At 66.1% G+C, this 57671-nt stretch carries 48 protein-coding genes and 2 pseudogenes (1 of these 50 cut by a window edge); 26 read left to right on the plus strand and 24 right to left on the minus strand.

What is annotated here, in order from left to right; genetic code table 11:
* Positions 1-68: 68 nt before the first annotated feature.
* Positions 69-1289, minus strand: coding sequence for a hypothetical protein (locus tag BFL43_RS25645; RefSeq protein ID WP_084896017.1), 1221 nt, complete (start codon positions 1287-1289; stop codon positions 69-71).
* Positions 1290-1294: 5 nt separating this feature from the next.
* Positions 1295-2941: a DEAD/DEAH box helicase gene (locus BFL43_RS25650; RefSeq protein WP_240498498.1), complete on the minus strand. Its 1647-nt coding sequence runs from the start codon at positions 2939-2941 to the stop codon at positions 1295-1297.
* Between the two features lie 348 nt (positions 2942-3289).
* Between BFL43_RS25650 and BFL43_RS25655 the strand changes: the two genes are divergently transcribed.
* Together BFL43_RS25655 and BFL43_RS25660 are read left to right on the plus strand one after the other, a co-directional pair.
* Complete coding sequence (locus BFL43_RS25655) at positions 3290-3985, plus strand: ferritin-like fold-containing protein (RefSeq protein ID WP_084896019.1); 696 nt, start codon at positions 3290-3292, stop codon at positions 3983-3985.
* Between the two features lie 98 nt (positions 3986-4083).
* Complete coding sequence (locus tag BFL43_RS25660; RefSeq protein ID WP_084834953.1) at positions 4084-4317, plus strand: DUF3107 domain-containing protein; 234 nt, start codon at positions 4084-4086, stop codon at positions 4315-4317.
* 19 nt (positions 4318-4336) lie between these two features.
* Here BFL43_RS25660 and BFL43_RS25665 read toward each other — a convergent pair whose 3' ends face one another.
* Positions 4337-5002 (minus strand): TetR/AcrR family transcriptional regulator, encoded by a 666-nt coding sequence (locus BFL43_RS25665; protein ID WP_084834927.1) that lies wholly within the window; start codon positions 5000-5002, stop codon positions 4337-4339.
* A gap of 86 nt (positions 5003-5088) precedes the next feature.
* On the opposite strand from BFL43_RS25665, the gene BFL43_RS25670 reads away from it, so the two are divergent.
* From BFL43_RS25670 to BFL43_RS25715, 10 genes are all read left to right on the plus strand, one after another.
* A complete protein-coding gene (locus BFL43_RS25670; protein ID WP_084896021.1) occupies positions 5089-6297 on the plus strand; it encodes a DUF3152 domain-containing protein in 1209 nt (402 codons plus the stop codon).
* A 136-nt stretch (positions 6298-6433) separates the two neighbouring features.
* Complete coding sequence (gene moeZ, locus BFL43_RS25675; protein ID WP_084896022.1) at positions 6434-7609, plus strand: adenylyltransferase/sulfurtransferase MoeZ; 1176 nt, start codon at positions 6434-6436, stop codon at positions 7607-7609.
* Positions 7610-7712: 103 nt separating this feature from the next.
* Positions 7713-8567, plus strand: coding sequence for a TIGR02569 family protein (locus BFL43_RS25680; protein WP_084896188.1), 855 nt, complete (start codon positions 7713-7715; stop codon positions 8565-8567).
* Between the two features lie 201 nt (positions 8568-8768).
* Positions 8769-10205, plus strand: a complete 1437-nt coding sequence (locus BFL43_RS25685; RefSeq protein WP_084896024.1) for a nitrate/nitrite transporter — start codon at positions 8769-8771, stop codon at positions 10203-10205.
* On the plus strand, positions 10202-12331 hold the full coding sequence (locus BFL43_RS25690) for a molybdopterin oxidoreductase family protein (protein WP_206186748.1): 2130 nt from the start codon (positions 10202-10204) through the stop codon (positions 12329-12331). The genes BFL43_RS25685 and BFL43_RS25690 overlap by 4 nt, the downstream gene beginning before the upstream one ends.
* Complete coding sequence (locus BFL43_RS25695; protein WP_084896026.1) at positions 12328-13779, plus strand: FAD-dependent oxidoreductase; 1452 nt, start codon at positions 12328-12330, stop codon at positions 13777-13779. Before BFL43_RS25690 ends, BFL43_RS25695 begins: the two co-directional genes overlap by 4 nt.
* A gap of 19 nt (positions 13780-13798) precedes the next feature.
* On the plus strand, positions 13799-16348 hold the full coding sequence (gene nirB / locus BFL43_RS25700; RefSeq protein WP_084896028.1) for a nitrite reductase large subunit NirB: 2550 nt from the start codon (positions 13799-13801) through the stop codon (positions 16346-16348).
* Positions 16332-16721, plus strand: coding sequence for a nitrite reductase small subunit NirD (gene nirD, locus BFL43_RS25705; RefSeq protein ID WP_084896030.1), 390 nt, complete (start codon positions 16332-16334; stop codon positions 16719-16721). The genes nirB and nirD overlap by 17 nt, the downstream gene beginning before the upstream one ends.
* Positions 16722-16740: 19 nt before the next feature.
* Entirely contained in the window at positions 16741-17910 is a 1170-nt protein-coding gene (locus BFL43_RS25710) for a uroporphyrinogen-III synthase (protein WP_240498481.1), read from the plus strand.
* Positions 17907-18626 (plus strand): sirohydrochlorin chelatase, encoded by a 720-nt coding sequence (locus BFL43_RS25715; protein ID WP_143695558.1) that lies wholly within the window; start codon positions 17907-17909, stop codon positions 18624-18626. The genes BFL43_RS25710 and BFL43_RS25715 overlap by 4 nt, the downstream gene beginning before the upstream one ends.
* Positions 18627-18871: 245 nt before the next feature.
* Here BFL43_RS25715 and BFL43_RS25720 read toward each other — a convergent pair whose 3' ends face one another.
* The gene (locus BFL43_RS25720) at positions 18872-19756 is read right to left on the minus strand and encodes a helix-turn-helix transcriptional regulator (RefSeq protein ID WP_084896195.1); all 885 of its coding nucleotides are present in this window, start codon (positions 19754-19756) and stop codon (positions 18872-18874) included.
* Positions 19757-19935: 179 nt separating this feature from the next.
* On the opposite strand from BFL43_RS25720, the gene BFL43_RS25725 reads away from it, so the two are divergent.
* Positions 19936-20787: an SDR family NAD(P)-dependent oxidoreductase gene (locus tag BFL43_RS25725; protein ID WP_084896033.1), complete on the plus strand. Its 852-nt coding sequence runs from the start codon at positions 19936-19938 to the stop codon at positions 20785-20787.
* A 111-nt stretch (positions 20788-20898) separates the two neighbouring features.
* Here BFL43_RS25725 and BFL43_RS25730 read toward each other — a convergent pair whose 3' ends face one another.
* The 3 genes and pseudogenes from BFL43_RS25730 to glpK all read right to left on the minus strand — a co-directional run bounded on the left by BFL43_RS25730 (position 20899) and on the right by glpK (position 24940).
* Positions 20899-21645 carry an MIP/aquaporin family protein gene (locus BFL43_RS25730; RefSeq protein WP_084896035.1) on the minus strand — a complete coding sequence of 249 codons (747 nt, stop codon included), beginning with the start codon at positions 21643-21645 and terminating at the stop codon, positions 20899-20901.
* Positions 21642-23378, minus strand: a complete 1737-nt coding sequence (locus tag BFL43_RS25735) for a glycerol-3-phosphate dehydrogenase/oxidase (RefSeq protein WP_084896037.1) — start codon at positions 23376-23378, stop codon at positions 21642-21644. Before BFL43_RS25735 ends, BFL43_RS25730 begins: the two co-directional genes overlap by 4 nt.
* A gap of 49 nt (positions 23379-23427) precedes the next feature.
* Positions 23428-24940 (minus strand): annotated as a pseudogene (gene glpK, locus BFL43_RS25740) (glycerol kinase GlpK).
* A 142-nt stretch (positions 24941-25082) separates the two neighbouring features.
* Between glpK and BFL43_RS25745 the strand changes: the two are divergent.
* From BFL43_RS25745 to BFL43_RS25755, 4 genes are read left to right on the plus strand one after another with little or no spacing between them, the layout of a single operon-like run.
* Entirely contained in the window at positions 25083-25856 is a 774-nt protein-coding gene (locus tag BFL43_RS25745; protein WP_084896039.1) for an IclR family transcriptional regulator, read from the plus strand.
* Positions 25853-26632, plus strand: coding sequence for an FGGY family carbohydrate kinase (locus tag BFL43_RS29635; protein WP_240498482.1), 780 nt, complete (start codon positions 25853-25855; stop codon positions 26630-26632). The genes BFL43_RS25745 and BFL43_RS29635 overlap by 4 nt, the downstream gene beginning before the upstream one ends.
* Positions 26577-27371, plus strand: a complete 795-nt coding sequence (locus BFL43_RS29640; protein ID WP_240498483.1) for an FGGY-family carbohydrate kinase — start codon at positions 26577-26579, stop codon at positions 27369-27371. Before BFL43_RS29635 ends, BFL43_RS29640 begins: the two co-directional genes overlap by 56 nt.
* Before the next feature lie 29 nt (positions 27372-27400).
* Positions 27401-28825 carry an NAD(P)/FAD-dependent oxidoreductase gene (locus BFL43_RS25755; protein WP_084896041.1) on the plus strand — a complete coding sequence of 475 codons (1425 nt, stop codon included), beginning with the start codon at positions 27401-27403 and terminating at the stop codon, positions 28823-28825.
* Positions 28826-28830: 5 nt separating this feature from the next.
* Here the strand turns inward: BFL43_RS25755 and BFL43_RS25760 are convergent, their stop codons facing one another.
* From BFL43_RS25760 to BFL43_RS29645, 4 genes and pseudogenes are all read right to left on the minus strand, one after another.
* Positions 28831-30189 carry a phosphotransferase family protein gene (locus BFL43_RS25760; RefSeq protein ID WP_084896044.1) on the minus strand — a complete coding sequence of 453 codons (1359 nt, stop codon included), beginning with the start codon at positions 30187-30189 and terminating at the stop codon, positions 28831-28833.
* 2 nt (positions 30190-30191) lie between these two features.
* Entirely contained in the window at positions 30192-31469 is a 1278-nt protein-coding gene (locus BFL43_RS25765) for an acyl-CoA dehydrogenase family protein (RefSeq protein ID WP_084896046.1), read from the minus strand.
* Positions 31470-31590: 121 nt separating this feature from the next.
* Positions 31591-32223, minus strand: a complete 633-nt coding sequence (locus BFL43_RS25770; protein ID WP_240498484.1) for an LLM class flavin-dependent oxidoreductase — start codon at positions 32221-32223, stop codon at positions 31591-31593.
* Positions 32224-32311: 88 nt separating this feature from the next.
* Positions 32312-32515 (minus strand): annotated as a pseudogene (locus BFL43_RS29645) (LLM class flavin-dependent oxidoreductase); the annotation flags it as partial.
* 75 nt (positions 32516-32590) lie between these two features.
* On the opposite strand from BFL43_RS29645, the gene BFL43_RS25775 reads away from it, so the two are divergent.
* The gene (locus BFL43_RS25775; RefSeq protein ID WP_168176727.1) at positions 32591-33208 is read left to right on the plus strand and encodes a TetR/AcrR family transcriptional regulator; all 618 of its coding nucleotides are present in this window, start codon (positions 32591-32593) and stop codon (positions 33206-33208) included.
* Positions 33209-33220: 12 nt separating this feature from the next.
* Here the strand turns inward: BFL43_RS25775 and BFL43_RS25780 are convergent, their stop codons facing one another.
* On the minus strand, positions 33221-33526 hold the full coding sequence (locus BFL43_RS25780; protein ID WP_084896050.1) for an MGMT family protein: 306 nt from the start codon (positions 33524-33526) through the stop codon (positions 33221-33223).
* 13 nt (positions 33527-33539) lie between these two features.
* Positions 33540-34319, minus strand: a complete 780-nt coding sequence (locus BFL43_RS25785; RefSeq protein WP_084896052.1) for an alpha/beta fold hydrolase — start codon at positions 34317-34319, stop codon at positions 33540-33542.
* 132 nt (positions 34320-34451) lie between these two features.
* Between BFL43_RS25785 and BFL43_RS25790 the strand changes: the two genes are divergently transcribed.
* Together BFL43_RS25790 and BFL43_RS25795 are read left to right on the plus strand one after the other, a co-directional pair.
* Positions 34452-37760 (plus strand): ATP-dependent DNA helicase, encoded by a 3309-nt coding sequence (locus BFL43_RS25790; RefSeq protein ID WP_084896196.1) that lies wholly within the window; start codon positions 34452-34454, stop codon positions 37758-37760.
* A gap of 4 nt (positions 37761-37764) precedes the next feature.
* Entirely contained in the window at positions 37765-41121 is a 3357-nt protein-coding gene (locus tag BFL43_RS25795; RefSeq protein ID WP_240498485.1) for a UvrD-helicase domain-containing protein, read from the plus strand.
* A 25-nt stretch (positions 41122-41146) separates the two neighbouring features.
* On the opposite strand, the gene BFL43_RS25800 is transcribed toward BFL43_RS25795, so the two are convergent.
* From BFL43_RS25800 to BFL43_RS25825, 6 genes are all read right to left on the minus strand, one after another.
* Positions 41147-42706, minus strand: coding sequence for a polyamine aminopropyltransferase (locus BFL43_RS25800; RefSeq protein WP_084896056.1), 1560 nt, complete (start codon positions 42704-42706; stop codon positions 41147-41149).
* Positions 42707-42736: 30 nt separating this feature from the next.
* Positions 42737-43150 (minus strand): DUF350 domain-containing protein, encoded by a 414-nt coding sequence (locus tag BFL43_RS25805; RefSeq protein ID WP_084896198.1) that lies wholly within the window; start codon positions 43148-43150, stop codon positions 42737-42739.
* A gap of 42 nt (positions 43151-43192) precedes the next feature.
* Entirely contained in the window at positions 43193-43711 is a 519-nt protein-coding gene (locus BFL43_RS25810) for a DUF4247 domain-containing protein (protein WP_084896058.1), read from the minus strand.
* Positions 43708-44199 (minus strand): DUF2617 family protein, encoded by a 492-nt coding sequence (locus BFL43_RS25815; RefSeq protein ID WP_168176728.1) that lies wholly within the window; start codon positions 44197-44199, stop codon positions 43708-43710. Before BFL43_RS25815 ends, BFL43_RS25810 begins: the two co-directional genes overlap by 4 nt.
* Positions 44200-44201: 2 nt before the next feature.
* Positions 44202-44831, minus strand: a complete 630-nt coding sequence (locus BFL43_RS25820; protein WP_084896061.1) for a DUF4178 domain-containing protein — start codon at positions 44829-44831, stop codon at positions 44202-44204.
* 120 nt (positions 44832-44951) lie between these two features.
* Positions 44952-45353 (minus strand): hypothetical protein, encoded by a 402-nt coding sequence (locus BFL43_RS25825; protein ID WP_084896200.1) that lies wholly within the window; start codon positions 45351-45353, stop codon positions 44952-44954.
* A 113-nt stretch (positions 45354-45466) separates the two neighbouring features.
* On the opposite strand from BFL43_RS25825, the gene BFL43_RS25830 reads away from it, so the two are divergent.
* Positions 45467-46537, plus strand: a complete 1071-nt coding sequence (locus BFL43_RS25830; RefSeq protein ID WP_084896062.1) for a potassium channel protein — start codon at positions 45467-45469, stop codon at positions 46535-46537.
* A 42-nt stretch (positions 46538-46579) separates the two neighbouring features.
* Positions 46580-47533, plus strand: coding sequence for an NAD(+) diphosphatase (gene nudC, locus BFL43_RS25835; protein WP_143695559.1), 954 nt, complete (start codon positions 46580-46582; stop codon positions 47531-47533).
* 2 nt (positions 47534-47535) lie between these two features.
* Here the strand turns inward: nudC and BFL43_RS25840 are convergent, their stop codons facing one another.
* Positions 47536-47760 (minus strand): mycoredoxin, encoded by a 225-nt coding sequence (locus BFL43_RS25840; protein WP_084834656.1) that lies wholly within the window; start codon positions 47758-47760, stop codon positions 47536-47538.
* A 601-nt stretch (positions 47761-48361) separates the two neighbouring features.
* Between BFL43_RS25840 and BFL43_RS25845 the strand changes: the two genes are divergently transcribed.
* On the plus strand, positions 48362-50437 hold the full coding sequence (locus BFL43_RS25845) for an ATP-dependent DNA helicase UvrD2 (protein WP_084896201.1): 2076 nt from the start codon (positions 48362-48364) through the stop codon (positions 50435-50437).
* 556 nt (positions 50438-50993) lie between these two features.
* The gene (locus BFL43_RS25855; RefSeq protein WP_168176729.1) at positions 50994-51284 is read left to right on the plus strand and encodes a WhiB family transcriptional regulator; all 291 of its coding nucleotides are present in this window, start codon (positions 50994-50996) and stop codon (positions 51282-51284) included.
* An 82-nt stretch (positions 51285-51366) separates the two neighbouring features.
* Here BFL43_RS25855 and BFL43_RS25860 read toward each other — a convergent pair whose 3' ends face one another.
* The 3 genes from BFL43_RS25860 to BFL43_RS25870 all read right to left on the minus strand — a co-directional run bounded on the left by BFL43_RS25860 (position 51367) and on the right by BFL43_RS25870 (position 55091).
* Positions 51367-52683 (minus strand): AarF/UbiB family protein, encoded by a 1317-nt coding sequence (locus BFL43_RS25860; RefSeq protein WP_084896067.1) that lies wholly within the window; start codon positions 52681-52683, stop codon positions 51367-51369.
* Positions 52684-52716: 33 nt separating this feature from the next.
* The gene (locus BFL43_RS25865) at positions 52717-53616 is read right to left on the minus strand and encodes a hypothetical protein (RefSeq protein ID WP_084896069.1); all 900 of its coding nucleotides are present in this window, start codon (positions 53614-53616) and stop codon (positions 52717-52719) included.
* Positions 53617-53720: 104 nt separating this feature from the next.
* Positions 53721-55091, minus strand: coding sequence for a zinc-dependent metalloprotease (locus BFL43_RS25870; protein WP_084896204.1), 1371 nt, complete (start codon positions 55089-55091; stop codon positions 53721-53723).
* A 222-nt stretch (positions 55092-55313) separates the two neighbouring features.
* Here BFL43_RS25870 and BFL43_RS25875 point away from each other — a divergent pair, with 222 nt between their 5' ends.
* Positions 55314-56348, plus strand: coding sequence for a PDZ domain-containing protein (locus BFL43_RS25875; RefSeq protein WP_084896206.1), 1035 nt, complete (start codon positions 55314-55316; stop codon positions 56346-56348).
* A 23-nt stretch (positions 56349-56371) separates the two neighbouring features.
* Here the strand turns inward: BFL43_RS25875 and BFL43_RS25880 are convergent, their stop codons facing one another.
* Positions 56372-56986, minus strand: a complete 615-nt coding sequence (locus tag BFL43_RS25880; protein WP_240498486.1) for a PPA1309 family protein — start codon at positions 56984-56986, stop codon at positions 56372-56374.
* 270 nt (positions 56987-57256) lie between these two features.
* Between BFL43_RS25880 and BFL43_RS25885 the strand changes: the two genes are divergently transcribed.
* Positions 57257-57671, plus strand: partial view of a UPF0182 family protein gene (locus tag BFL43_RS25885; protein WP_084896072.1) — the start only. Its footprint extends 2579 nt past the window's final position; the window shows 415 of its 2994 coding nt (coding positions 1-415); its start codon is at positions 57257-57259; its stop codon lies beyond the right edge, outside the window.

The raw sequence follows: 57671 nt of genomic DNA on the forward strand, positions 1-57671 counted from the left end.
TCGAGTCAAAACCACACGTTACAACGTGTGGTTTTGGCTCAAACGTGTGTATTTGCAGCAGCTTTCGGCTACGGGCTGAGCACTGAGACGGTCGAACCCCACTGCTGCACGAGGTCATCGCCGATCACGCCGAGCGTGATCACCCCGCCGGTGTAGCCATCTCGGGGTACCGGGATCGACCGGATCGGCTGACCGTCGACGAGCTTGTGTTCGCTGATCCCGGTGGCACTCGGGAGCAGCAGTGAACCTGCCATCACAACTCCCGGTCCCAGCGTCTCGGGGACCTGGAAGCGGGCTTGCAGGGTCTCGGCGTCGAGCACGACGGTTGCCTTGCCCGTCCAGAACGTGACGATGCCGTCGCCGCTGATGGGTTTGCTCTCGGCGCCGACGGGACCTCCCAGCAGGGAGGTGCGGTTCTGCAGTGTTCCGTCGAACGCGTAGGTCTCGAGCATGGGCTCGGGGGAGGACACGTACACCGCGACGCTGTTGCTCCCCACCGCGACGACGCGAGGTGGCGAACCGAGATCTCCGGTGATCAGGGTCGAGCCGAACTCTTCGAGTTTCTCGTTGCTGTCGAGGGTGGATCCGAGCACGGTGAGGCGGTAACCCGGTTCGATTCCGCAACGCTCGACGATGGCGACCTTGGGGCTGCCGATGGCGCTCGAGACGAGCTCACAACCCGATCGTGGTTGCGATCCGGGATTGACCGGGGCGTCGACCCGGCCGTATTCGATGGTCCGAACCAGGTCGCTGCGCCAGATCTCGAGTCTCGTATCGCCCTGCGCCAGAAAGTAATCCCGGTCGAAACTGAAGTCGAGGGAGTTGTCGGCGTCGCTGCTACGCGTTGTCGCGCGCTTGCCCGTCGAGCCGAACAACGCAGTGACCTCACTGCAACCGCGGGAGTTGCGATATACCGCGATCGCGTAGTCACGACCGGACGCGCTCCAACCGGACACCCCGCACAGCGGGAGGTCTCGACGGTACGACCAGAGCTGACGGCCGGACGTCGCGTCGTGGCCCACGACGGTTTCGCCGTCACCCGTGACGACGACGCCCCCGACGATGACCGGCCCGGCCGTGGCGTCGCTGGCGGCCCGCCATGCCTCGGAGTACGAGGCCGGCACCGCGGTCGCCGACGCGGGCGGCGCCGCAGCGACCGGGGACGGGTCGGACTCGGTGTTCTCCACCGAACTGGAGGCCCAGATGGCCACGCCGGCGACGATGACGACCGCCACGATGACGGCGACGATCAACAGGTCGACCGGCGTGCGCCGCTCAGGCTTGAGCACGTCAGTTACTCCGAGGCGTTACCCGCGGTGTCGCCGGAGGCCGATGACTTGTCGGCAGATCCACCGCTCCGGCGGCGGCGACGACGTCGGGGGCGGTCTCCACCCTCGGAGGTCGTTGCAGGCGATCCGGTGTCCGGAGCGGTCGAAGCCGCTGCGGTGTCCGCGCCGGCTGCCGTGGTCGACGCGGCGTCACCGGTGGCGGCCGCATCGCCGCCTCCGGAGCGGGTGCGCCGACGCTGACGTGATGCCGGTGATGTCGACCTGCGTTGGCCGGCGAGTTCGCGTTTCTCTCCGCCGCCCGAACGCCCGCCGCCCGAGCGCGAATCGCGGTCCTTGCGGTCGTCGCGCACCACGGCCGGGCCCTGACCGATCCGACCGGTGGCAGACTCCGATATGCCCATCTCTTCACGCAGATGCGGTGAGCTGGAATAGGTTTCGACCGGCTCGTCCTTGGCGAGGTCGAGCGCCTTGCTGATCATCTCCCAGCGATGCAGCTCGTCCCAGTCGACCAGGGTGACGGCGATGCCGGTGCGGCCCGCGCGACCCGTGCGGCCGATGCGGTGGACGTAGGTCTTCTCGTCATCGGGGCACTGATAGTTGATGACGTGCGTGACGTCGTCGATGTCGATGCCGCGCGCGGCGACGTCGGTGGCGACGAGCACGTTGATGCGCCCCTCACGGAACGCGGTGAGCGCCTTCTCGCGAGCGACCTGCCCGAGGTCACCGTGGACGGCGCCGACTGCGAAGCCGCGTTCGGCGAGGTCGTCGGCGACCTTCTGTGCGGTGCGCTTGGTGCGGGTGAAAATCATTGTCGCGCCGCGACCTTCGGCCTGCAGGATGCGTGCGACCAGCTCGGCCTTGTCCAGCGCGTGGGCCCGGTAGACGTACTGGGTGGTGCGCTCGTGGATTGCCGAATCGTTGGCGTGCTCGGCCCGGATGTGGGTCGGTTTCGTCAGGAAGGTGCGCGCCAGCGTCACGATCGGCCCGGGCATCGTCGCCGAGAAGAGCATGGTCTGACGGGCATCGGGGAGCGAACTCATGAGGCGCTCGATGTCGGGCAGGAAGCCCAGGTCCAACATCTCGTCGGCCTCGTCGAGAACGAGCACCTGGACCTTGCCCAGGATCAGGTGGCCCTGACGGGCGAGGTCGAGGAGACGACCGGGGGTGCCGACGACGACGTCGATACCGATCTTGAGCTCGCTGATCTGATGTTCGAAGGGCCTGCCGCCGAAGATCGACAGCAGCCGGATGGGCCGGTTCTGGCCATCCGCGGTGTCGACGTGGAGGCCCTTGGCCGCGATCTCGAGGTCATCGGTCACCTGGATGCAGAGTTCGCGGGTGGGCACGATGATCAGTGCTCGCGGGGTGCCGTCCAGTTTCCAGATGCCGCGCTCGCCGGGTTCGGCCGTCGCCTGCGACACCCGCTGCAACAGCGGTACGCCGAAACCGAGGGTCTTGCCCATTCCGGTGCGGGCCTGACCGATCAGGTCGTCGCCTGCCATCGCCAGCGGCAGGGTCAGTTCCTGGATGGCGAAGGTGTTGGTGATGCCGTCGGCGGTGAGGGCGTCGACGATCTCCTGCCGGACGCCGAGCTCGGCGAACGTGGGGGAGACGTGGTCTGCCTCCACGATGACGTGCTCTTCTTCGACGATGTCGTCCAAGGCGGTGTTTTTGGCTTCTTGTTCGATGTTCAGTTGATTGCCTTTCGCAATGTGCTCCCGCGCGCACTGCAAAGATCAACCGTCAGATCAGCTCACTGGCCGCGGTGCAAAGGCGGACTCGGGCAACCTGCATCTGGTCAAATCGGGCCCAACAGATATCGGACCGCCATCGGTGCGCGCACAAATTCCTGCGAGCCGGCTCATGCGCACGGCTCACCCCTGGCAGTGTACGTGGCCCCCGACCAGGTGGTGACATCGCATCGTGTAACACTCCCGATTGCAGGGCCCGGGACGTCGTCCGCAGTGCCCGTTTCCGACGTGCTGACTACACTTGCTCTCATGTCGTCTGGTTCACAAACGCAGCCGCCAGTGTCCGAAGTCGCGGCCGGATCGTCAGCCTCCCATCCTGGTATTACCGAACTGTTCGGGGTACTGGCCTGCGGCGAACTGGCCGCGTTCTACCGCTTGGCGTCGGAGGCGACGATGGCGCCCGACATGCGTGGCCGGGTCGAGATGGCGAGCATGGCCGCCGCCGAGATGAGTCACTTCGAGATCCTGCAGGAGGCGCTGGCCGCTCGTGGCGTCGACGTCTACGAGTCGATTGCCGCGTACACGCCGGTGCTCGAGAAGTACCACTCCTCGACGGTGCCGAGCAGTTGGCACGAATCGCTGGTCAAGGCCTACGTCGGCGACGGTCTGGCTGCGGACTTCTACATGGAGATCGCGGGCACTCTGCCGAAGGACGCCGAGGCCGTGGTGCGCACCGTGATGGCCGAGACCGGACACTCGGAGTTCGCAGTGGCAGCCATCCGGGAAGCGGTCGCGGCCGACCCGGCGCTCTCCTCGCCCCTGACGTTGTGGGGCCGCCGGCTGCTCGGTGAGGCCATCACCCAGACCCAGTACGTGCTGGCCGGGCAGGAGGCACTCACCGAGCTGTTGTTCTCCGTCGAGGCCGACCTCAACCAGATCGTGGACTTCTTCGGCTCGATCCAGGATCGGCATGCACAGCGCATGGCGGATATGGGGTTGGGCTGACTGTCCGCCTGAAGGCCTGTGGGGCTAGATTCAGGCCAGCAGGATTGCAACAGCAGAGTTAGACCCGAGAGTTCGAATGTATATCTGTGGAGGATTTTGTGGCCGTTGATGTGAAGATCGGGATCACCGACAGCTCTCGCGAAGTGGTTGTACACACCGAGAAGAGCAGCGATGAAGCGCACGCCGCGGTCGAGGCGGCACTGGCAGGCAACGAGCAGCTGCTGCGTCTGGAAGACGACAAGGGTTCTCGCTACCTGATCCCCGTCACCAAGATCGCCTACGTCGAGGTCGGTGTCTCCGACGCCCGGAAAGTGGGCTTCGGCGCGATCTGAGATCGCGTGAGTTGATCCCTCAGGAGAAGCCGTTCGACTGTTGCATGGGCACTCGGGACAATCCGCCCCAGAGCATTGTGACCGTGATGTCGACGGCTTCTTCTTTGGTCACCGGGCGCTTGGCGTCGAGCCAGTGCCTGGCGTTGACCTGACTGAGGCCCACCAGTCCTGCCGCGAGCATCCGCGAGCGATGTGGGTCGAGTCCCGAGTCGTGCATGACAAGTCCGTACACGGCGTCGACACATGCTTCCGTTGCCCCTTCGACCCTGCGGATCGCCGCGGGGTCCAGTGCGTCCGACCGGAAGATCAGCCGGTATCCCTGGCTGTCCTCGTCGATGAAATCGAAGAAGGCCTGCACCGCCGCGCGAACGCGATGACGGTTGTCGGTGGAGCTGAGCAGGGCGCCGGTGACTCGGTTGACCATCGATTCCGCGTGGGAGTCGAGTACGGCGAGATAAAGATCTAATTTGCTGGGAAAGTGCTGGTAGAGGACAGGTTTGCTGACGCCCGCGTGTACCGCGATCTCGTCCATACCCGCCGAGTGATAGCCCCGTTCGACAAAGATCTCGCTGGCCGCGTCGAGGAGCTGTAACCGCCGGGCACTGCGTGGCATGCGCACGCTGCGCCGGGGCCCACCTGTCGTGGGTGCGTTCACACCTGTGCCCGCGGCGGCCGATTTGTCCATGGCCCGAGCGTATATCTGCTGCCGATATCCGCCACCGGTGGTTGTGCCTGCCGGGTAACGGCCGGTCCTTGTGAGAAGGTTTACGGGTGACTGGTGCTGGAGGTTCGGGGCCCACGGGCACGCGGCGCGCACCCCGTGACGCGCCGGCTGACCCAGGCCCGCAGCAGGGTGATCCGCCGCGTCGTCGGCGTGCCCGTACCGACACCGCTGCTGGTGGCCGAGACCATGCCGAACAAGCTCGTCGAAGCGCCGAGCGAGCTCAGCGCGCCGCTCGCCGCGAGGCCGAGGCGGACGCTCGGCTCGCGAATCAGCGGACCGACGTCCACCAGCCGACATCGGGGCGGCCTGCCCCGGACCAGCCTCTGCGCGCTCGGTGGGACCCGACGGAAGACCCCGGACGCCAGCGCGCCGACCGCGACAAAGACCGCAAGAAGCAGAGCGCGATCGGGCGGTTCGTCAGCACCTACGGGTGGCGGGCGTACGCGATTCCGGTGCTGGTGGTCCTGACTGTGGTGATGATCGTGGTCACCGTGCAGTCCCATCAGGATGGCGCCTCCAGTGGAGCGGCAGACTCCGATCCGGATGCGGTCCGCAACACCGACGTCAACAACGTCTCCACCGCCATCGGCGCCCCGCCGGCGCAGGTCCAGGCCGAGCAGCTGCCAGCCGGTGCCCTGCCGAACGGCGGGCCCTTCACCGCGAAGGGTGCCGAGGGCTATCACGTCGTCCCCGGGTCGACCCCGCGGATCGGAACCGGTGGCCAGGAGTTCACGTACACGGTCGAGGTCGAGAACGGGGTGGCGTCGGGCGACTTCGGCGGCGACCCGACCTACGCGAAGTTCGTCGACACCACCCTCGCCAACCCGAAGAGCTGGATCGGGGACGGGAAGTTCTCGTTCCGCCGCATCGACAGCGGTGAACCGGACTTTCGCGTCACCCTGACCTCCCCGGACACCACCCGGGAACTGTGCGGGTACGAGATCCAACTCGAGTCGTCCTGCTACTACCCACCCGAGTCGCGGGTGACCCTGAACGAGGCCCGCTGGGTCCGCGGCGCGTCGTCGTACCAGGGCGACGACCTCGGCTACCGGCAGTACCTGATCAACCACGAGGTCGGGCACGCGATCGGATTCGTCAATCACGAGCCGTGCAAGGTGAACGGGGCCCTGGCACCGATCATGATGCAGCAGACCTTCGGAACGGCCAACAGTGAGATCATGGCGCTCGATCCGGATATGAAGGCCAACCGCAGCTACGTCTGCACGCCGAATCCATGGCCGTTCCCGGATCGGTGATCCCACCCGCCCGACTGTTGTGCGACGCGTTGCACCTGGCGGAATCTTGGCGGGCGCATACTCGTTGCAGGTAGTAGATGAGACGACCGGATCGACGGTCGTCCGCTGATCGCGCGAGACCGTGAGGAGACCGCCCGTGTCCACATTGCCCCCGTTGGTCGAGCCGGCCGGAGAACTCACCCGCGATGAGGTGGCCCGCTACAGCAGGCACCTGATCATCCCGGATATCGGGGTAGACGGTCAGAAGCGCCTCAAGAACGCGAGAGTTCTCGTCATCGGAGCGGGCGGGCTGGGATCCCCGACCCTGCTCTATCTCGCGGCGGCAGGCGTCGGGACCATTGGCATCGTGGAGTTCGACGAGGTCGACGAATCGAACCTGCAGCGTCAGGTGATCCACGGGCAGTCCGACGTGGGCCGGCCGAAGGCCGACTCCGCCCGTGACTCCATCGTGGAGATCAACCCGCTGGTCACAGTCAACACCCACAAGTTCCGCCTCGACAACGACATCGCCATCGAACTCTTCGAGCAGTACGACCTGATCGTCGACGGCACGGACAACTTCGCCACCCGATACCTGGTGAACGACGCGGCAGTACTCGCCGGCAAGCCGTACGTCTGGGGCTCGATCTACCGGTTCGAGGGGCAGGCGTCGGTGTTCTGGGAGGACGCCCCGGATGGCCTCGGATTGAACTACCGCGACCTGTACCCCGAAGCGCCGCCGCCCGGGATGGTGCCGTCGTGCGCCGAGGGTGGCGTTCTCGGAATCCTCTGCGCCTCAATAGGTTCGATCATGGGCACCGAGGCGATCAAACTGATCACGGGAATCGGCGAGACCCTACTCGGGCGACTGATGGTGTACGACGCACTCGACATGCGTTATCGGACGATCAATCTCCGCAAGGATCCGCAGGCGCCCAAGATCACGGAACTGATCGACTACGACGCCTTCTGCGGTGTCGTCTCGGACGACGGTGTGTCCGCGGCCGCAGACTCGACGCTGACAGCCGTCGAACTGAAGGAACGCCTCGACTCCGGGGAGCGCATCGCTCTCATCGACGTGCGCGAGCCCGTGGAGTGGGAGATCGTCAAGATCGACGGCGCGACCCTCATCCCGAAGGGCGACATCGAGTCAGGGGAAGGGCTGGCGAGACTGCCGCATGACCGCCCCGCCGTGCTCTATTGCAAGACGGGCATCCGGTCGGCGGAGGCGCTGGCCGCGGTCAAGAAGGCCGGTTTCTCCGATGCCACCCATCTGCAGGGCGGCATCACCGCGTGGGCGAAGCAGGTCGATTCGACCCTGCCCGTCTACTGATCCGACTCTTGCCGAGTGCGCGACGATTCGAGGCGGGAACACTCGTAGCGCCTGCGGGGCTCCGGCGCCTCGCGCCGGTAACCTCGACAGCGTGACCTCTGACTTGATCTCTGTCGAGCCGCCGGAGCATGTGCTGCAGACCTTCGGACTGACACAGAATCCCGTGGTGGCTCTCGGCGACGGTTGGGAAGGCGGCTGGCGGATCGGCGAGACCGTGTTGTCGTTGGTACCCGATCATGCGCGTGCGGCCTGGTCGGCAAAGGTCCGCGAGGCCCTCTACGTCGACGGCGTCCGGATCGCTCGGCCGGTGCGATCCTCCGACGGGCGTTACGTGGTGTCGGGATGGCGCGCTGACACCTACATCGCCGGTACCCCTGAACCTCGCTACGACGAGGTGGTATCGCTGGCGGATCGCCTGCACGAGGTCACCGCAGATCTGGAACGTCCGCGATTCCTGATGCAGCCACCAGCGCCGCCCTACACCGACGTCGATGTGTTCACCGCGTCCGATCGGGCCGCCTGGGACGACGTCCCGATGCGATCGGCCCGAGCCGCCGGGATGGGCGATCCGACGTCGCCGGACGGCGTCACCAGCCTGGAGATCCTGCACAACCTGGCCACGCTGCGGAAAAAGGTCGAGTCACCGTCGCAGTTGGTGCATGGTGACCTGTTCGGCACTGTCCTGTTCGCCGGTGCGGCGGCGCCCGGGATCACGGACATCACGCCGTACTGGCGACCGGCGTCCTGGGCCGCGGCAGTGGTCGTCGTCGATGCGCTCGCGTGGGGTGGAGCAGACGACGCCCTCATCGAACGGTGGGGCGATCTGCCCGAGTGGCCGCAGATGATGTTGCGGGCCGTGATGTTCAGGCTGGCCGTGCACGCGTTACATCCGAGATCCACCGCAGGGGCCCTACCGGGCCTCAAGCGAGTCTCCGACATGGTCCGGTTCCTGGTCTAACACCTTCTGATCTGCAGTGATGCCGGCATTCTCCGGCGTCTGTCCGACGTTTTCGGGCTCTCATCTCACCTCTGCCGCCAGGGAGGTGTGAGAACACTGTGATTGTTCGGTCACTGATTGCAAAATTGCGGCAACACCGGTTTCCTACCGTTCTCCTCAAGTCAACCCGGCCCGTGCGCCGGACCTACGAGGAGGACTCCTGTGACCGTTTCGGGCACAAAACGAAAGCACTACATCACTGATTGGGACCCAGAAGATGTCGAGGCGTGGGACAACGGCAACGCCGCGATCGCCAAGCGCAACCTCGTCTGGTCCATCATCTGCGAGCACGTCGGCTTCTCGATCTGGTCCATGTTCTCCGCGCTGGCGCTGCTCATGGGTCCCGAATACGGCATCAGCCTCGACCAGAAGTTCGTGATCGGCGCGACCGCGACCTTCGTCGGTTCCTGCTTGCGAATCCCGTACACCCAGGCCACCGCGATCTTCGGCGGACGCAACTGGGCCATCTTCTCCGCGGTCGTCCTGATGATCCCCACCGGGCTGACCCTGATGCTGATGATGAACCCCGGTGAGTTCGGGTTCGGCTGGTTCCTCTTCGTCGCTGCGCTGACCGGTTTCGGTGGTGGCAACTTCGCCTCGTCGATGACCAACATCAACGCCTTCTACCCGCAGCGCCTCAAGGGCTGGGCGCTCGGTCTCAATGCAGGTGGCGGCAACATCGGTGTCCCCGCAATCCAGCTGGTCGGTCTCTTCGTGATCTGGATCGCCTCCGACCAACCCGAGATCCTCTGTGCCATCTACCTGGTGTTGCTCGCGATCGCCGGTGTCGGTGCGGCCATCTACATGGACAACCTGGACCACCAGACCTCCAGCGGCCGGGCGATGCTCGACACGCTGAAGTACAAGGACACCTGGTTGATCTCGCTGCTGTATGTCGGCACCTTCGGCTCGTTCATCGGCTTCGGGTTCGCGTTCAGCCAGGTGCTGAACATTTCGTTCACCGCCAACGGCGCCACCAAACCTGCCCTCGCCGCAGCCCAGATCGCTTGGATCGGACCCCTTCTGGGCTCGATCTCCCGCCCGTACGGCGGCAAACTCGCCGACAAGATCGGCGGCGGCAAGATCACCATGTATTGCTTCGCGTCGATGATCGCGGCGTCGTCGATCCTTGTGGTGGCCAGCGCGATGTCCGACGCCAACGACAAGAAGATCACCGGCGGCACCTTGACGGCGTTCGTGGTCGGATTCGTGTTGCTGTTTATCATCTCCGGTATCGCGAACGGTTCGGTGTACAAGATCATCCCGGCGATCTGGGAGCACAAGGCGAAAATCAATCCGGGGCTCAACACGATCGGCAAGGCCAACTGGTCTCGCTCGATGTCCGGTGCTCTCATCGGCATTGCCGGCGCGTTCGGTGGCCTCGGCGGGGTGGCCATCAACCTGGTGCTGCGGGACAGCTACAAGTCCAATCAGTCTGCGACGCAGGCCTTCGCGATCTTCATGGCCTTTTACGTGGTCGCCGCGCTGGTGACCTGGTGGTTCTACGTGCGGCGCTCCATCGAAACACCCGCAAACAGTGCCGCGCCTTCCGAAGCCCCGACCGCCGATCCTGCCAACCCGGCGCCCGTCATCCCGTGACCGCGGAGGCGTTGTCGGCCCCCGCCGTCGCGGCGGCCCCGGTGGGGACGAAGACCCATTGCCCGTACTGCGGTCTGCAGTGCGCGATGAGCATCAGCGGCAAAGGCGCCGCTGACGCCGAGGTGACCCCGCGGCAGTTCCCGACCAACAAGGGCGGGTTGTGCCAAAAAGGCTGGACCGCAGCCGATGTACTGCGCAACCCCAACCGGCTGACAACGCCCCTGGTACGCCGCGACGGCGTCTTGACCCCGACCACCTGGGACGACGCATTCGATGTGGTCGCGTCGGGATTTGCCAGAGCGCGTCGGGAGCACGGCGCCGACGCTGTCGGAATCTTCGGCGGCGGCGGGCTGACCAACGAAAAGGCCTACCAGCTGGGCAAGTTCGCACGAGTGGCCCTGGGCACGTCGAACATCGACTACAACGGACGGTTCTGTATGAGTTCCGCGGCTGCCGCCGGGATCAAGTCGTTCGGACTCGATCGCGGCCTGCCGTTTCCGCTCGCCGACATCGGGTCCGCGCGGGCCATCGTCATCCTCGGCGGCAACGTCGCGGAGACGATGCCACCCATGGTCAGTCACCTGATGACCGCCGCACGGGCCGGTGGGCTGGTGGTGGCGGATCCGCGGCGAACCGCCACCGTCGAACGCGCGGTCGCCGACGGCGGGGTGCACCTGCAGCTGGCCCCGGGCACGGATCTGCCGCTGGCACTGGGAATGGCTCACATCGCTGTGACCGAGGGCTACGCCGACCTCGACTACATCGCCGACCGCACGTCCGGATTCGACGACTTCTGGCGTCTTGCCGGCCAGTGGTGGCCCGAGCGGGCCGAGCGGGTCACCGGGGTGCCGGTCGCCGCGATGCGCCGGACCGTGGCATTGCTCGCCGCGGCCCGGGACAACGGAACCGGTGCCTACGTGCTCACGGCTCGTGGCGCAGAACAGCATTCGACGGGAACCGACACGGTCAGCGCGGTCATCGGGCTGTCGTTGCTGCTCGGGCTGTGTGGCCGTAAGGGCAGTGGCTACGGCTGCATCACCGGCCAGGGCAATGGGCAGGGCGGCCGCGAGCACGGGCAGAAGGCCGACCAGCTTCCGGGTTACCGCAAGATCGCCGATCCGGCCGCGCGGGCGCATGTCGCGAAGGTGTGGGGTATCGACCCCGACGATCTGCCCGGACCCGGGCAGAGCGCGTACGAATTGCTCGAATCGCTCGGCCAACCGGGCGGCCCCAAGATGCTGATGGTGCACGGCGCCAACCTGGCCGTGTCAGCGCCACGCGCCGGGCACGTCGTCGATCGGCTGGCGTCGCTGGACATGTTGGTGGTCAACGACTTCCTGCTCTCGGAGACCGCTGCCATGGCCGACGTCGTGCTACCCGTACTGCAATGGGCCGAGGAAGAGGGCACCATGACCTCCCTCGAAGGTCGCGTGCTGCGCAGGCGGCAGGCGGTGCCGGTCGCCGATGGGGCCCGCAGCGAGCTCGAGGTGCTCTCGGAACTGGCCATCCGGCTCGGGCAGCCCGCAGAGCGTTTCCCGACCGATCCCCGTGAGGTCTTCGACGAGCTCCGCAGGGCCTCGGCGGGCGGACCTGCCGATTACACCGGTGTCACCTACGACCGGCTCGACAACGACGAGGCGATCCACTGGCCGTGCCCCGAGGTCGGGCACCCCGGAACCCCGCGGATGTTTCTGCAGCGCTTCGCAACCGACGACGGCCGGGCGAAGTTCATCGCCGTCGACCACCACGGTCCCACCGAGCCGGTCGACGCCGAATTCCCGCTGGTGTGCACCACGGGCCGGGTGCTCACGCATTATCAGTCCGGTGCGCAGACCAGGCACGTCAAGGCCCTCGCGGACGCGGCGGGACCGATGTTCGTCGAGGTGAACACCGATACTGCGGAGCGGCTCGGGATCGCTGACGGCGCACAGGTTGTGCTGACCTCGCGACGCGGATCGGCAACAGCCGCGGCCCGCTGCGTCGACTCGCTGCGACCCGACACAGTCTTCCTCCCGTTCCACTATGCCGGGGATCAGCGCGCCAATCTGCTGACCAATCCGGCACTCGACCCCACCAGCAGGATGCCTGAGTTCAAGGCCTGCGCAGTACGACTGGAGGTCTTATGAGCAAGCGCGTTGTGATCATCGGGAACGGGATGGCCGGGGCCCGTCTGCAAGAAGAACTGCACCGGCTCGACCCCACCGGCGCCCAGGTGACCAGTGTCGTCATCGGTGACGAGCCGAACGCCGCGTACAACCGCATCCTGATGTCGAATGTGGTCGCCGGCCGCATCCGCGCTGCCGACACCATGATTCGCGCGGCCGGCTGGTACTCCGAGCGCAACCTGCAGACCCACACCGGGGTGCGGGTCACCTCGATCGACCGAGACGCGCAGAACGTGCGCTGTGACGACGGCACCGTGCATCAGTACGACAACCTCGTCTTCGCCACCGGCAGCCGCGCTTTCATCCCACCGATCGCCGGCGCGACGACAGACACCGGCACCCCGATCCCTGGCGTCATCGCCTTCCGCAACCTCGCCGACTGCGAGGCCATCGTCTCGGCGCTGCAAGAGAACACCCGGGTCGTCGTAGTGGGCGGCGGCCTGCTCGGTCTCGAGGCCGCTCGCGGTGCACTGCTGCGCGGCGCCCAGGTGACGGTGGTCCATCCGCGCGCGTATCCGATGGAGAAGCAGATGGATGCCGCCGGTGGCGCGGTGCTCTCTCGGGTGCTGCGTGAGATCGGGATGGACGTGGTGCTCGGAACACGGGTGACCGCGGTACGCGATGCCCCCGGCACCGGCCGTGAAGTGGTCCTCGCCGACGGCTCGACGCTGGGAGCGGATCTGGTGATCGTCACCGCCGGCATCGCACCCAACATCGAGCTCGCTGCGGAAGCAGGCATCGCCACCGAACGCGGCATCCTCGTCGACGATCATCTGCGGACGAGCGATCGAGCCGTCTTCGCGATCGGTGAATGCGCCCAGCATCGCGATATCGTCTACGGCCTGGTGCAACCCGGGTGGGAGATGGCCGAGACCGTGGCACAGAACCTGCTCGCCTCCGAACCGACCGGATACGACGGCACGCAGCAGATCCTGCGACTCAAAGCCCACGACATCGATCTGGCCTCGATGGGCGAGGTCGACACCGATCCGGGCGATCTCGAGGCAGAGGTGCTCACCCTCTCCGATCCGCATCGAGGCCGTTACGCCAAAGTCGTCGTGCGTAAGGAGCGCCTGGTAGGCGCGGTGCTGCTCGGTAACCCGGAGGTGGTCGGGACGATCACCCAGTTGTTCGATTCGGGTGCGCCGGTGCCCACCGATCGAATGCGTCTGCTGCTCGGTCATCTGACCGGTGGCGCAACCGAATCGGCGAGCCCGGCGCAGATGCCCGGCGAGGCCATCATCTGCCGCTGTAACACGGTGTCCAAGAAGAACCTCACCGACGCCTGGCGTAAAGGGGCGCGGAACCCGCTCGCGATGGCAGAGGCAACACGTGCCACGACCGGTTGTGGCAGTTGTGAATCGGTGGTCGAAGGACTGTGCGAATGGCTCGCGACCGCAGATGCCTGAACTAATTCAAGGAGTAGATATGCCCAGCAAGACAGTGGTCGTGGTCGGCCACGGAATGGTCGGACACCGATTCGTGCAGGAATTGCGCGAACGCGACGTCACCGACCAATGGCGGATCGTCGTCGTCTGCGAGGAAGCCGCGCCCGCGTACGACCGGGTGGGCCTGTCGTCCTACGTCAACAGCTGGGACCCCGCTGCATTGGCGCTGGACGGGAACACCTATCCGGGTGACCCTCTGGTCAATCTGCTGACCGGTCGGCGCGTCGCGCGTATCAACCGGGTCGCGCGGACCGCGGTGCTCGACGACGACTCCAGCATCGTCTTCGATGCGCTCGTGCTGGCCACCGGCTCGTACCCGTTCGTGCCGCCGGTCGCCGGTTCGGATTCGGAAAACTGTTTCGTGTACCGCACCCTCGACGACCTCGACCAGATCCGGGCGCGGGCGGAATCTGCACCGGACGGAGCGAAAGCCGTGGTGGTGGGCGGTGGTCTGCTCGGTCTCGAGGCGGCGAACGCTCTCAAACTCCTGGGGCTGGCACCGCACGTGGTCGAGTTCGCGCCCCGGCTGATGCCGTTGCAGGTCGACGAGGGCGGTGGGGCGCTGCTGGCGAATCTCGTGGAGGGGCTCGGGGTTGCCGTTCACACCGGCGTCGGGACCAGTGCGATCGAGCAGCACGACGACGGGATGATGACCGTCACCCTGTCTGATGAGAGCACCATCGATGACGCTGCGCTGCTGGTCTTCTCGGCCGGGGTCCGGCCGCGTGATCAGTTGGCCCGCGACGCCGAACTCGCCGTCGGAGAGCGTGGCGGCGTGCTCGTCGACGACGGCTGCCGGACCGACGACCCGGACATCTACGCCATCGGTGAGGTCGCGGCGGTGAACGGTCGTTGCTACGGGCTGGTGGCTCCCGGCTACCACACCGCCGAGGTGGTCGCGGACCGTCTGCTCGGAGGGCATTCGGAGTTCCCGGGCGCCGATCTGTCGACGAAACTCAAATTGCTGGGTGTGGACGTGGCCAGCTTCGGTGACGCGATGGGTGCCACCGAAGGCGCCCTCGAAGTCGTCTTCAACGACCCCGTGGCGGGGACGTACGCCAAGGTCGTCGTCTCCGACGACGCGAAGACCTTGCTCGGCGGGGTCCTGGTCGGGGACGCCACGCAGTACGCGCTGCTCAAGCCGATGGTCGGCGGTCCTGTTCCCGGTGATCCGGCAGCGCTGATCGCGCCGGCCGCCGGAGAAGGTGTGGGTATCTCGGCGCTGCCCGACGGTGCCGAGATCTGCTCCTGCAACGGCGTCAGCAAGGGCGACATCTGCGGGGCGATAGCCCATGGCGCCCAGGATGTCTCGGCCGTCAAGACCTGCACCAAGGCAGGTACCACCTGCGGTGGTTGCATACCGTCGATCACGAGACTGCTCGCCGATTCCGGTGTCGAGATCTCGAAGTCGTTGTGCGAGCACTTCTCCCAGTCACGCAGCGAACTGTTCGAGATCGTGCAGGCCACGGGTATCCGCACGTTCAGCGACCTGGTCGCGCGCCACGGTACCGGCGCGGGCTGCGAGATCTGCAAACCCACGGTGGCCTCGATCCTCGCGTCGACGTCCAGCGATCACATCCTGGCGGGGGAGCAGGCCGCGCTGCAGGACACCAACGACCACTTCTTGGCGAACATCCAGAAAAATGGCACCTATTCGGTGGTGCCGCGTATGCCGGGTGGGGAGGTGACGCCGGACCAGTTGATCGTCATCGGCCAGGTCGCCAAGGACTTCGGCCTGTACACCAAGGTGACCGGCGGTCAGCGGATCGATCTCTTCGGTGCGCGGGTCGAAGAACTCCCGCAGATCTGGCGCCGCCTGGTCGAGGCCGGGATGGAGTCGGGGCAGGCGTACGGCAAGAGTCTGCGCACCGTGAAGAGCTGTGTCGGCAGCACCTGGTGTCGCTACGGGGTCCAGGACTCGGTGGGGATGGCAGTTGACCTCGAAAGGCGTTATCGCGGTTTGCGTTCACCCCACAAGATCAAGTTCGGGGTGTCCGGGTGCGCGCGGGAGTGCGCAGAGGCGCGGGGCAAGGACGTCGGCGTCATCGCGACCGAGCACGGCTGGAATCTGTACGTCGGCGGCAACGGTGGTCAGAGTCCGGCCCACGCTCAGCTGCTCGCTTCGGGGATCGACGACCAGACGCTCATCGCCTACATCGACCGGTACCTGATGTTCTACATCCGGACCGCTGATCGGTTGCAGCGCACGGCCCCCTGGATCGCCGGCCTCGAAGGTGGCCTGGATCACCTCAAAGCCGTTGTGTGTGATGACAGTCTCGGCATTGCTGCCGAGCTCGAGTCGGCGATGGCAGAGCACGTCGCCGGCTACAAGGACGAATGGGCGGGGGTGCTCGACGACGAGGAGAAACTGTCCCGTTTCGTCTCGTTCGTCAATGCTCCCGCCGAGCCCGACCCAACCATCGAGTTCTCGGAGGGTGCCGGCCGCAAGGTGCCGGTACTGTTGGGAACACCGCAGCCCGGCGCAGCCCGCCGGCGAACGGAGGAATCTGACGATGAGTCTCGTCGATGACACACGCGCGACGGATGTCGCGACCACTTGGACAGACGCGTGCCGGCTCGGCCAACTGGTGCCGGGACGTGGTGTCGCGGTGCTTTTGCCTGGTGGCGAGCAGGTAGCGCTGTTCCTCGTACCGGATACGCACGTGGCGGGTGAGTCCGGGCCGACCCTGTATGCCGTCGGCAACATCGATCCGTTCGGGCGGGCGGCCGTGATGTCCCGCGGCCTGGTCGGGGATCGGTCCGGCGAGCCCACTGTGGCGTCCCCGCTGCTCAAGCAGGTCTTCTCCCTGGTGGACGGACGGTGCCTGAGCGACGAGAATGTATCTTTGCCTGTCTATGACGTGCGTGTACAGGCAAACCTGATCCAGGTCAGGCCCAGATAGCGTGAAGCATGGAGGTGCTGTGAAAGCGGGTGATCCCACAACCGAATGCGAAACCGGTCCGTTGACCGGGTTCACGATCGGGATCACGGCTGCGCGCCGTGCCGACGAGTTCGCCGCGTTGCTGGAGCGACGTGGTGCGCAGGTCGAGCATGCGCCTGCCATTCAGATCATTCCCTTGGCCGATGACGCGGAGTTGCGCTCGGTCACCGAGTTGATCGTTGCCGATCCACCCGAAATCGTGGTCGCCACAACCGGTATCGGCTTCCGGGGCTGGATGGAGGCCGCCGAGGACTGGGGGATCGCCGAGAGTCTGATCGCGTCGCTGGAGCGCTCGCGGGTCCTTGCGCGCGGACCGAAGGCGAAAGGTGCGATCCGGGCCGGAGGGCTTCGCGAGGAGTGGTCGCCGCCCAACGAGTCGTCGAGTGAGGTCCTCGAGCATCTCCTCGACGAGGGTGTCGAGGGAACTCGTATCGGCGTCCAGTTGCATGGTGCGACCACCGAGTGGGAGCCGTTGCCGGACTTTTGTGAGGTACTGCGTGAGGCGGGCGCCGAGGTGCTGCCGATCCCGGTGTACCGGTGGCTGCCACCGCGCGACACCACGGCCATCGATCAGATGATCTCTCAGATCATCAACTTCGACCTCGATGCGGTGTCGTTCACCAGTGCCCCGGCCGTCGCATCGATGCTGGGCCGCGCGCAGGACACCGGCCGGCTCGAACCTCTGCTCGAGGCGTTGCGGACCGATGTGCACGCGATGTGTGTCGGATCCATCACCGCTGGGCCGCTTGCCGCGTTGCGCGTCCCGACCTCGCGTCCGGCACGCTACCGGCTGGGCGCACTTGCCCGGCACATCACCGAGGAGTTGCCGCGACGGGTCCCCACGTTCCGGGTGGCAGGGCATGACGTGAGCATCCGGAGCCGTTCTGTGATGGTCGACTCCGCGCTTCGGCCCCTGTCTCCGGCGGGGCTCACCCTGCTCAAGGCACTGGCCCGCAGGCCGGGCCGGGTGGTGTCGCGGCAGGCACTGCTGACCGAACTCCCGGGCGGTGGCGACGACACCCATGCCGTCGAGACGGCGATGGCCAGATTGCGTGCCGGTCTTGGTGATTCGCGCATGATCCAGACCGTCGTCAAACGCGGCTACCGGTTGTCCGTCGACGTCGAGTACGAGGAGGGGGAGAACACGTGAGTATCAGAGAGTCGCTGACTATCCAAGGTGTCGGCGCGACCCCGATCCTGGTCGCCCACGGAACGCGTTCGGAGCACGGGGTCGCGATGATCGCGGATCTGGCCGAGAAGGTGTCGGCGCAGATCGGTTCCACGCGTGTGGCATTCGTCGACGTCCTGGGACCGTCGCCGTCAGAGATCCTCCGCGAGGTCGACGGGCCGGCGATCGTCGTTCCGGCGTTTCTGGCGGAGGGATATCACGTCCGTAAAGACCTGCCCGACCACATCGCCGCCAGCGGTCACGCGGCGACGTCGGTCTCGCGAGCCCTGGGTCCCGATCCGGAACTCGCCAGGGTGCTCGCGCGACGGCTCACCGAATGTGGCTGGCGGCGTGGTGACTCGGTGGTCCTGGCCGCAGCCGGGTCGTCCGACCTGTTTGCGCTCGGTCAGGTTCGCCGGGCCGCGACGCTCCTGGGAGCGATGATCGGTGAGCGGGTCCCGGTGGGGTACGTCGCCACCGCGAGTCCGCGGATCGCGGACGTGGTCGCCGAAACGCGCTCTCGCACCGGCCGGCGGGTGTTCATCGCCTCATATCTGTTGGCACACGGACTGTTTCACGACCGGCTGCACGCTGCGGGAGCAGACGGCGTCGCGCAACCGCTCGGTGCCGACCCCCGAGTGGTCGACCTCGTCGTCCGCCGGATGCGTTCGGTCCGCCCCGTCCTGGCAAACTCCTGACCCGCCTCCCGAAGTGGTGGGTTCCGGTGAGGCCCACCTGGGCTTTTCTTCGCCAGAATCCACCATTTTCGGGAGCAATGGGCGCGTGTGAGATGGGATGGGAAGGTGTTCGAGCATCAGTGTCGCTTGCTGCAGGCAACTGCGGTAGTCCTACGGTAGTCTCGCCGTCCCTCAAGACTGACTACCGACCACAAGTCCCAAGGCGCCGGTCACGAACGCTATCGCGACGTAGTTCGTCAGTGCCTTCAGCTTTGGCGAATGGTCCCGATGTCAGGCGTCGTCTTTTCTTCGGAGATCGCCCAACTGGCAAGAACATTGATGGCTTGCCGCGAACTGGTGCCGGGCTCGGTCGTGTACACGAACAACGTTTGCTCGGGATCGTCCGGCAGGGTGAGCGTCTCGTATTCGACCGTCAGTTCGCCGACCACCGGATGTCGCAGCCGTTTCGACCCGTAGGTGCGTTGATACACCCGATGCTGTGACCACCACTGACGGAAATCGTCACTCTTGTCGATCAAGTCATCGACCAGTGCTCGGGTGGCTCGATCATCCGGATCATGTCCGACCTCCAACCGAAGGCTCTCCACGGCTGCACGTGCCTGGATCTCCCAATCGAGGAACAGATTTCGCGGTTCGTCACCGAGGAACATCCACCTGGCGTAGTTGCGGTCGCGAGGCAGAAATTGATCGAAATCGGCGAACAGTGCACGGGACATCCGGTTGGTGGCGAGTATGTCCGATCTCCTGCCGAGGATGAGAGCCGGCTGGTTTTCGAGAGCATCGAGAAACTGGTAGAGCCCGGGGCGGACTCGCTGCACGGGTGCGGCACGACGTGGGGCGGACGCCGACCGGCGGCCGATCAGGTTTCCCAGATGAGCTCGACCGGCGCTGTCGAGGTCAAGCGCCCGCGCAATCGCGTCGACGACCCCCGTCGACGGAGTGATGCGCCTGCCTTGCTCCAGCCGCGTGTAATAGTCGGTCGACACCCCGGCCAGCAGGGCAACCTCTTCGCGACGCAGACCTGGCACCCGACGCACCCGCCCGTCGGCGGGAAGACCCGCCCGGGACGGGTCGACCTGGCTTCTCGCCCGCCGTAGGAAATCGGCGAGTTCACGATTGACCTCACTCACCCATTCATCATGGCGCACCGGGCTCACCGCAACCTGGGTCGCGGAGTCCTACGTTCCCCGATCCCAGGTCGGGCAGGGCCGGATATGCACTCCGCAGCGGCCGCGGCGGCATCAAGACTGGAATCACCGGCCGAAACGCCACAGGGTTTTTCGGCACCCCACACAAGGAGTGAACAGACATGACTGCCGCCACCCCCACCACCTGGTTCGTCACCGGCACCTCTCGAGGTCTCGGACTGGAACTGGTCAAGCAACTACTCGAACGAGGCGACAACGTCGCCGCCACGACCCGTTCGACCGACCGGCTTCGTGCCGCTCTGGATGGAGTCGACACCGACCGCCTCCTGGCGCTGGCCGTGGATCTGGCGAGCGCCGACGACGTAGACGCAGCGGTGCGACAGACAACCGACCGCTTCGGCGGGCTCGACGTCGTGGTGAACAATGCCGGGTACGGCTACCTCGCGGCCGTCGAAGAGACGACGGACGCCGCCGCACGCCAGATGTTCGATGTCCAGATCTTCGGGCTGTGGAATGTACTGCGGGCGGTCTTGCCGATCTTCCGTTCCCGGCAGAGCGGTCACATCATCAATGTCTCCTCGGTGCTCGGCCTGACGGCGATGCCGGGCTGGGGCCTGTACTGTGCCGGAAAGTTCGCACTCGAGGGCCTCAGCGAGTCACTGGCAGCAGAGGTTTCAGAGTTCGGGGGCAAGGTCACGATTGTCGAGCCCGGTTACTTCCGGACCGACTTCCTGACGACCGATTCTCTGGCTCTGCCCGAATCCATCACGGCGGGCTACGAATCGATCCGCGAGATGACGCAGAACCACCTCGATCTCCACGGCGGCCAGCTCGGCGACCCCGTCAAGGGAGCCGCTGCGATCATTGCGATCGCCGGCTCGACGGGTGGCCCATTGCGCCAACTGCTCGGGTCTGATTCCTACGCCTACGCCACCGCCAAGGTCGACGCGCTGGCCGCTGACTTCGAGACAGGCAAAGAACTCACCCTCACCACCGACCATCCCCAGCCATAAGACTGTCCTTAAGGCCGACGCAGACGCAGGCTGACCCCGAAAATGGTGGGTTCCGGCGATGCCCACCTGGGCGTTTGCTCGCCGAAACCCACCACTTTCGGAGGTCGGGGGTCAGACGTTCTTGGTCACGGCGAACAGTAATCCGGCCAGGATGCCGCCGATCACCGGACCGACGACCGGGACCCACGCGTAGTTCCACTCGCGGCTGCCCTTGCCCTTGATCGGCATCAGGGCGTAGGCGATGCGCGGGGCGAGGTCGCGGGCCGGGTTGATGGCGTACCCGGTGGGACCACCGAGGCTGTTGCCGATGCCGATGACGACGAATGCCACACCTGCATAGCCGAGTCCGGCGTTGCCGATGTCGAGCGTGTCACCGCTCCCGGAGATCGCGGGTGACTGCAGGATCCAGAAGACTAGGACGAAGGTTCCGATCACCTCTGTGGTGACGTTCCAGAAGTAGCGCTTCACCTGCGGCCCCGTGCAGAAGATCCCGCGCGTGTCCTCCGGATGAGGCTCAGCATCGAAGTTCTTCTTGAACGCCAGGTAGCACAGCATCGCTCCGATAAAAGCGCCGATGAACTGCGCACAGATGTAGATCGGAACCTGCGACCATTCTGTCTTGTCGGCAACCGCCAATCCCAGCGTCACCGCTGGGTTGATATGGGCGCCGGATTTCCACGCGATCGAGGCACCGGCGAAGACGGCGAAACCCCAGCCGATGTTGATCATCAGCGGGCCGCCTTTGTGGACCGTCGATTTGAGCAACTGGTTGCCGGCGACAACGCCGGCACCCATCAGGATCAGGACTGCGGTACCGACGATCTCCCAGAGCCAGATCTGAGCATCGGTGGGAGTCATGCCGATACGTCCGCGACGTCCGCCGATCCACGAACGCCGGGTGCACCCATCCGAGCCGCATCCGCGGTCCGGTCATCGGGCTGTCGCTGGGACTCGATCTCGGCATCGACACGGGCGCAGTAGTTCTCGATCTCGCGCTGGCGCTGCGCGTCGTCCCATCCGAGGGTGCCGGCAACGATGTCCGCGACCTCGACTGCGGCGCTCTTGCCACGGTCGGCAGTCTCGATGGAGACACGGGTGCGCCGCGCGAGGATGTCGACGAGGTGCAGGGCGCCCTCGTGCGTGACCGCATAGCGGATCTCTGCGCCGAGATATCGGTTGTCGCTGGTGGCCAACGGCTTTCCCAACTTCGTTTCGGAGGCAATGATCACGAAGATCTCGCTGATCGCGCTGCCGTAGCGACGCAGCAGATGCTCGATCGTCTTCACCGGCAGGCGGTGCTCGTTGGCCAAGCGCACACGTGCCTCCCAAAGGTCATCGAAGCCATCTGCGCCGACGAGCGGGACGCTTGCCGTGCGTGAGGGTTCCACGCCGCGCACACCCTCGACCGCAGCGTCGATGGCGTCTTCCGCCATCACCCGATAGGTGGTGTACTTGCCGCCGGCGATCACGGTCAGACCTGGTGCGGCCGAGACGACGGCGTGTTCGCGGGACAGCTTGCTGGTCTGATCTGACTCGCCGGCCAGGAGCGGGCGCAGCCCGGCATAGACGCCGACGATGTCATCGCGCACAAGGGGTTTCTCCAGCATGACGTTGACCTCGGCAAGGATGTAGTCGAGGTCGGCGCTACTCGCGGCCGGATGGGCGAGATCGAGATTCCACTCGGTGTCGGTCGTACCGATGATCCAGAAGTCCTCGCTCCACGGGCACGGGATCACGAAGAGCAGGCTCTTCTCGGTCTCGGTGATGAGTCCGACGGCGGAGTCGATGCGATCGCGGGGGACCACGATGTGGACGCCTTTGGATGCCTTGACGCGCATCTTGCCCTTCTCGCCGAGCATCTCCTGCAGCTCGTCGGTCCACACACCCGCGGCGTTGACGACGTGCTTGGCGCGGACGTCCACGTGCTCTCCGGATTCCAGGTCTTCAATCCGCGCGCCGACGACGCGGTCGCCTTCGCGGAGGTAGCGGGAGACGCGTGCGCTCGAGGCGCACAGTGCTCCGTAGCTCGCGGCGGTCCGGGCGAGCATCATCGTGTGCCGGGCATCGTCGACCTGTCCCTCGTAGAACAGGACGCCACCGCGGATCTTGCCACGCTTGGCGCCGGGAAAGATGTCGAAGGTCCGGCGCTTGCCGATGTGCCGAAGGTGATGGGGAACGCCGCGTCCCGCACCCAGCAGGTCATAGAAGCCGATACCCGCACCGGCGTAGGCGCGGTCGTAGGCAGGCGTGACGAGGGGGAAGATGAACTCCACGGGCCGCACCAGATGCGGGGCGATGGTGTTCATCATCAACTTCCGCTCTCGCAGCGCCTCGAAGACGAGCGAGAAGTTCAGTTGTTTCAGGTAGCGCAGTCCGCCGTGGAACAGCTTCGACGACCGGCTCGATGTACCGGCCGCGTAGTCGATGGCTTCCACCATGCCGACGCGCAGCCCACGGGTGGCGGCGTCGAGGGCGGCTCCGGCGCCCACCACACCAGCGCCGATGACCAGCACGTCGAGCTCGCCTTCGGTCATGGATTCCAGCGCGGCGCGCCGTGATTCGGGGCTGATCGCGAGTGGTTGCAATGTCATGAGGTTCTCCTCGAGTTCGAAAGGGATGGAACGAGTTCGGGGCGGCCGGTCACACGTCGACCCAGTCGAGGGTGCGGGTGACGGCTTTCTGCCAGAGTCCGTACTTCTCGGCCCGCACTTCTTCGGACCACTCGGGCTCCCACCGGCGGTCTTCTTTCCAGTGGGTTTCCAGCTCCTCGGTCGACTCCCAGAACCCGATGGAGAGCCCGGCCGCGTAGGCAGCGCCCAGTGCCGTGGTCTCGGCAACGACCGGCCTGCTGACCGGGATGCCCAGGACGTCGGACTGGATCTGCATGCACAGTGAGTTGGCGGTGACCCCACCGTCGACGCGTAAGACCTCCAGCTTCACTCCGGAGTCTTTCTCCATCGCATCGGCGACGTCGCGGCTCTGGTAGCAGATAGACTCCAGCGTCGCCCGCGCGATGTGAGCGTTGTTGTTGAAGCGGGACAAGCCGACAATCTCCGCGGGCGTCGGACCGCCAGTACGGGGCGAACAGGCCGGAGAACGCCGGGACGAAATAGACTCCGCCGTTGTCTGAGACCTCTTTCGCCAGTGACTCGCTCTGGGCCGCACCGGAGATGATGCCGAGCTGATCGCGCAGCCACTGCACCGCCGACCCGGTCACGGCGATCGAGCCTTCGAGCGCGTAGACCGAGGCCTGCGAACCGAATTGGTAGCAGACGGTGGTGAGCAGGCCGTTGTCCGAGCGGACCAGTTTCTCTCCGGTGTTGAGCAGCAGGAAGTTTCCGGTTCCGTAGGTGTTCTTGGCCTGCCCGGCCGAGAAGCAGACCTGGCCGACCATCGCAGCCTGCTGGTCGCCGAGCGCACTCGCGATCGGTACCTCCCCGGCGAGCGGGCCGGTCGTGGTGGTGTGACCGTAGGGTTCGGTGGGCGACGACGGCGCGATCGTCGGGAGCATCTGCCTGGGGATCCCGAACAGTGCGATGAGCTCGTCGTCCCAGTCCAGGGTCTCGAGATTCATGAGCATGGTGCGACTGGCGTTGGTGACGTCGGTGACGTGCACACCACCGCTGACGCCGCCGGTCAGATTCCAGATCACCCAGGTGTCGATGGTGCCGAACAGGGCATCACCGTTTTCGGCGTCCGCACGTACGCCGTCGACGTTCTCCAGGATCCACTGCGCCTTTCCGGCCGCGAAGTAGGTGGCGGGCGGGATGCCTGCCTTGGTGCGGATGGTCTCGCCGTCCCCGGAGCGTTCGAGCGCTGACGCGATCTTGTCGGTGCGGGTGTCCTGCCAGACGATCGCGTTGTAATAGGGCCGGCCGGTGTGCTTGTTCCAGACCACGGTGGTCTCACGCTGGTTGGTGATCCCGAGCGCTGCGAGGTCGCCGGCCTTTAGGTTCTTCTTGCGGAGGCCGTTCTGCAGCACCGACGATGTGCGCTCCCAGATCTCGATCGGATCGTGTTCCACCCAGCCTGCCTGCGGCATGATCTGCTCGTGTTCGAGCTGGTGGCGGGCTACCTCGTTGCCCGCGTGGTCGAAGATCATGAACCGGGTGCTGGTGGTTCCCTGATCGATGGCACCGATGTATTGCGTCATGTATCCCTGCTTCGTCGAAGGGTCCTGAAGGGTGATGCGTATCTCATCCGACTTCCACGTTATGCAGGCAGCCAACCGCTGAGGAGGGCGCGCGTTCGACAATGTCGAACGCCTCGGTCGCAGTTCGAGTAGCGTCCGAAGAGTGCCAGGTCTGATCCAGTCGGTGGAGCGCGCGACCGCGGTGCTGCATCTGCTCGCGACCAGGTCCGAGCCGGTGGGTCTGACAGAGATCGCCTCAACCCTCGGCCTCGCCAAGACGACGGCGCACGGACTGGTCCGCACCCTGGTCGCGGTCGGCGCCGTCGAACAGACGCCGGACACCGCCGGGTACTGGCTCGCCGACGACCCGTTCGGGGCGCGAAAGAACCGCTGGGATCTCAACGAGGTCCGGGCCCGGGCGATGAACTGGACCGACGCTCTCGCGGCCAGGACCGCGTTGGCGACGCAGATCAGCGTGCTCCAAGGCAAGCAGGCGCGGATCGTGCACGACGTACTGTCGGCGAGCGGCGTGGGTCTCCCGTCGCTGCGTACCGGTCAGATCGTGCCCGCGCATGCGAGCGCTCTGGGCCGGATCCACCTCGCCTTCGATGTACGTCTCGCCCGGGAGCTCGTCGCGGGCGGACTCGATCGTCACACGCACCGCACGATCACCGACGGCGCCGAACTGGCTCACGAACTCGCCGAGGTCCGGGACAGGGGATGGGCGTGCGGCTGTGGTGATCTGGATCCGGAGGTGGCAACGATTGCCGCGCCCGTTCGCGACCAGGGCGGGGTCGTGATGGCCGCGGTCGGTGTTTCGGGCGCCATCGACGAGCTGTGTGGACGGGGCGGCGCACCGCGTGCACCTCTGTTGGACAACATCATCGGATCAGCGCGTTCGATCTCCCGTGCCATGGGTCATGGGCAGCTGCCATGACCACGAGGTACGTCGCGGCGATCGATCAGGGAACGAGTTCGACGCGCTGCATCATCTACGACCGCGGCGGCGTCATGGTGTCGATGGCCCAGCGCAAGCACACACAGCATTTTCCCGAGCCCGGCTGGGTTGAACACGACGCGCTCGAGATCTGGAATCTGGTGGAGCGGTTGATCCCGGAGGCCCTGCATTCGGGCGGTATCGACGCGAGTCAGCTGGTGGGGTTGGGTATCACCAATCAGCGTGAGACCACGGTGATCTGGGACCGAAACACCGGCATCCCGCTGCATCGGGCGATTGTGTGGCAGGACACCCGGACCACCGAGATGGTGGAGTCGCTGCGGGCGCAGGGGATCGGGGCCGACGTCGAGCATCGGACCGGGGCTCCGCTCTCCAACTATTTCAGCGCGCCGCGTCTGAGCTGGCTTCTCGACGCATGCCCGGGATCTCGCGCAGCGGCCGCGGAGGGCACCGTCCTCTTCGGGACGATGGACAGCTGGCTCGTGTGGAACCTCACCGGCGGTGTGGACGGAGGACTCCACATCACCGATCCCACCAACGCGAGCCGCACCATGCTCATGAACATTGAGACTGCGCAGTGGGATCCGCGCCTGCTCGAGATCTTCGACATTCCCGCGGAGATCCTGCCCGAGATAAGGCCGTCGTTGAGCAAAGGTGGGGGCAACGGTGTCCCCGGTCCCCGGGATTCCGATCAGCGCGATGATCGGAGATCAGCAAGCTGCGCTGGTGGGACAGACGGCGCTGAGGGCCGGTGAGTCCAAATACACGCTCGGCACCGGAGGGTTCCTGCTCTTCAACACCGGTACGACTCTGGTCCGCTCCAGACACGGTCTGATCACCACGGTGGCCTTTCAGATGGACGGCCAACCGATCCGCTACGCGCTGGAGGGATCGAATCCCACGGCCGGTGCACTGGTCGAGTGGATCAGGGAGAACCTCGGCATCATCGGCACCCCGGCCGAGATCGAGACTCTCGCGTCGACGGTCGATGACAACGGCGGCTGCTACATCGTCCCGGCCTTCTCGGGACTGCATGCGCCGCACTGGGTGTCCGCGAGCCGGGGGCTGATCGTGGGTCTGACGTCGTACATCACCCGGGGACATCTGGCGCGGGCAGCGCTCGAGACCAACGCTTTTGCCGCCCGGTCCATGGTTGCAGCACTCAACGACGACCTGGCCGCCGCGGGTGTGGAGATGTCGTTGACCGAACTCGTGGTCGACGGCGGCATGACGGCCAACAACACCCTGATGCAGACCATCGCCGACATCTGCGATGTGACGGTAAAACGTCCGCAGATGGCCGAGGCCGTCGCGCTCGGGGCCGCCTACGCCGCCGGTTTCAGTGTGGGTCTGTGGACCGATGAGCAACAGCTTCGCCGCAATTGGCACACCGGCGCGGTCTGGCAGCCGGGCATCGATCCCGCCGATCGCGAACGCCGGGTCGCGAATTGGTCCATGGCCGTCGAGCTGGCGTCGCAGTGGGACCCGGCCTGAGCGGGGGACGAGCGTAGAAGGGTGGACAGATGACGAACGCAGTGGTCGTGGGTAGCGGGCCCAATGGGCTTTCGGCAGCAGTGACCCTGGCGGCCGCCGGCGTGCGGGTCCGGGTCCTCGAGGCGGCTCCGCTCATCGGTGGTGGCGCCCGCAGCGGCGACTACACCGGCACCGGCGTCCTGCACGACGAGTGCTCGTTCGCGCACCCGCTTGCCCTCGACAATGCCTTCGCGCGCAGCGTCGATCTCAACCGCTACGGGTTGAGGTGGAGATCGGCCGACATCGAGTATTCACATCCTCTCGACGGCGGAGGCGGGGTCGGGGCGTATCGCTCGGCATCGCGCACCGCCGATGAGCTGGGCGCCGCCGGGCCTGCGTGGAACCGGGTGTTCGGCGCGGTGTCGGATCGATTCGCGGACATCAGCACCGACTTCACCAAGCCGATCCTGCATGTTCCCGCTCACCCGATCAAACTGGCCCGGTTCGGTGCATTCGCCGCCATGCCGGCAGCTGTTCTGGCCCGGCTGTTTCCCACCGAGGAAGCCCGAGCACTCTTCGGCGGTGTTGTCGCCCATGCGTTTCGACCGTTCGGAACAGTGGGGTCTGCGGCCATCGGAGTGGCGCTCGGTTCCGCCGCGCACACCTATGGCTGGGCAGTGGCAGAAGGAGGATCGGGAGCCATCTCCACAGCGATGGCGGCAGCGCTGGTCGACCTGGGCGGAAGTATCGAGACCGGTGTGCAGGTGCGGTCGCTGGCGGACCTCGATTCGCCGGATATCGTCATGCTCGACACCGCACCCGGCGCTGCCGCCGATATCGCGGGTGCTGCCATGCCGAGTCGAATCAGCCGGGCGTACCGCCGCTTTCGGCACGGACCGGCGGCCTTTCAGATCTCATACGCGGTGCGCGAGGGCATTCCGTGGGCCGACGCCGCGTCGCGATCGGCAGGCACCGTGCACGTCGGCGGCAGTTTCGACGACATCGCCGCCGCCGAGCGCGACGTTCACCGTGGGGTCATGCCGAGTCGGCCATTCGTGCTGGTCGGCCAGCAGTATCTCGCCGATCCAGGGAGATCCAACGGGGATGTCCATCCGATCGACCTGTACGCACACGTGCCGTCGGGGTGGACGGGTGACGCCACCGCGGCGATCGAAGCCCAGATCGAGCGTTTCGCACCAGGTTTCGGTAGCCGTGTCGTTGCGAAACGTGTCCGTTCAGTCGCACGCATCGAGGCGGACAATCAGAACTTTGTCGGCGGTGACGTGGTGACAGGGGCGAATACACCGTGGCGGCTGGTCTTTCGGCCGCGCCTGGCCCTCGACCCTTACTTCACGGGTATCGATGGCGTGTACCTCTGTTCGGCTGCCACCCCGCCAGGAGCGGGGGCTCACGGACTGTGTGGATTCAACGCCGCGACGTCGGCGCTGAAGGCGCGGGCGAACCTCGACGCATGACCTGACTACTGAGCCAGATAGCGGGGATTGGCGACCGCCAGGCGATCGGTGGCCGATGCCCGGACTGCTGCAATCATCGCGGGGTCGGTGGCCGCGATCTTTCCGGTTCGGATGGCCAGCGCCACGTCGGTCTCGGAGCGAAAGCCGAGTGCTTCGAATCGTTCTCGGTCGGCCTGGACTTGCCCCTTACCGATTGTCAGCTCGCGGCCGACGATATCCAGCGCGTTGGCAGCAACGCGGGCTTTGAACCCCACCTCGCGGTCGGGGCCGGGCACCACGGAGTCGCGCAAGAACTCGGCGACCGCATCAACCAGCTCGGCGGCCGTGGGACGGCCATGCAGATCGGCCTCGTTCTGCTGGAGTGGAGCCGGTGTATCCGGGTCGGCGGGGTACCCCAGCAGCAGCAACGCATCGTGTTCCTGTTCGCACACCCGACGTCCGATCGTCGCCAGCTCCACCGAGCGCTCTTTGCCGGAGAGGTGTCGGGCGACCATCTGGGCGCAGCCGATGCTCCACCACACCGTGCGATAGAGCTGCCACCAGCGCACCGCGTCCACATCCGGCCGATGTCCGGCCACCTCGGCGTACCCGTCCAGGAGTTCATCGATGCTGCCGAAGCCCCCGACCTCGGGTTCGGTACCGAATCGCCAGCACTTCACGAGCAGCCAGCCGAGGTCTTCGCGGGGATCGCCGATATGGGCGAGCTCCCAGTCGATCACGGCCGCCAGCCCCGATTCGTCGACGATGAGGTTTCCGTTCCGGAAGTCGCCGTGGACCACCGCCTCGGCAACGGGGTCGGGTTGATGCGCGGCCAGCCAGGCCAGGGCGATTTCGGTGACCGCGGACGGGACATCGAGTTCGAGATAACGCTCCCGAAGATCCTCGACGCCGCCGGCCGGCACGGTCCGCAGCTCCGGCACGGAGTCGGGTGGGATTGCGTGGATCTGGGCAAGGGTTCGGCCGAGCTGCGCGGCCATCCCGCGTCGGGCCTGTGCGAATCGTTCGTCGCGCAGCAACTTTCGCGGAATCGTCTCACCCTCGATGTGTTCGCAGATCAGGTACTGGGCGCCCAGCGTGCTGTCCGCGCCCGCGAAGTCCACCAGCTTGGGAACAGCGATACCCGCTCGCTCGGCTGCCGCGATGACACTCGACTCGCGCGCCATCCCGAGAGGGCCGTTCGGATCACCCGGTTGCCGCCGAAGTATCAGCCGGCGGGCGCCACCGGCGGTGGTTGCCACGAATGACCAGGTCTCGCTGTTGGCGCCGCCCGTCAGGCGGACGAGGTCGGTGACCTGCGTGTCGTGTCCGGACACCTCGGTCAGTCGTGCAGCCAGCCGGCGTTCCATGTCGCTCTGATCGATCATGCCTACTGATCGCCCGCGTCGCTGGAGCGACGTTTACCCGGTCCGGCGAAGCCGAAGAGGTATCCGGCGATCTTGCGGATCTGTACTTCGTCGGATCCTTCGGTGATGCGGTAGCGGCGGTGGTGGCGATAGATGTGTTCGAACGGCATGTGGCGGGTGTATCCCATACCGCCATGGACCTGGATGGCCTGATCGGCGGCGTCGCATACGAGGCGGTTCGCGCGGTAGTTGCACATCGAGACGCGGTCGCTGATCTGCATGTGGGGGATGCGGTCGAGTTCCCAGGCGGTCTTGCGGACCAGACCGCGGACGAGTTCGGCTTCGGTGTGCAGTTCGACGAGCGGGAACTGGATTGCCTGCCGGGTCGCCAGAGGCGCGCCGAAAGTGTGTCTGCTTCGGGCATATTCGACGCTCTGGTCGATACAGTACTGGGCGGCGCCGACGCCGGAGGCGGCCTGCCGGATCCGGTTCTCGTGCACGAAGGACTGCGCCACGGCGAGGCCCTCGCCTTCGGCGCCGAAGATCGCGGAGTCCGGGACCTCGACGTCGGTGATGGTCACTTCGGCGTGGTCGGTGGGCATGTTGAACGTCCACCATTGGAAGTCGACGGAGAACCCGGGTCGATCGGTGGGCACGAAGAACGCGGTGATGCCGCGGGCGTCGCCGTCTTTACCCGAGGTTCGGGCGAAGACGACATCGTGGGTGGCGTTGTGCATGCCGGAGTTGAAGCGTTTGCCGCCGTTGATGATCCAGGAATCGCCCACCTTGCGGGCGGTGGTCTCCATCCAGGTGGCGTCGCTGCCGTGGTCTGGTTCGGTGAGTCCGAATCCGATCCGTGCCTCCCCGCGGATCATCGGCTCGAGGAACTCGTCCTGTTGTTCGGTGGTGCCGAAGTTCATGAGCATGTGGGCGAAAGGAAAGTTTCCGACGATCGAGGACTCGTTCTGCAGGTCGTTGTGCAGACCCAATCCCTTGTGGGCGAGGTGTTCTCGGATGATGGCCATGTCGAAACTCGAACCATCGCGGCCACCGACCTGCGCCGGCAGGCCATAGCGCAGCCAACCGGCCGCATCCGCACGCCTGCGCATCTCACCGAGTAACTCTTCCCAGTCCTGCCGTGGCACGCCGCCGCCCTCGAAGTCGGTACGCGCCCACTCCCGCCGGTGATCGAAGAACCGATTGTTGTCGTCGGACTCCTGCAGCGGCCGGATCTCGGCGTCGATGAACTCGTCGATCTCCCGCAGGATCTCGGTGATGTCCTCGGGCAGGTTGTAGTCCATCGATGGCCTCTCTCCGGGTGCTCTGAACAATCGTTCAGCACGACCGTAATCTTTCACTGCTCTCCTGCGCAGTGATTTGTGAAAGAGGCGAAGAACTCTGATCAAACGTCCCCGAACGCGGTCACAGCCGCATGTGTGCCCCGAGTTCTTCGAGCTGATCGACGCCGGTGCCGAAATCGTCGGCGATCGTGGCAATCCGGACGTGATCGGCGCCGGCATCGAGATGCTCCTGGACCTTCGCGGCGATCGCGCGGGCATCGCCGTATCCGATCACATCGTCGACCAACCGGTCTGCAGGCACCGAGAGTTCTTCGCTGGTGTAGCCGAGCCGGGCGAGGTTGACGGCGTAGGGCGACCCCGGTCGGCTGATCACGGCTGTCGCGAAGTGCTGTGCCACCGCCTTCGCTCGATCGGGATCGGCATCGGCGGCGACGCTGAGCCCGATGACCAACAGCTTGTCCGGGCCGAGTTCCTGTCGTGCGCGCCTGGTGTATTCGGGTGGCACCAGGGTCGGCAGTGCGCCATCGGCGTCGCGCCCGGCAAGGTACAGCATCTTCGGTCCACCTGCGGCGACGATGCGGGGGTAACGGTCGCCCGGCGCCGGCGTCATCGCCTGCGGAACGTACATCTCGTCGAGGTAGGCGCTCATCGTCGCGAGTGGACGGTTGAAGTCCCTGCCGACCGCGGCGGCCTGATCTGGATATCCCACACCGAGGCCGAGCACGAATCGCCCGGGGAAGGCCTGGGCGAGCATCGCTGACGCGCCGTGCGCGGTCTGTGGCGGCCTGCGCCCAGATGTTGGCCACCGCGGTACCGAAGACGAGGTCGTCTGTCGCGGCGGCCAGTACGGCCAACTGTGTGAACACGTCCTTGCCGCCGACGCCCTCGTTGATCCAGGCCGCCCCGAAGCCCGCTTGTTCAAGGCGGCGCACGGCGGTGCGCTGCTGCTCGACCGATGTCGGCTGGGCGAACGGGATGTTCGGGACGAAGGCGCCGACCCGGCCTAGTGATCGGCGGGCGTCTTCGATGAGAGTGGATGTGGTCATATGATTCTCCCCGCGTTGGTCGCATTACGAAACGATTCTATTTCGAAACTACACCCTTTCGGTAGAGTCGTGATCATGACGCCGAACGAAGCTCCCGTCCGCCGTGGCCGTCGCCGCAGCGCGGCCGCCGACGAGGCCATCCTCGCCGCGGCTTTGGAAGTCCTTCGTCTCGATGGGTACGGCGGACTGACCATGGGTGCGGTCATCAAGCGGTCTGGGACGTCGTCGGCGACCGTCTACCGGCGGTGGCCCACCAAGCAGGATCTCGTTGCGGCCGCGCTCGGGTCGTTGAGTCAGACGGTGCCGGACGTCGACACCGGGTCCCTGGACGGCGACCTCGCGGCATTCGTGACCGCCGTGGCAGGGTTCGACTGTGTAGATCCCGAGGATCTCGCCGTCGACGTGATCTCCGAGCTCGGCCGGAACGCGGAGTTCCACGCCCAGGTGACCGAGAAGTTCGTCGGCCCACGCGTGGCAGCGCTGAAGGACATCATCGTGCGTGCGCGGCGTCGCGGCGAATTGGGAACAGGTCTCTCGCCCGGGGTCGCCTATGGCTTCGTCACAGGCCCCATTCATCACCGCGTGCACGAGCAGGGTGAACCGGCGACGCCCGGCTTCCTGCATTCGGTGGCCGTCGGGTCGGCGGCTGCGTTCCGCGCCTTGGCTCCGCCGGCAGATAACAGACCCGGATGAGCCGGTGGCCGCTTACGACTCGGTGAGATCGACGCGCGCGACTTTCATGTCGACGCGACCATCGAACACGGGAACCCCTTCGGCGCGGAGGTTCTCGAGCTGTGTGGTGCGCAGATGCGGGGCGGGTTTGCCGCTGACCGCGATGACTCGGTGCCAGGGGAGGTCGGCGGAGTCGGTGCGCATGATCCAGCCGACGATGCGGGCACTCGAGAGTCCCGCCGCAGCTGCCACATCCCCATAGGTGGTCACCGTGCCCACCGGTACCGAGGCGACGATCTCGCGAACCCGTTCGACCTGTTCTTCGGTGATCTGCGCCATGATCAGCCCGACTTTACTGCCCGGCCAGCGCTTCCGACACGAGTTTCGCCGTGAGTTCTGGCCGGGCGAACGGCACCATGTGACCGCAGTCCTCGTCGAAGACCGTCAGCAGGTCACCCTGCTGAGCCGAGAGGGCCGCGCGGAAATCGGCGGTGACATAGGGCGGCTGCACGTGCATCGCCTGGACGAGATCGACCGGAAGGTCTGCCGGTGGCAGCACGAATGGGCGACTCAACTCATTCCATGTGGTCACGACCATTCCCGGGTGGATGCGCCAGTTGACCCGATCCCCGACGTCGATCAGGTGATCGGCGATCTCGCGATCCAAGATCTCCGGCGTTAGTTCCGCCCACGATTCGCCGAGTTTGCCCTCCCGCGCCGCCGCCTCGTCGGGGTAGTCGTAATGCGACATGTAGCTGGTCGCCACGTCTGCCATCCACTGCGGTTCGAGGCCGATGGCGGGGTCGAGCAGGATGAGGCGCCGGAAGCGGTCCGGCATCCGACGGGACAGGTGCAGCGCCAGTGCGCCGCCGTACGAGTGGGCGACGACCACCACGGGTCCGTCGATGTATTCCTCGACCACGTCCGCCAGCGCGTCGACCTGCGCCTCGATCGACCACGGCGGAGTGAACGGGGACCAGCCATGACCGAGCAGGTCGGGTGCGACGATCCTGGCCTGCGGAAGCGCCGCGGCCAGGTCCACCCAGCGTTTACCGTGTCCGGTCAGCCCGTGCACTGCAAGCACCGACGGGCCATCGGCCGGTCCGAACACCTCGACGTTCAACGTAGACATGACGACAATCGTGCCTGACCGCAGGCCGAGCGGCCTGCCGAGACCGACCCGACGCCGCGCGAACGGCCGTGTCGGTCCTCCGTGACACCATCGTCGTAGCCAAGGAAAGGAGTGGGTGTGCCCGCATTGACGATGCGGCTGGTGTCGGCGCCGGTCGTGCCCGCACCCACACGCAGCTGGCCCCCGGCGGCAGCCCAGCTCATCGACGGAGTGACCGAGACGCCTCCAGGGTTCCGCCCTGTCCGGGTGCACGGGGGAGCAGGCACCGGCAAGACGTCGCTGATCGTCGACATCGCGGTCGCGCGATTGAGCAATCCGGACATCGACCCGGAGTCGATCCTTGTCCTCGCCTCCGGCCGGCGAGCGGCCACCGAACTTCGCGAGCAGATCACGGCGCGGCTGCTCGCACAGACACCGGGTGCAACCGGACGCGCTCCGCGGGCGACCCGAGAACCGATCGTCCGGACGATCCACTCCTACGCCTTTGCTGTCCTGCGTCTGCAGGCTGCCGCACATGACAACCCGCCGCCCCGATTGATCACCGGTGCCGAGCAGGACGCCGTATTGCGGGAGCTGCTCGCGGGCGACATCGAGGACGGAGCCGAGTATTGGCCGGAGCGATTGCGGCCGGCATTGGGCACCAACGGCTTTGCTCAGGCGCTGCGCGACATGATGATGCGCGCTGCCGAGCGAGGGGTGGGCCCGGAAGATCTCATCGCGCTGGGGCGCGCGCACAAACGCCCCGAGTGGCAGGCCGTCGGCAAGGCCTACCGGCAGTACGAGCAGGGAGGGCTGCTGCGAGGTGCTGTCGGCTTGGAAGCCCCGCAGGCCACAGCGCCCGCCGTGGACGCCGCCGAACTGGTGGGTTCCGCTCTCACGGCGTTCGCAACCGATCCGGAATTGCTCCGCAGTGAGCGCGCCAGGGTCCGTTATCTGCTGGTCGACGACGCTCAGCACCTCGATCCCCAGGCCGCGACGCTGGTCCGCCTGATCGGTGCCGGGGCAGCGCAGGCGGTCATTGCGGGCGACGGTGATCAATCGATCTACAGCTTCCGTGGTGCGAGCTCCGGATTCCTCGACGATATTGCCGATCCGGATCGGGACATTCGCCTGGACAACAATTTTCGTTCGACCAAGCCCATCAGCGATCTCGGGGGATCAATTGCGGCCCGGCTCCCGGGCCCGCGGCGGCGTCGCTCGGAGGCAGACACCCCCGACGCTCCTGCGCCGGTTGTCCGCATCTACGGTTCCGCCGCGAAAGAAGCCACCGCCATCGCGGACATGATGCGTCGCGCTCATCTGTACGACGACGTGCCGTGGTCGTCGATGGCGGTCATCGTGCGTTCGGTACCGCGGGCGATGGCACCACTGCGGCGGGCGCTGCGCTCGGCGGGGGTCCCCGTCATGACCCCGGCGAGCGAGATCCCGCTGGCGCGGCAGCGGTCGGTGGCCGCGATGTTGCTGGCTCTGCGCGCAGTGGACGGCCCGCTGGAACCGACCGAGGTGCTCGAACTGCTCGCGGGTCCGATCGGTGGGGCCGATCCGGCGGCGCTGCGGCGACTGCGGCGCGGAGTGCGGCGCATCGAGACCGAGACCGGTCGTGACCGCGACTCCGGCACTGTGATCGCCGACCTGGTCAGTGGGTCCACCACGGGTCGAGCCGGTGACGATGTCGACGTGACCGATTACCTCGACGGACTCACCGAGATCGAAAGGCGACCTCTCGCAAGAGTGTTGGCCGTGATCGCCGCCGCCCGGACCGCGGATGCCGCACGCCGCAGCATCGAGGAGATCCTGTGGGAGGCCTGGCAGGCCACCGGCCTCGGACAGCGATGGTCGAATCAGGTGATGCGCCGCGACCACGGCCCCGGCGGCGCGCAGGCCGATCGAGATCTCGATGCGATGGTCGCGTTGTTCGACGCCGCCGCCAACTTCGCCGACAGTCTGCCCGCGGCCACCCTGGGCGGGTTCGTCGACTACCTCAGCGCGCTGCAGATACCCACCGAATCGAGGATGGCGCAGTCGACGTCGGATGCGGTGACCGTTCTGTCGGCGCACGCGGCGGCAGGCCGGGAGTGGGAGGTGGTGGCCGTCGCGGGCGTACAGGACGGGTTGTGGCCGAGTCTGCGCAGTCGCGGAAGCATCCTGGGCACCGGGCAATTGGTGGATCTGCTCGACGGGGTCGATGCCGACGCGCTCGACACGATCTCCCGGACCGCTATGGCGTTGGCAGAAGAACGCCGGCTACTGCTCGTCGCGTGCAGTCGCGCCCGGAGCCGGTTGATGGTGAGCGCGGTCGACGACGGTAGCGGCGACGCCGCGCCCTCGCGTTTCGTCGGTGAACTCGCGGCCGTCGTCGGTGGTGATCTCGATGAGGCTGACGCAGAACCAGCGGAGCTGGAGTTGCCGATCGAGCCCGGGCTACGGCGGGTGTTGTCGCTGTCCTCGCTGGTGGCGGCGTTGCGTGCCGAGGTGTGCGCCTCGCCGGGCGAACCCGGGCCGCGTACGCAGGCGGCCGCGGACATGCTCGCCGAGCTCGCCGATGCGGGAGTCCCCGGCGCGCACCCCGACGAGTGGTACGGCCTCGCCGGACCGAGCTCCGACATTCCGCTGTGGTCGGAATCATCGGGGCCGCTGACTCTTTCGCCATCCAGCGTCGAAGCGCTCGGTGCGTGCTCCCTCCGCTGGATGCTGGAACGGTACGGGGGTCGCGACGGTGATTCCAAACCCGCGGTCGCCGGCACGCTCGTACACACGCTGGTGCAGGCCGTGGCAGGCAAGATCCCACCCGACGACGTGACGGCCGCGCTGCGGCGCGTGTGGGATCAGGTCGACGTCGGTGCGCCGTGGTTCTCCAGGCGCGAACTCGAACGCACCGAGGAGATGCTCACCAATTTCCGTCAGTGGCTCAAACTCTCGCGAAGCGGGCTGACCGAGGTCGGCGTCGAGATGGACGTGGACGCGCGCATCGAGGCCGCCCGGGTGGCCGATCCGGAGGGCGAGATCATCGACATGCCCGAAGTTCGTCTGCGCGGACGTATCGACCGGCTCGAGAAGGACTCACAGGGGCGTCCGGTCGTCGTTGACGTCAAGACCGGCAAGAGCACCATCTCGGTGCAGGCCGGTCAGGATCACGCTCAGCTGGCCACCTATCAGCTCGCGTTGAGTCTCGGTGGCGTACCCGAGGTGGGACCGGTGGAACCGGGCGGCGGCGCACTCGTCTACGTCAACAACTCGAACGGTAAAACCGGTGCAGCCCAGCGAGATCAGGAACCCTTGGGTCCCGAGCAGGTCGACCAGTGGCTCGCGGTGGTGCGAGCAGCCGCCCACCGCAGCATCGGTCCCGGTTTCGTCGCCACCATCAACGACGGGTGCGGGCACTGCTCGCTCAAGTCGAGTTGTCCCGCACAGCTCGAAGGGCGGACGGTGACCGATGGCTGACCCGATGACGACCCCCAGGATCTCCGCGCGCGTGCTGGCCGGTGCTCTGGCGCTGCCGCCGCCCACTGACGAACAGGTCGAGGTCATAGAGGCGCCGATGGAACCGGTGCTCGTGGTCGCGGGCGCAGGTGCGGGCAAGACCGAGACAATGGCGTCGCGGGTGGTGTGGTTGGTCGCCAACCGGCTCGTCGAGCCCGATGGCGTGCTGGGCCTGACGTTCACGCGCAAGGCGGCGCAGGAGCTCGCAGCGCGTATCCGCAGACGATTGTCGATGCTCGCCGGGTCGTCGGCGATGGGTCGCTGGGACCCCGAGGGCACCCTGCGTGCCCAATTGCGGTCCGCCGACCCTCAGGTCAGCACCTACCACGCATACGCGGGCCGGTTGATCGCCGACTACGGGCTCTTGCTGCCGGTGGAACCGTCGGCGACCCTGCTCAGCGAGACCGAGCTCTGGCAACTTGCCTTTTCGGTGGTGGCCGGATGGTCGGACGATCTCAACACCCCCAAAACCCCTGGTGGAGTCACCGAATCGGTACTCAAGCTCTACGGGGAGCTGTCCGAGCACCTCGTCGGCCTCGACCAGCTCGCCGCGGCCGGTGACGAACTGTACGAACTCATCGACACCTTGCCGCCCACCGGCAGACAACGTCCCGAGCCTCCTCAGAAACTGCGGAACATCCAGGCCGTCATCGACGAGCGACGTGAGCTGATCCCGCTGGTTGCCGCGCTCGGTCAGACCATGCGCGATGCCAACGTCCTCGACTTCGGCAGTCAGATGTCGCTGGCGGCGAAACTCGTTGCGACCCATCCGGAAGTGGCCGAGACCGAACGCGCCGCCATCGGTGCGGTACTACTCGACGAGTACCAGGACACCGGGCACTCGCAGCGCGTATTGCTCTCGCACCTGTTCGGTACGCCGCCCGGGGTTCTCTCCGGTAGCGGCATCGCCGTGACGGCGGTCGGCGACCCGATCCAGTCGATCTACGGGTGGCGCGGTGCCTCCGCGGCCAACCTGCCTCGTTTCACCACTGACTTCCGGTGCAGCGACGGCACACAGGCGCAGCGACTCGAACTGCTGACCAGCTGGCGCAACGCCCGCTACGCGCTCGACATGGCCAATGCCGCGTCGGAGGAACTACGTCGGCGTGGTGTCCCGGTGAGCATCCTGCGGCCACGCGATGACGCGCCCGCGGGCACCATCGACCTTGCCCTGACCGAGACGGTGGTCCAGGAACGAACCTGGGTCGTCGATCAGATCGAACGTGAGTACAACGAGGCCGGTGACGTCCCGCCCACGGTGGCGATCCTGGTGCGCCGCAACGAGGACTCGGCTCCGCTGGCGGCGGAGCTGACCGACCGCGGCATCGCGGCCGAAGTCGTCGGTATCGGTGGTCTTCTCGGGGTGCCCGAAGTGCAGGATGTGGTGGCCATGTTGCGGCTGATGGCCGATCCGATGGCCGGCACCGCCGCAGTGCGACTGCTCACCGGGCCTCGCTGGCGGATCGGCGCGCGAGATCTCGCTGCGCTCTGGGCCAGGGCGCGCGACCTCGCGGCCGGGACCAACATCGTCACCGGTGCGATGACCAGCCTCGAAGAGCTCGACAGTGCACTCGATTCAGCGGTCCCGACCGAAACCGTCGATCAGGCCGGACTCGGCGACGCGCTGGCCGATCCCGGACCCGCACAGCGGTATTCGCCGGACGGGTATCGCCGGATCAAGTCCTTCGGCCATCAGTTGACGATCCTGCGGGCGCGGATCGGGCAACCGTTGCCCGAGCTCGTTGCAGAAGTCGAGCGGGTCACCGGGGTCGACGTCGAGGCCCAGATCCGGGCCCGCGACCTGCGCGGAAACATCACCGGCCGCGAACATCTCGACGCATTCGCCGAGTACGTCGCCGACTACACCGAACGGTCCGCGGCCACGCTGCCCGGTCTGCTGGCCTTCCTGGAATCGGCTGCCGACATCGAGAAGGGTCTCGAACCGGGCAAGGTCGAGATCGCCGAGGACCGCGTACAGATCCTCACCGTGCATGCCGCGAAAGGCCTCGAGTGGGATGTGGTGGTCATCCCACACCTGTGTGCCAACATCTTTCCCGGAGGCAAGGTCGACGGCACCTGGCTCGGCAGTGCTCGTGAACTACCGCCTGAGTTGCGAGGCGATCTGGCCGAGCGTGTCGGGGCGGAGGGGTTCCCGCCGCTCGATCTCGGGGACCTCGAGAATCGCAAAGAACTCGAGGAGGCAATCGACGGCCACAAGGAAGCGCTGCGCAATCGCAAGTTGGAGGAGGATCGCCGGCTCCTTTACGTGGCACTCACCAGAACCAAACGGGCGCTCCTGATCTCCGGTCACCACTGGTCTGACAGCGGCGACAAACCGCGGGGCCCGTCCATCTTCCTGACCGAACTGCACGACATCGCCTGCCGGTTGATCGAGACCTCCTCCGACGGCGCACCCGGGATGACCATCGCGGGGTGGGCGGACGCACCCGAGGAAGGGGCCGAGAACCCGCTGGCGATGCTGACGACCGGGGTGCCCTGGCCCGCCGATCCGCTCGGAGCCCGTCGCGCGGGGACCGAACGCGGCGCAGACCTGGTCCGGGCGGCACTGCGATCGCGGGGTGAGCCGGCCTTGTTCGACATGGGGGAGGACGGCGAGTCGACTCTGCTGGAAGAAGACCCGCAGGTCCGCGACTGGGCGAACGATCTGGCAGTGCTGCTCGCCGAACGCGCAGGCGAATACGGAACCGAGATCGAGGTGACGATGCCGCAGCACCTGTCGGTCAGCCAACTCGTCGAACTCGACAAGGACGAAGACGCCTTCGCCCGGCGACTGCGACGGCCGTTGCCGTTCAAGCCGAATCCGCTGGCGCGCCGTGGAACTGCCTTTCACGCCTGGGTCGAGCGCAGATTCGGTGCCACCCGACTGCTCGACATCGACGAGCTCCCCGGTGCCGCGGATGCCGAGGGTGGGTCGGACGCCGACCTCGAGGTCTTGCGCGAGCAGTTCCTGCGGTCTGCCTGGGCGTCCAGGAACCCGATCGAGGTCGAGGTGCCGTTCGAGACGGTCATCGCCGACACGATCATCCGGGGCCGGATGGATGCGGTGTTCTCCGAACCCGACGGCGGGTACACCGTCGTCGACTGGAAGACGGGCGCCAGGCCAACTGCTGCACAGGAGCATTCGGTCTTCGTTCAGCTCGCCGCGTATCGATTGGCCTGGGCGGAGTTGACCGGCACCGAGCTGTCGAAGGTGCGGGCCGCATTCCACTACGTCCGGTCCAACACCACATTGGAACCTGCGAACCTCCCGGATCGCGCCCAGCTGGCTGCACTGATCCGCCGGGAGAAGTGGTCGCAATGAGTCCGGGGTGACGAGCAAGGCGTCGTCAGTACGCCGACCACTCCGATTGCGAGTATTCGAGGATCCGCGGCTGCATCAGCGTGGACGCGGGCATCCGCAGTGGTGGCCGGTCGAGCGGAAAAGTACGAGCTGCCACCAACTCCTCGGGCGACAGGAAACGCAGAGGAATCGCCGGGTCGACCGCGACTGCCGGGGGCGTGTCGCCTGCGGCACCGAGAAAGAAGCCCCAGTCACCGAACGAGGGCACGTCGACGTGATACGACTCGGTGGTGATCCCCGCCTCGGCGATGGTCTGGCCGATGCACCAGAAGGAACGTGGAGCAAAATACGGTGAGCCGGCCTGTACGACCAGGCGCGCGCCGGGCGCCAGGTGGGCACGGATGAGGCCGTAGAACTCGACCGAATACAGCTTGGCCGTGGCTGTTTCATCGGGATCCGGCATGTCGACGATCACGGCGTCGAACATCTCGGCGTTGCGCCTGAGCCACTTGAACGCGTCTTCGTTCACCACAGAGACCCGTTCGTCGGCAAGGGAATTGCCGTTGAGCTCGGTCAGTCTCGGGTCGGCGGCCGCCAACTCGGTCATCCGTGGGTCCAGTTCCACCAGCTGCACGGATCGTACGTCCGGGTACTTCAGCACTTCCCGCAACGCGAGGCCGTCGCCACCGCCCAGGATCAGCACCCGCTCCCGCTTCTCGGTGAGCGCGGGGTGAACAAGGGCTTCGTGATAGCGGTACTCGTCGACGCTGGAGAACTGGAGATCGCCGTTGAGGTAGAGCCTGGTGTCGGTGTCGGTGTCGGTGTCGGTGCCGTTGCCGGGAAGGGAACGCCTGGTCATCACGATGTCCTGGATCGTGGTCCGGTCGGCGAGCACAATCGGGTCCCGATACAGTGCCTGCCTGGCGTTCACCTCGAATGTGCTCGCGTAGAACATCGCTGCCACCAGCACCGCGACCACCCCGACCGATCCTGCGCCGACTGTCACCCTCTGCATACGCCCGAGGTCTCGTCCGAATACGACGAGAACCAGCGCGGCCCCCGCGATGGCGTTGATCATCCCGACCACCAACGCGCCCCGGATCTGGCCGAGGAAGGGCAGTAGCAGGAACGGAAATGCCAGGCCGCCCACCAGCGCGCCGACGTAGTCGGCAGCGAACAGGTCGGCGACTGCCGAGCCCGCCGATTGTGCGCGAATGCGCTGCAGCATCACCATCAGCAGCGGGATCTCGGCGCCGATCAACAACCCCAGCAGGAACGCGACGACCACCAGCGACTGGGTGTACAGCGACATGTACGCGAACGCGCCGTACAGGATCAGCACCGACAGACCACCGAGCAGTGCGAGTACGAGCTCGATGACGGCGAAACCGACGGCCGCATGATTCTGCAGCGGTTTGGCGGCCAACGAACCGATGCCCATCGCGAACACCATGACCGACAACACGATTGCAGCCTGGGTAGCCGTGTTGCCGATCAGGTACGAGCCGAGCGTGACCAATGCGAGCTCGTAGACGAGTCCGCAGGCCGCACAGATGAACACCACTGCGAGGAGTGCGGATCGTGCCGCCCGCCGCAGCGGTGGCATGGGCGTGATGGAGGTTGTCAACTGGCCGAACTACAGCAGCGACGCGGCGATGATGAGACCGGTGCCGACGTGGACGGTGGCCGATACCCACACCGCTGGGTGGGGCTTGTCCTCCATCAACACCTCGCCGAGGTCACCGGGCGAGAGCGCGTCGAGCAACACGAACGTCAGTGTCATGATGAGGATTCCGAGCAGCGTGTATATCGCCGTGTACACCAGTCCCTCGACGAGACCGCCCTGGCTGGCCGTGATCGCCGCGACGATGATGATCGCCACCGAGAACGCGTTACTGGCGACCAGGATGCAGGCATTTCGGTTGCGATCGATCCAGACCTGTTGCCGCAGTTTGCCTGGCGTAACCACGTCCACCGCGATGAAACTCACGAGCATCAACAACACACCGACGCAGCTGTATGCCGCGGCCGATGCGAAATTGTCCCGCATGATTTCCCACTCCACTGTTGTCTCCCAGCTGTTGTTGAAGCGCTATTTTCCGGAACCGCCGCCGCCGCCCCGATAATCGGAGCCGCCACCGGAGAAGTTTGGACGCGACACCCAGAGAGGGCCGACGTATCCGCTGTAGTGCCGATAGCCGGATTCGTAGTCATCGCTGAGCATCACACGAGTCTTGTTGCCCTCGTACGGGAACAACCCGACGAGGTAGTCCGGATACTGCAAGAACAGTCCGGAGGCGCTGGACCCGGTCGTGGTGTCGGTGGCCGTTCGCCGGTCCACCGGCTGCGCTACCGCGCTGATCTCGTCCGCCACCTGTTCGGGCGTGCCATCGGCGACGTAGGCATCGACGGAGGGCTCGTCGAGGTTCGTCTCACGGTCGTAGTTCTGCTGAATGTAAGCGCGGGCATCGGTGGCCCCTGATTTACCCGAGACACAGGAAAAGGCCAGCAGGGCAACGGCGATGAGCACGATGGCCGCGATGATCCCGTTGCGAATCCGGTTCAGCGGCCGCCGGTCGTAGCCCCCGGCGGAGTGCTGCGAGGCCATCATCGAGCTGCCTCGAACACGCTCGAGGTGATGACCACATCACCGGTCTGCGGATAGGCGTGCCAGGTATCCCACCGAGCCCGGTGCCCCAGGTCGGTGGCGATGATCGCCGTGAAGGCGCTGGGGTGGCCGGGGTAGTGCCCAATCAGCGAATCCGGCCCGGCGGCCCGGCTCGACACCTCTGCGGTCAGCGTGGTGAGCGACGCGGCATCGTGCCGTTCGATGCGCGAGCGGAAGGAAATGCTCCCGGTGTCGATGCTCGGGGGCAATGCCGGTCGACGCCCGGGGAGGCAGGCCAGGGTCTCCACGATCTCGGTGTCCGCGGTGACGACGCTGACCTGGTGGCTCGCACCGAGCAATCGCAGTGTGACACCGACTCGTTCGAAAGCGCAGTGCACGCTCGACAGCGCAGGCAGCAACGGCTCGTCGAACGACAGGGAGAGTTGATCGGCTCCGGTGTCCGCGTACGGCACCGCGAGGATGGACTGCACGGTCAGCTCGGTCCGGTGTCGGCGGGAAAGATGCGGTACTCGGCGCGGGCGAGTACCTGACCGCGGGCACACTCCCAGCCGGAGCCGAAGTCCTCGAACGACAGCCGATCATCGCCGGCGGCGTAGTCGTGATACGACATGTTTCCCGTCGCCAGCCCGGTGGTGCCGAGGGAACTGAACCGCGCCGACCCGGCCTCGTCAGAGGTGTAGCGGCGGCCTTCGACGTCGATGGTGTCCGGACCGGGGGCCGCGGTCACTCCAGAGAGTTCTTCCCAGAGGACGACCTCGAGGTCGGGATCTTCTTCCACCGACACCCATGCCTTGCGGCCGGTTCCGGTGTCCAGGAAGTTTTCGGTCCACGAGAAACCACTTTGCGACAAGGTCAGCGTCCCGCGGACGGCGAACGTCTCACCCCGGACCTCGACCAGGTCGCCGGGCTTGAGTGTGCGGGGGTCCCCGCGCACTGCGTCGTCGTCTGCCGAGGAAAAGGGGTCACGCGGCGCATAGGCACGGTCCCGGATGCCCTGCGCCTCGCGTGCCTGCCGCTCACGCCGGTTCGCTATGACGTTGAACAACAGCACCACCGCGATGACCGCGAGAATGGCGATGATGATGATCAGCAGTGCTTCCATGCGAAGAACCTATCCAACACCTCGCGGCTGGACACGGACGCATAGCCCGAACAACGGACACCGGTCCGGCGTGCATTGACCGCGTTCGCCGGTACCAGCGCACCGGTCGGACGTCGGCCGCTACGCCTTCCAGACCTTCCAGCCGGCCCAGATCATCGGGAACTGCAGGGGCAGACGTCCCCAGGCGGCGACGCGATAGGGCAGCGGCTTGTCCTTGAACATCCGGACCATGTTGATGTTGCCCGGGTAGACGCCGATGAAGAGCAGGACCGACGCGAGGCCGGCATGTCGGCGAGTGCTGGGCGCCAGCATCGCTGCCCCGATCGCGACCTCCGCCACCCCGGACCCGTACGTGTAGGCGCGCGGGGAGCCCGGGAGTTCCGGCGGAATGATGCCGTCGAACGGCGCCGGCGCCACGAAATGCAACACCCCCATACCGACCAGCGCCGCCCCCATTCGCTCGGCCAGCTTGTTTTTGCCGGGAAACACCAACTGCCGCAACTTCTGCTCACGCTTGCTCATGGGTACACCATGCACGATCACCTCGCCCGCCGCTGCCGAAAAGGGCTACAGTCGCCAACTGTGCGACAGCAAATATTGCGGCTCCACCTCGGTGGCCGTGCGGGGAGGCATTGATGGCGGGCGGGCGGCTACGCCGGCGCTTCAAGGACGATGAACTGACGGACATGCCCGACCATGCATTGGTCGGTGTCGTGCGTATCCCCTCGATGCAGGAGAGCCCCGGGCGCGCGATCAGCAAGCGAGTCATCTACGCGCTGATCGCGTTGTTCGCCGCAGTGTTCATCGTCTATCTCGACCGCGACGGCTATCGGGACGTGCAGGACAATGAGCTGTCGTTCCTCGATTGTCTGTACTACGCGACGGTGTCGCTCTCGACGACCGGATACGGTGACATCACGCCGTACACGCCGTCGGCCCGACTGATCAACGTGCTCGTGATCACGCCACTGCGGGTGATGTTCCTGATCGTCTTGGTCGGTACCACCCTCGAGGTGCTGACCGAGCGTTCGCGGCAGGCCCTCAAGATCCAGCGTTGGAGGAGCAAAGTGCGTAACCACACTGTGGTGATCGGCTATGGAACCAAGGGCAAGACTGCCGTCAAGGCGATGATCGCCGACGGCCAGAAGCCCTCCGAAATCGTTGTCGTCGACGGTGATCAGACCGTCCTCGACAACGCCGCCGCCAAGGGACTGGTGACGGTTCGCGGCGACGCGACCCGCTCGGACGTACTTCGCCTGGCCGGTACCCAGCACGCGTCGGCCATCGTGGTCGCCACGAACCGCGACGACACGGCGGTGCTGGCGACGCTGACAGCGCGAGAACTGGCACCCAAGGCAAAGATCGTTGCCTCCATCCGGGAGGCCGAGAACACCCACCTGATCCGGCAATCCGGTGCCGACTCCGTGGTCGTCAGCTCCGAAACCGCGGGGCGTCTGCTCGGACTGGCCACCAGCACACCCACTGTCGTGCAGGTGATCGAGGACCTGCTGACCCCCGACGAGGGGTTCGCCATCGCCGAACGCGACATCGAACCCGAAGAGGTCGGCGGTTCGCCCCGGCATCTGCCCGAGATCGTCCTCGGCGTGGTCCGCGACGGCAAGCTGCACCGCGTCGACGACAGCAAGGTCGACGCCATCGAGAACGGCGACCGATTGCTGTACGTTCGGCAAGGCCCGCCGGACTAGCCACGCCGCTCCATCTGCCGCGCACCATCAGGAGGAAACCGATTGCCGCGCTTTGAGTTCGAGATGCCACCGATGTTGTCGCGGGCCGTGTACGACCGTGCCGATGAGATCAGGCACGACGAGCAGCGGCTGAAGGCCAAGTGGCCTGATGCGCTACTGCTTCAGATCGATCCGTCCGGCCGCTACCCGGTGGGGGAGGACGGCCTGGGCTGGATCATGGCCCTGGACGCCGGCGACGAACCGCCGCCGGAAGCGGTGTTCCTCGGTCTGCACCCCGAAGAGGGCCGCGACATGTGGGCAATGCGCTTCGACATCATCGACGGACCCAAGGACGACCCGCGCCGCGGTGCGCAACTCCTCGGCGCGAACGAGGCGGGCATTCTCTCGACGGCGCTCGGTGTCCTCAATTGGCATGACAATGCCCGGTTTTCGCCGGTCGACGGTGCGCGTACCGAGCCGGCCAAGGGTGGTTGGGTCCGGCGTAACACGATCAGCGGCAAAGAAGAGTTCCCGCGCACGGATCCGGCGATCATCACCGTCGTCCACGACGGCGCCGACCGCATCTTGCTCGGCAGGCAGGCACAATGGCCCGACCGCTGGTTCTCGACACTTGCCGGATTCGTCGAGCCAGGGGAGTCTCTCGAGCAGTGCGTGCTGCGTGAGGTGCACGAGGAGGTCGGGCTCGACACCTGGGATCCGATGTACGTGGGCTCCCAGCCGTGGCCGTTCCCGCGGTCGCTCATGCTCGGCTTCGAGGTGACCGCAGACCCCGACCAACCCCTCGACTTCATCGACGGTGAGATCGCGGCGGCCGAGTGGTTCGGTCGCGATGAGGTCATCGCCGCCATCGAAGCGCAGGAAGAGTGGATGGGGTCGGACGGCAAGCCCATCGTCGACGACGCCCGACTACGTCTGCCCGGATCGATCTCGATCGCCAGCGCCCTGATCAGGGCCTGGGCCTATACCCCGGCCCCTGATCAGGTCACCCGCGGATAGGGTCAGACACCCAGCTTCTTGCGCACGTCTGCGACGGTGGGGTTGGTCGCGGTGCTGCCATCGGCGAACTTGACGGTGGGGACCACGTGGTTGCCACCGTTCACGCTGCCGACGAAATCCGCGGCGGCGGGGTCCTGCTCGATGTCGATCTCCACCCACTCGATGCCCTGGCCTTTGAGGCCCATCTTGAGGCGCTTGCAGTAGCCGCACCAGGTGGTGGTGTACATGGTCAAAATCGCGTTCTCCGTAATCACGACTACATAACACCATGACGGCGCCGGGTGTTCCTGATGGAGTGGCAGAGCGGGCTCTTGTGTGCGTCGAGCGGGCTCTTGCGTGCGTCGAGCGGGCTCTTGCTGTGGGCAGGTTTGTTGGTCATCTCGCCAGCTGTGTTTTTTCGCTCCGCTTCGCTCCGCGGGGCGTGCGGCCCTTTATCGCGTGCTCTTCCTCAGTCGACTCAGTCGCTGCGCTCCCTCGCTCCCTCGTCCAGAGCACGCGGGCCACACGCGGGCGGGGCGAGTTCGCTCTGCTCACCGCCCGGCCGCACGCGGGCGGGGTGAGTTCGCTCTGCTCACCGCCCGGCCGCACGCGGGCGGGGCGAGTTCGCTCTGCTCACCGCCCCCAAGGTGGCCTTCCGTCGAGCGTGCCTAAGATGCCGTTGAGCGGGCCGATATGACCGTCGACCGGGCCGATACTGCCGTTGAGCGGGCCGATACTGCCGTCGAGCGGGCCGATATCGCCATCGAGCGTGCCGAAGTTTGACGCCTTGTGCGCGGCGCGCGACCCGCAGCGTCGGCGCTGTCGGGCCTCGTTGGAATACTGATCGTCATGAACGCCTCACTGGACCCTCAACAGCAGGCCGCCGTGCTGGCGCCCCGCGGACCGGTCTGCGTGCTGGCCGGCGCGGGGACCGGTAAAACCCGCACGATCACCCGTCGTATCGCCCATCTGGTGGGTGACGGTCACGTCCGCGCGAGTCAGGTCCTCGCGGTCACCTTCACCGCCCGCGCCGCCGGTGAGATGCGTACCCGCCTGCGTTCCCTCGGCATCTCGGGCCAGGGAAATGCGGTGCAGGCATTGACCTTCCACGCGGCTGCGCTGCGGCAACTGCGTTACTTCTGGCCGCAGGCCATCGGTGAGAACCAGTGGGAACTGCTCGACAACAAGTTCCCGGTGGTTTCGCGTGCCGCCAGATCTGCGGGCGCGCCGACCACCACGGATACGCTGCGTGACCTGATCTCGGAGATCGAGTGGGCCAAGGGTTCGCTCATCGGGCCCGCCGAGTATCCGGCGATGGTCGCCAAATCGCGCAGGGAAGCGCCTCTGCCTGCCGAGCAGGTCGCTGCGGTGTACGAGCGGTACGAGCAGCTCAAGGTGTCCTCGTCGGGAGATCAGCTCCTCGATTTCGACGATCTGCTCTTGATGACCCGTGCAATTCTCGACGATCACCCGGTGCTCGCGGAGGAGTTCCGCGACCGCTATCGGTGTTTTGTCGTCGACGAATACCAAGACGTCACACCCGCCCAGCAGGCCTTGCTCAACGCCTGGGTCGGGGAGCGGGACGACCTGACCGTCGTCGGCGACGCCAACCAGACGATCTACTCGTTCACCGGTGCCACCCCGAGCTACCTCCTCGACTTCTCCCGTCGCTTTCCCGAGGCCATGGTGGTGCGCCTCGAGCGTGACTACCGGTCCACCCCGGAGGTCGTGAGCCTGGCCAACCGGGTCATCGGCGCGGCGCACGGCAGGATCGCCGGCACCCGTCTGCAACTCATCGGGCAACGCCCCAGCGGGCCCGAGCCGGATTTCGCGGAGTACGCGGACGAGCCGGCCGAGGCCACCGCGGTCGCCCGGTCGATCAAACGGCTGATGGCGCAGGGAGTTCCGGGCTCGGAGATCGCCATCCTCTACCGGATCAACGCACAGTCCGAAGCCCATGAGCAGGCGCTGACCGCCGCGGGTATCCCGTACCAGGTGCGCGGCGGCGAGGCGTTCTTCTCGCGGGCGGAGATCCGGCAGGCCATGCGGTCGATAAACCAGACCGCAGCACGCGACGATCTGCCCGCCGACGCCGACACGGTGACACTCCTGCGCGCGATCCTGGTGCCACTGGGGCTCACCGACGAACCGCCCGCAGGTGCACAGGCACGGGAGCGGTGGGAGTCGCTGCTGGCTTTGCAGAAGATGACCGAGGACATGCTGACCGAGGACGCGGAACTGACCCTGACCGAGGTCGCGCGCGAGTTGTCCGCGCGGTCGGAGGCTCGGCACCCACCGACCGTCCAGGGCGTGACGCTCTCGTCGCTGCACGCGGCGAAGGGGCTCGAGTGGGATGCGGTGTTCCTCGTCGGACTCGTCGACGGATCGTTGCCGATCAATCAGGCGGTCAAGGCGGGCGACGACGCCATCGAGGAAGAACGCCGGCTGCTGTACGTCGGCGTCACGCGCGCTCGCGAGCACCTGCAGATGTCCTGGGCCCTGTCGCGCAACGAGGGCGGCCGGGCGTCTCGGCGGCGCTCGCGGTTCCTGGTCGATCTGGTTCCCGAGAGTTCGCCGGCGTCCCGGATCGCGGAACCGAAACGCAAGAAGTCCGGACCGCGGTGCCGGGTCTGCGGCAAGCCGTTGCTGGGCAAGACCGCGTCCCTGCTCGGCCGGTGTGAGGGCTGCCCCTCCGACCTCGACGAAGGTCTGTTGGTGGCACTCAAGGAATGGCGCTCCGGTCGTGCGAAAGAACAGAAGGTTCCGGCGTACGTGGTCTTCTCGGACAACACCCTGATCGCGATCGCCGAACAACAGCCCGGCGATGTCCCTGCACTGGTGGCGATTCCGGGCATCGGGGCCAAGAAACTCGATCAGTACGGTGAAGACGTCCTCGCGCTCGTCCGGGACATCGGGACGGGATAGCTCGACGCTGGATGGATCCGCAGTCGAGGAATCCGAGAAACTGCAGGTCAAAAATAGGTTGTGCGATCTGGACGCCCCCGTTTACTGTGGACAACAAGACGGCGGGGGTCGCATCGATCTGCTCGATCGGCCCACCGGCCACACCACGCACTGAATGTGCACGCGATTGCAAGGAAGGGAGAGGTCCGATGAACGATTTGTTCACCACCGCCGAGAGCGCTGTCGAACATGCCGGCATGGCATGCGGTTCGTGGCATCGGACGCTGCCCCTCGCCCAGCGCCCGCGATCCGGACAAGCGCATCATCGCGCAGTCGCCGGGAAGCCGGAATTTCTGGCTCCCAAACCAGCGATTTCGGCGGTAAACCGCTCAGCGTTCCCCGTGGACAGAGTGTTGATCTGACCTAGTTCAGACTCCATTCGAGGCCACGGCGAATCGCGACAGCGAACCCGTGGCCTCTTTTGTGTTCTAGGAACATCTTTCGTTCCACCACCACTGAAGTGCCCGGGTCTCAAGCACAACATCCGACAAGCACATTCGACAGTGGAGGAATACTGATGACCGAGGTACTCGAGTCGTGTATCGGCGGCGGGCTCGCACTGGACATCGCCAAGATGGAACTTCCGTGCCAGTTCGCGGACGCAGACCTGTGGTTCTCCGAGAACCCGGGTGACCTCGAGCAGGCCAAAGCGCTGTGCGGCGACTGCCCACTGCGGCGGGAATGCCTCTCCGAGGCGCTCGACCGGCGCGAACCATGGGGAGTCTGGGGTGGTGAGATCTTCGACCAGGGTGTCGTGATCGCCCGCAAGCGCCCTCGTGGCCGGCCGCGGAAGAACCAGGCTGCATGACACCGACCGCAAGAGATACGAAACGGGCGGATACGAGGGAAGCCTCGTATCCGCCCGTTTCGTTTAGGTGGGCAGGGTCAGATCACTCTGCGAGTCCGGTGACCCACCGCTCCATGATCGCCCGGTAGGGCGCCTCGGCATCGAGTTGTGCGGCGATGCCCACGCAGCCTCCGAGGACTCGAAACACCATCACATATTCTTTGGGGCAGTTCAGGTTTCGTGAGGTCTTGTAGACATCACCACGAGGATCGGACGCTGCTCCTGCCGCCTTCTGCAGCCACTTGCGGGTGAAGTGGAACGACTCGCTGTACAGCGGATCGACGTAGGGCCGCAAATATGCCTCGAGATCTCGCGGAGTCACCTTGTTCTGGTGCGAACGCTGGATGAAGTTGGCGCGCACCATCTCTTCTTTGAGCTGGTCGTACTTCTTGTCCCGGCACAGCCGCAGGATCGGTCCGGTGGCGGCGGGAAGGCCGTCCGGATAGTGGCCGACGGCGCCGAAGTCGAGGATCGCCATCCTGCCATCGGCCTGGAACTGGAAGTTTCCGGGGTGCGGATCTCCGTGTACGAGACCGACTCGGCTCGGTGAGCTCACCTCGAACTCGGTCATCTTGGCGGCCGCGGCATTACGCTCCTCGACCGTGCCCTCCTTGATCACCTTAGACATCGGGATGCCGGTTATCCATTCGGATACAACGACTTTGGGCGCCGACGCGACCACCTTCGGTACCACGAAGTTGGGATCGTCCGCGAACGCCTTGGCGAAGGCCCGTTGGTTGTTGGCCTCTTTGGTGTAGTTCAGTTCGTCTTCGGTGCGTTCGATCAGCTCGTCCATCATGGACTTGACGTCGGTCCCGGGGGACAGGCGCTTGAGCAGACCGGTCATCCGGGACATGGTCTTGAGGTCGGCCTTGAGAGCGTGGTCGGCGCCCGGGTACTGCACCTTCACCGCTACCTCGCGACCGTCGTGCCACAGTGCCTTGTGCACCTGACCGATGGACGCTGATGCTGCTGGTTCGTCGGAGAATTCCTTGAAGCGTTCGCGCCACTTGGTCCCGAGCTGGTTGTCGAGCACGCCGTGGACCTTGGCCGCGGGTAGCGGCGGTGCCTCTGCCTGCAGCTTCGTCAGCGCGTCGCGGAATGGTTCCCCGAACTCCTCCGGGATCGCGGCCTCCATGATCGAGAGCGCCTGCCCGACCTTCATCGCGCCGCCCTTGAGTTCGCCGAGAACGGCGAACAGCTGTTCCGCGGTCTTCTCCATCATGTCGGCGGCGATCTCGTCTCGGTCCCCACCCGCGAGTCTCTTACCGAAGCCCGAGGCCGCCCTTCCAGCCACCCCGAGCGGAAGCGAAGCGAGCTTCGCATTTCTGCGCGCCCCACCTCGTGTGATCTCAGCCATTGAGTTTCCCCTTTCCGATGCCCCGAGCTTAGTTCACCGGGCTGACCGGCAGCCGCAAAGCGGATGCGGTTGCCAGTGGCGTAGCACCATCGATGACGGGTTTGCCCGGAATTCGATCGTGGTGTTCAGGGTCGACGGCGGTGGCGGTTCCACCTGGCCCGAGCGGGTGAGCGCGGTGATCTGTTCGATCTGCGCTGCCGCGACCGCGACGGTTCCGGCGATGGTGGCGGATCCGGCCCAGCCGCAGGTCCCCAGTAGTTGCGCGCTGACGGTCGGCCAGTCGCGATCTCGGTCGGTGCGGTGATGATCGGCACAGTGCAGGCAGCTCGTCAGACCGGGCAGCACCATCGGACCGATGACTCCCACGCCGTCACGAAGTCGCACCATCAGATGAGGAATGCGATGACGCATGAGGCTCGACACCAGCCACGGGTCGTGCGTGAGGTAGTCGGTCAGCATCACGAGGTCTGTCGCCCAGGCCGACACCCGGTCCTGATGGACGAGAGGGTTGTGGTCCTCGGTGTCGATGAGCGACGGTCTGCGCACTGATCGCGCGAGGTCGACTCCGGCTCCGCGAAGCGCGCCTGAGATGGCCACGGCCAGCGGCCCGGCGCCGTGGACCCGCACCCGCAGCCGGGTGGACGATCCCGCGACCTCGTGATGCGCGGCGCCGGCGACGACGAGGCTGTCGAGCAGCTCGGCGAGCTCTGTCCGGGACAGACCTGCCTCGGTGGCAGCGGCCTCGACCTCACCCGGTGGTCGCCCGCTCGTCAGCGATCGCAGCAGCGTCGCGAGCCGAGCGGGATTCACGCGCTCCGACGGTTCGACGATGATCGCCGTGTCCGGGTCGCAGCCCACCTGGATGCGTCCACCGGGCCTGACGAGGACTGCGACGCCGGGACGGAGCACAGGAAAGGAGGTGGTGACGGCCATGACGTCACCCAATCAGGGCCTAGGCCTGCGCCGATCCCGTCGCATCGGAGTTATCCACAGCTCAGATGGTCGCTGACCTGCAAAGAATGGCACCTGGCGAAAAATCAGGCGGACGGCTTCTCGCCATCGTCGTCGCCACTGTTTCCGGGCTTTTCCCCGCGTTTCTCGGCTTCGTCGGCAATGGTCTTCTCGAGCTGGGCGATCGGGTCGTCGAAGGGATCGACGCCGCCGCCGATGACCCGGTCGATGAACGCCGCCGGGTGGTCGAGATCGTCAGCATCGGGGACGAGATCGGGGTGAGCCCACACCCCGTCGCGGGTTTCGATATCCGACGACTCGAGGAGTTTGGTCCACAGGTCGGCAGCTTCGCGCAGCTTGCGGGGACGCAGCTCCAACCCGATCAGCGTGGCGAAGGTCTCCTCGGCCGGTCCGCCGGTGGCGCGGCGTCGACGCATCGTCTCCGTGAGCGCACCCACGGAGGGGATGCGGTCCGAGAGTGCCTGGGAAACAACGGTTTCCACCCAGCCTTCGATCAGGGCCAATATTGTTTCCAGGCGGGCGAGGGCGTGTTCCTGAGCGGGTGAGGTCTTCGGTTCGAACGCGGCGCCCCCGGCCATGAGCTCTTGGATCTTGCTCGGATCAGACAGGAGCGTGGTCGGGTCAATGCCGGCCGCAGCGTCCTGGATCCCGGAGAAGTCGATGCTGATGCCGCGCGCATACTCCTCGACCGTCGAGAGCAGTCGTTGCTTGAGCCACGGAACGTGGGTGAACAGACGCACGTGCGCGGCCTCGCGGGCGGCGAGGAAGACGATGATCTCCTGACTCGGCTGCTCGAGTCCGTCGCTGAAGGCCGCAACGGCCTCGGGCAGCAACACAGCCATGCCCGAGGGTGCCAGCGGCAGGCCGATGTCGGTGGAGGTCAACACCTCCTTGGCGAGCTGCCCGAGTCCCTGACCGAGCTGGGTGCCGAAGGCCATGCTCCCCATCTGGCTGACCATCCCCATCATGGGTCCGGCGATTTCTCTGGCTTCTTCGGGAAGGTTCTTGGTCCAGGTTCCGGCGATCTGCTCGGCCACCGGATTGCACAGCATCTTCCAGACCGGAAGCGTCTTCTCCAGCCATTCCACGGAGGTCCACGCCTCGGTCGCGCTGACTCCTGCGGGCAGAGTCGTGACATTGTCGAGCCAGACCTCGGCCAGGCGCACCGAGTCGGTGACCGCGGAGGTCTCCCGATCGCTGACGGGACTGTGTTTACCGATCTGCTGGCGCGCCAGTTGAGTCGCCACCTGGTAGTTCACCGGTTCGCTGCCGGCTCCGGTGCCCATTCCGGCACCCATGCCGGACAGCATCTGACCGAGTTGCGACAGCATCTGACCCAGCTGGTTGGGGTCGAAGTCGCCGGGCTTCTTGCCGGACGAGTCACCGTCCCCGTCATCACCGGAAGCGGCCGAGAATCCGAAAGGCAAGTCATTCATGACCTCCACGGTACCGGCGGTCGGGTCGCAATTCGGATCGAACTCATCCGCTCTCCGCGAAAGCCGACCGGCACTGTCGGCGGGTGAGTGTGAATCGGTCGCCGCCGCCGAACCTCTACGCTGGGCGACGTGAAAGAGCAGCAGTCTGTTGATCCGGGGCCCGAGCACGGGCAGGGATCCAAGCCAGAGGAAGGGCCGACTCCCAAGGGTCGCCGCTGGAAGATCGCACCGGGTTATCGGCGTATTGCAACGCTGTTCGTCGCGTTGGCCTTCCTGGTCGTGTTCGTGCTCCTCGGCACCCTCGTCCGAGTGCCCTATGTGGCGTTGGGCCCTGGACCCACCGTCAACACCCTGGGATCGGTCGACGATCGGCAGGTCGTCGCCATCGAAGGTGAACCCACCGACCCGACGACCGGCAATCTTAACCTGACCACCGTCTCGGTGACGGACGGACTGACGCTGTTCCAGTCGATCGGGTTGTGGCTGTCCGGAGATGATGAGCTGCAACCGCGCGATCGCGTGTATCCGCCGGGCAAGTCCAACGAAGAGGTGAGCCAAGAGAACCGTCAGCAGATGACGGGTTCGGAGAACTCGGCAACCATTGCGGCGCTTGCCTTTCTGGGGCGTCCCCTCGACCTTGTCGTCGCGGGAGTCGACGACAAAGGACCGTCCGCGGGGCAGTTGCAGCCCGACGACGACATCACCGCGGTGAACGGGAAGCCGGTGGAGACCTCGGTGGCCCTGCGCGAAGCAGTTGCCGCCCTCGCACCCGGGACCGAGGTGACCCTCGACGTCCTGCGCGCGGGCGAACCCGCCACGGCGACGGTCACCCTGGCCCCGAACCCGGACGACGCGAAGAAGGGCTATCTGGGGATCTCGTTGTCGGAGCAGAACGGTGACCCCGACCTCGACATCTCCTTCGACGTAGGAGAGATCGGTGGACCGTCTGCAGGTCTGATGCTCACGCTGGCGATCATCGACAAACTGAGCCCGGGCGAGTTGAACGGCGGCGAGTTCATCGCCGGTACCGGCACGATCGACTCGTCAGGCGACGTCGGCGAGATCGGCGGCATCACCCACAAGATGCAGGCTGCCCGCGAAGCCGGGGCGACAGCGTTCCTCGTGCCGTCCGGCAACTGTGCCGAAGCGAAGTCCGATACGCCCGACGGCCTGACGCTGGTGCAGGTCGACACCCTCGACGACGCCATCGCGGGCCTGGCCGATCTCCGAGAGGGCCGTACCCCGCCCAGCTGTTGAGGTGACCGGGCTGCGGACCGCGCTCACTCCTCGTCGGGGGTGTTCTCCAGGGTCGCGGCGAGCGCCAGCACCAGATTGGGTGCCATGTTCGGGTGCGAGAGCAGTTCGATCGGAGCGTCGTCGTCGGCCTCGACATCGTCGACTCCCGGCGCGAGCTGCAACAGGCTCAGATTGCGCCCATCACGCAGCACCGCGGCCGCCAGCCGGGCCTGGCGGCTCTCCGGGTGTGCCGCCGCTGCGTTGCGCGCGGCCTGGTCGGCGGAGTCGGGATCGGCCAGCAGGGGACCCAACGCGTCGTCGAGATCGTCCTCGGCCTCGGGTGGCAGAACGATGATCTCCTGAACCAGCGCGCAGCCCGCGACCTCTGTCGGCCAGCTGGTCGTGGCCAGTACGTGTTCGAGCTCGGCCATGCCGCTGTCGGGGGAGACCGGCAGGGGAGCCTGCTCGATCAACGTCAGCTCTGAGGTGTCGTGATCGTCGACCCAGTCGGGCTGGGTGTCGGCGAGCAAGGCGGTGGGCACCAGGGCGAACAACTGCGGGGGCTGGCCCCATCCGGCCGCCTCGACGAACTCGACGACCTCGCGGATCGCGTTGCCCAGGGCGTCGGGGGAGAGCACAGGTGGTTGCGATTCGGTCACAACACACATAGTGGCATCTATCGCGGTGTTTCCGGTGCAGCCACCGTCTTCGCAGGCTGTCCGGCCATGATGTTCCGGCACAGGCTACACAAGCTGCGGGCGGCTCTCAGGTAGTAATCGGTACTGTTCTAGGCGAATGCGAAAAGTTGTGTCGAATCTGACTCGTCTTGCCGCCTTCGACCGCCCAGCACAGGCTGCGGGGCGCCGCAAAGTAAAGTGTTGGTCAAGTCCGGTTGCGGTGCTCCGGCATAAAATTATGGAGTAACACTCGTGGGTATCCGTGGTCCGGCAGCAATGCCATCGCTGTCGCGGCGCAGTAAGGCGCTGATCGCAACGGCCGTCATCGTTCTCGTGGTCCTGTTGGTGGGTCCGCGGTTCATCTCGATCTACACCGATTGGCTGTGGTTCGACGACATCGGCTATCGGTCCGTCTTCAGCAAGATCATCTGGACGCGGGTCGCGTTGTTCGGCATCTGCGGCGTCGTCGCCGGGCTGATCATCTTCGGGGCGCTGTGGCTCGCCTATCGCAGTCGGCCCGTGTTCGTTCCGACCAGTGGCCCCGGCGACCCCATCGCGCGCTATCGCACGCTGGTGATGAGCCGCATCCGCTGGTTCACGATCATCCCGACCGTGCTCATCGGTCTGCTGGCGGGCCTTGTCGCGCAGGGCTCCTGGTCGACGGTGC

This window comes from Williamsia sp. 1135, from assembly GCF_002095395.1.
GTDB lineage: Bacteria > Actinomycetota > Actinomycetes > Mycobacteriales > Mycobacteriaceae > Williamsia.

What these genes read in the sequence shown, in the direction of transcription:
- BFL43_RS25655 (WP_084896019.1), top strand. Translation starts at nt 3,290, where the DNA reads ATGTCGTCTGGTTCACAAACGCAGCCGCCAGTGTCCGAAGTCGCGGCC.
- BFL43_RS25665 (WP_084834927.1), bottom strand. Translation starts at nt 5,002, where the DNA reads ATGGACAAATCGGCCGCCGCGGGCACAGGTGTGAACGCACCCACGACA.
- BFL43_RS25695 (WP_084896026.1), top strand. Translation starts at nt 12,328, where the DNA reads ATGAGCAAGCGCGTTGTGATCATCGGGAACGGGATGGCCGGGGCCCGT.
- nirB (WP_084896028.1), top strand. Translation starts at nt 13,799, where the DNA reads ATGCCCAGCAAGACAGTGGTCGTGGTCGGCCACGGAATGGTCGGACAC.
- nirD (WP_084896030.1), top strand. Translation starts at nt 16,332, where the DNA reads ATGAGTCTCGTCGATGACACACGCGCGACGGATGTCGCGACCACTTGG.
- BFL43_RS25725 (WP_084896033.1), top strand. Translation starts at nt 19,936, where the DNA reads ATGACTGCCGCCACCCCCACCACCTGGTTCGTCACCGGCACCTCTCGA.
- BFL43_RS25730 (WP_084896035.1), bottom strand. Translation starts at nt 21,645, where the DNA reads ATGACTCCCACCGATGCTCAGATCTGGCTCTGGGAGATCGTCGGTACC.
- BFL43_RS25735 (WP_084896037.1), bottom strand. Translation starts at nt 23,378, where the DNA reads ATGACATTGCAACCACTCGCGATCAGCCCCGAATCACGGCGCGCCGCG.
- BFL43_RS29635 (WP_240498482.1), top strand. Translation starts at nt 25,853, where the DNA reads ATGACCACGAGGTACGTCGCGGCGATCGATCAGGGAACGAGTTCGACG.
- BFL43_RS29640 (WP_240498483.1), top strand. Translation starts at nt 26,577, where the DNA reads ATGATCGGAGATCAGCAAGCTGCGCTGGTGGGACAGACGGCGCTGAGG.
- BFL43_RS25755 (WP_084896041.1), top strand. Translation starts at nt 27,401, where the DNA reads ATGACGAACGCAGTGGTCGTGGGTAGCGGGCCCAATGGGCTTTCGGCA.
- BFL43_RS25760 (WP_084896044.1), bottom strand. Translation starts at nt 30,189, where the DNA reads ATGATCGATCAGAGCGACATGGAACGCCGGCTGGCTGCACGACTGACC.
- BFL43_RS25765 (WP_084896046.1), bottom strand. Translation starts at nt 31,469, where the DNA reads ATGGACTACAACCTGCCCGAGGACATCACCGAGATCCTGCGGGAGATC.
- BFL43_RS25770 (WP_240498484.1), bottom strand. Translation starts at nt 32,223, where the DNA reads ATGCTCGCCCAGGCCTTCCCCGGGCGATTCGTGCTCGGCCTCGGTGTG.
- BFL43_RS25775 (WP_168176727.1), top strand. Translation starts at nt 32,591, where the DNA reads ATGACGCCGAACGAAGCTCCCGTCCGCCGTGGCCGTCGCCGCAGCGCG.
- BFL43_RS25780 (WP_084896050.1), bottom strand. Translation starts at nt 33,526, where the DNA reads ATGGCGCAGATCACCGAAGAACAGGTCGAACGGGTTCGCGAGATCGTC.
- BFL43_RS25785 (WP_084896052.1), bottom strand. Translation starts at nt 34,319, where the DNA reads ATGTCTACGTTGAACGTCGAGGTGTTCGGACCGGCCGATGGCCCGTCG.
- BFL43_RS25790 (WP_084896196.1), top strand. Translation starts at nt 34,452, where the DNA reads ATGCGGCTGGTGTCGGCGCCGGTCGTGCCCGCACCCACACGCAGCTGG.
- BFL43_RS25795 (WP_240498485.1), top strand. Translation starts at nt 37,765, where the DNA reads ATGACGACCCCCAGGATCTCCGCGCGCGTGCTGGCCGGTGCTCTGGCG.
- BFL43_RS25800 (WP_084896056.1), bottom strand. Translation starts at nt 42,706, where the DNA reads ATGCCACCGCTGCGGCGGGCGGCACGATCCGCACTCCTCGCAGTGGTG.
- BFL43_RS25805 (WP_084896198.1), bottom strand. Translation starts at nt 43,150, where the DNA reads ATGCGGGACAATTTCGCATCGGCCGCGGCATACAGCTGCGTCGGTGTG.
- BFL43_RS25810 (WP_084896058.1), bottom strand. Translation starts at nt 43,711, where the DNA reads ATGATGGCCTCGCAGCACTCCGCCGGGGGCTACGACCGGCGGCCGCTG.
- BFL43_RS25820 (WP_084896061.1), bottom strand. Translation starts at nt 44,831, where the DNA reads ATGGAAGCACTGCTGATCATCATCATCGCCATTCTCGCGGTCATCGCG.
- BFL43_RS25825 (WP_084896200.1), bottom strand. Translation starts at nt 45,353, where the DNA reads ATGAGCAAGCGTGAGCAGAAGTTGCGGCAGTTGGTGTTTCCCGGCAAA.
- BFL43_RS25830 (WP_084896062.1), top strand. Translation starts at nt 45,467, where the DNA reads ATGGCGGGCGGGCGGCTACGCCGGCGCTTCAAGGACGATGAACTGACG.
- BFL43_RS25840 (WP_084834656.1), bottom strand. Translation starts at nt 47,760, where the DNA reads ATGTACACCACCACCTGGTGCGGCTACTGCAAGCGCCTCAAGATGGGC.
- BFL43_RS25845 (WP_084896201.1), top strand. Translation starts at nt 48,362, where the DNA reads ATGAACGCCTCACTGGACCCTCAACAGCAGGCCGCCGTGCTGGCGCCC.
- BFL43_RS25855 (WP_168176729.1), top strand. Translation starts at nt 50,994, where the DNA reads ATGACCGAGGTACTCGAGTCGTGTATCGGCGGCGGGCTCGCACTGGAC.
- BFL43_RS25860 (WP_084896067.1), bottom strand. Translation starts at nt 52,683, where the DNA reads ATGGCTGAGATCACACGAGGTGGGGCGCGCAGAAATGCGAAGCTCGCT.
- BFL43_RS25865 (WP_084896069.1), bottom strand. Translation starts at nt 53,616, where the DNA reads ATGGCCGTCACCACCTCCTTTCCTGTGCTCCGTCCCGGCGTCGCAGTC.
- BFL43_RS25870 (WP_084896204.1), bottom strand. Translation starts at nt 55,091, where the DNA reads ATGAATGACTTGCCTTTCGGATTCTCGGCCGCTTCCGGTGATGACGGG.